This is a genomic window from Nocardiopsis sp. LOL_012, from assembly GCF_048060475.1.
Taxonomy (GTDB): Bacteria; Actinomycetota; Actinomycetes; order Streptosporangiales; family Streptosporangiaceae; genus Nocardiopsis.
In genome coordinates, this window is record NZ_JBHMIV010000032.1 from 1 (window position 1) to 55228 (window position 55228).

56 protein-coding genes and 1 tRNA gene (1 of these 57 cut by a window edge) are annotated in these 55228 nt (G+C 71.8%); 33 read left to right on the forward strand and 24 right to left on the reverse strand.

Annotation, left to right across the window (positions count from 1 at the left end; all coding sequences use genetic code 11):
• Positions 1-641 precede the first annotated feature (641 nt).
• The 12 genes from ACFHWE_RS18375 to ACFHWE_RS18430 all read right to left on the reverse strand — a co-directional run bounded on the left by ACFHWE_RS18375 (position 642) and on the right by ACFHWE_RS18430 (position 16087).
• Entirely contained in the window at positions 642-1217 is a 576-nt protein-coding gene (locus ACFHWE_RS18375) for a hypothetical protein (protein ID WP_416602906.1), read from the reverse strand.
• Positions 1218-1469: 252 nt separating this feature from the next.
• On the reverse strand, positions 1470-2552 hold the full coding sequence (locus ACFHWE_RS18380; RefSeq protein WP_028649145.1) for a ribonucleotide-diphosphate reductase subunit beta: 1083 nt from the start codon (positions 2550-2552) through the stop codon (positions 1470-1472).
• Between the two features lie 140 nt (positions 2553-2692).
• The gene (locus ACFHWE_RS18385; RefSeq protein ID WP_416602907.1) at positions 2693-5230 is read right to left on the reverse strand and encodes a ribonucleoside-diphosphate reductase subunit alpha; all 2538 of its coding nucleotides are present in this window, start codon (positions 5228-5230) and stop codon (positions 2693-2695) included.
• A gap of 304 nt (positions 5231-5534) precedes the next feature.
• Positions 5535-6098, reverse strand: coding sequence for a hypothetical protein (locus tag ACFHWE_RS18390; protein WP_416602908.1), 564 nt, complete (start codon positions 6096-6098; stop codon positions 5535-5537).
• Positions 6099-6129: 31 nt separating this feature from the next.
• Positions 6130-7752 carry an NYN domain-containing protein gene (locus ACFHWE_RS18395; RefSeq protein WP_416602909.1) on the reverse strand — a complete coding sequence of 541 codons (1623 nt, stop codon included), beginning with the start codon at positions 7750-7752 and terminating at the stop codon, positions 6130-6132.
• A 127-nt stretch (positions 7753-7879) separates the two neighbouring features.
• Positions 7880-10303, reverse strand: a complete 2424-nt coding sequence (locus ACFHWE_RS18400) for a sigma-70 family RNA polymerase sigma factor (protein WP_416602910.1) — start codon at positions 10301-10303, stop codon at positions 7880-7882.
• A 211-nt stretch (positions 10304-10514) separates the two neighbouring features.
• Positions 10515-11258, reverse strand: a complete 744-nt coding sequence (locus ACFHWE_RS18405) for a hypothetical protein (RefSeq protein ID WP_416602911.1) — start codon at positions 11256-11258, stop codon at positions 10515-10517.
• Positions 11259-12091: 833 nt separating this feature from the next.
• The gene (locus ACFHWE_RS18410) at positions 12092-12982 is read right to left on the reverse strand and encodes an ATPase (protein WP_416602912.1); all 891 of its coding nucleotides are present in this window, start codon (positions 12980-12982) and stop codon (positions 12092-12094) included.
• A 12-nt stretch (positions 12983-12994) separates the two neighbouring features.
• Positions 12995-14320 carry a type VII secretion integral membrane protein EccD gene (gene eccD, locus ACFHWE_RS18415; protein WP_416602913.1) on the reverse strand — a complete coding sequence of 442 codons (1326 nt, stop codon included), beginning with the start codon at positions 14318-14320 and terminating at the stop codon, positions 12995-12997.
• Between the two features lie 68 nt (positions 14321-14388).
• Entirely contained in the window at positions 14389-15366 is a 978-nt protein-coding gene (locus ACFHWE_RS18420) for a TNT domain-containing protein (protein ID WP_416602914.1), read from the reverse strand.
• A 55-nt stretch (positions 15367-15421) separates the two neighbouring features.
• Entirely contained in the window at positions 15422-15724 is a 303-nt protein-coding gene (locus tag ACFHWE_RS18425) for a pore-forming ESAT-6 family protein (RefSeq protein WP_416602915.1), read from the reverse strand.
• A 33-nt stretch (positions 15725-15757) separates the two neighbouring features.
• Positions 15758-16087: a hypothetical protein gene (locus tag ACFHWE_RS18430; protein ID WP_416602916.1), complete on the reverse strand. Its 330-nt coding sequence runs from the start codon at positions 16085-16087 to the stop codon at positions 15758-15760.
• Between the two features lie 310 nt (positions 16088-16397).
• On the opposite strand from ACFHWE_RS18430, the gene ACFHWE_RS18435 reads away from it, so the two are divergent.
• Positions 16398-17828, forward strand: coding sequence for a DUF6177 family protein (locus ACFHWE_RS18435; protein WP_416602917.1), 1431 nt, complete (start codon positions 16398-16400; stop codon positions 17826-17828).
• A 54-nt stretch (positions 17829-17882) separates the two neighbouring features.
• Entirely contained in the window at positions 17883-21878 is a 3996-nt protein-coding gene (gene eccCa / locus ACFHWE_RS18440; RefSeq protein WP_416602918.1) for a type VII secretion protein EccCa, read from the forward strand.
• Between the two features lie 51 nt (positions 21879-21929).
• Here the strand turns inward: eccCa and ACFHWE_RS18445 are convergent, their stop codons facing one another.
• Entirely contained in the window at positions 21930-22181 is a 252-nt protein-coding gene (locus tag ACFHWE_RS18445) for a type II toxin-antitoxin system Phd/YefM family antitoxin (protein ID WP_416602919.1), read from the reverse strand.
• 314 nt (positions 22182-22495) lie between these two features.
• The gene (locus ACFHWE_RS18450) at positions 22496-23251 is read right to left on the reverse strand and encodes a GntR family transcriptional regulator (RefSeq protein ID WP_416602920.1); all 756 of its coding nucleotides are present in this window, start codon (positions 23249-23251) and stop codon (positions 22496-22498) included.
• Positions 23252-23371: 120 nt separating this feature from the next.
• On the opposite strand from ACFHWE_RS18450, the gene ACFHWE_RS18455 reads away from it, so the two are divergent.
• From ACFHWE_RS18455 to ACFHWE_RS18475, 5 genes are read left to right on the forward strand one after another with little or no spacing between them, the layout of a single operon-like run.
• The gene (locus ACFHWE_RS18455) at positions 23372-23728 is read left to right on the forward strand and encodes an ATP-binding protein (protein ID WP_416602921.1); all 357 of its coding nucleotides are present in this window, start codon (positions 23372-23374) and stop codon (positions 23726-23728) included.
• 59 nt (positions 23729-23787) lie between these two features.
• A complete protein-coding gene (locus tag ACFHWE_RS18460) occupies positions 23788-23967 on the forward strand; it encodes a hypothetical protein (protein WP_416598951.1) in 180 nt (59 codons plus the stop codon).
• Complete coding sequence (locus ACFHWE_RS18465; RefSeq protein ID WP_416602922.1) at positions 23964-24278, forward strand: hypothetical protein; 315 nt, start codon at positions 23964-23966, stop codon at positions 24276-24278. The genes ACFHWE_RS18460 and ACFHWE_RS18465 overlap by 4 nt, the downstream gene beginning before the upstream one ends.
• A 1-nt stretch (position 24279) precedes the next feature.
• Complete coding sequence (locus ACFHWE_RS18470; protein ID WP_416602923.1) at positions 24280-24516, forward strand: hypothetical protein; 237 nt, start codon at positions 24280-24282, stop codon at positions 24514-24516.
• A complete protein-coding gene (locus ACFHWE_RS18475; protein WP_416602924.1) occupies positions 24513-24716 on the forward strand; it encodes a hypothetical protein in 204 nt (67 codons plus the stop codon). Before ACFHWE_RS18470 ends, ACFHWE_RS18475 begins: the two co-directional genes overlap by 4 nt.
• Before the next feature lie 196 nt (positions 24717-24912).
• Here the strand turns inward: ACFHWE_RS18475 and ACFHWE_RS18480 are convergent, their stop codons facing one another.
• Together ACFHWE_RS18480 and cutA are read right to left on the reverse strand one after the other, a co-directional pair.
• Positions 24913-25482: a hypothetical protein gene (locus ACFHWE_RS18480; RefSeq protein WP_416602925.1), complete on the reverse strand. Its 570-nt coding sequence runs from the start codon at positions 25480-25482 to the stop codon at positions 24913-24915.
• Positions 25479-25817 (reverse strand): divalent-cation tolerance protein CutA, encoded by a 339-nt coding sequence (gene cutA, locus ACFHWE_RS18485; RefSeq protein WP_416602926.1) that lies wholly within the window; start codon positions 25815-25817, stop codon positions 25479-25481. The genes ACFHWE_RS18480 and cutA overlap by 4 nt, the downstream gene beginning before the upstream one ends.
• Before the next feature lie 80 nt (positions 25818-25897).
• Between cutA and pyrE the strand changes: the two genes are divergently transcribed.
• Positions 25898-26431, forward strand: coding sequence for an orotate phosphoribosyltransferase (gene pyrE, locus ACFHWE_RS18490; RefSeq protein WP_416602927.1), 534 nt, complete (start codon positions 25898-25900; stop codon positions 26429-26431).
• A 24-nt stretch (positions 26432-26455) separates the two neighbouring features.
• On the opposite strand, the gene ACFHWE_RS18495 is transcribed toward pyrE, so the two are convergent.
• On the reverse strand, positions 26456-26848 hold the full coding sequence (locus tag ACFHWE_RS18495; RefSeq protein ID WP_416602928.1) for a RodZ domain-containing protein: 393 nt from the start codon (positions 26846-26848) through the stop codon (positions 26456-26458).
• 408 nt (positions 26849-27256) lie between these two features.
• On the opposite strand from ACFHWE_RS18495, the gene fbaA reads away from it, so the two are divergent.
• The 11 genes from fbaA (at position 27257) to ACFHWE_RS18550 (ending at position 37181) form a co-directional block, all read left to right on the forward strand.
• On the forward strand, positions 27257-28279 hold the full coding sequence (gene fbaA / locus ACFHWE_RS18500) for a class II fructose-bisphosphate aldolase (RefSeq protein WP_416602929.1): 1023 nt from the start codon (positions 27257-27259) through the stop codon (positions 28277-28279).
• Positions 28280-28358: 79 nt separating this feature from the next.
• A complete protein-coding gene (locus ACFHWE_RS18505; protein WP_416602930.1) occupies positions 28359-28775 on the forward strand; it encodes a DUF3151 domain-containing protein in 417 nt (138 codons plus the stop codon).
• Between the two features lie 168 nt (positions 28776-28943).
• A complete protein-coding gene (locus ACFHWE_RS18510; RefSeq protein WP_416602931.1) occupies positions 28944-30227 on the forward strand; it encodes an adenylosuccinate synthase in 1284 nt (427 codons plus the stop codon).
• Positions 30228-30276: 49 nt separating this feature from the next.
• Complete coding sequence (purD, locus tag ACFHWE_RS18515) at positions 30277-31527, forward strand: phosphoribosylamine--glycine ligase (RefSeq protein WP_416602932.1); 1251 nt, start codon at positions 30277-30279, stop codon at positions 31525-31527.
• A gap of 385 nt (positions 31528-31912) precedes the next feature.
• Positions 31913-33208 carry a UDP-N-acetylglucosamine 1-carboxyvinyltransferase gene (gene murA, locus ACFHWE_RS18520; protein WP_416602962.1) on the forward strand — a complete coding sequence of 432 codons (1296 nt, stop codon included), beginning with the start codon at positions 31913-31915 and terminating at the stop codon, positions 33206-33208.
• 251 nt (positions 33209-33459) lie between these two features.
• Positions 33460-34725: a transcriptional regulator gene (locus tag ACFHWE_RS18525; RefSeq protein WP_416602933.1), complete on the forward strand. Its 1266-nt coding sequence runs from the start codon at positions 33460-33462 to the stop codon at positions 34723-34725.
• A gap of 151 nt (positions 34726-34876) precedes the next feature.
• Positions 34877-35371: an AAA family ATPase gene (locus ACFHWE_RS18530; RefSeq protein WP_416602934.1), complete on the forward strand. Its 495-nt coding sequence runs from the start codon at positions 34877-34879 to the stop codon at positions 35369-35371.
• A gap of 143 nt (positions 35372-35514) precedes the next feature.
• Positions 35515-35898, forward strand: coding sequence for a hypothetical protein (locus ACFHWE_RS18535; protein WP_416602935.1), 384 nt, complete (start codon positions 35515-35517; stop codon positions 35896-35898).
• A complete protein-coding gene (locus ACFHWE_RS18540; RefSeq protein WP_416602963.1) occupies positions 35877-36284 on the forward strand; it encodes an AAA family ATPase in 408 nt (135 codons plus the stop codon). The genes ACFHWE_RS18535 and ACFHWE_RS18540 overlap by 22 nt, the downstream gene beginning before the upstream one ends.
• Positions 36281-36496 carry a hypothetical protein gene (locus ACFHWE_RS18545; protein ID WP_416602936.1) on the forward strand — a complete coding sequence of 72 codons (216 nt, stop codon included), beginning with the start codon at positions 36281-36283 and terminating at the stop codon, positions 36494-36496. The genes ACFHWE_RS18540 and ACFHWE_RS18545 overlap by 4 nt, the downstream gene beginning before the upstream one ends.
• Positions 36497-36572: 76 nt before the next feature.
• Entirely contained in the window at positions 36573-37181 is a 609-nt protein-coding gene (locus ACFHWE_RS18550; protein ID WP_416602937.1) for a CGNR zinc finger domain-containing protein, read from the forward strand.
• Between the two features lie 28 nt (positions 37182-37209).
• Here the strand turns inward: ACFHWE_RS18550 and hisC are convergent, their stop codons facing one another.
• Positions 37210-38292: a histidinol-phosphate transaminase gene (gene hisC, locus ACFHWE_RS18555; protein WP_416602938.1), complete on the reverse strand. Its 1083-nt coding sequence runs from the start codon at positions 38290-38292 to the stop codon at positions 37210-37212.
• A gap of 106 nt (positions 38293-38398) precedes the next feature.
• Between hisC and ACFHWE_RS18560 the strand changes: the two genes are divergently transcribed.
• Positions 38399-39169, forward strand: a complete 771-nt coding sequence (locus ACFHWE_RS18560) for a hypothetical protein (RefSeq protein ID WP_416602939.1) — start codon at positions 38399-38401, stop codon at positions 39167-39169.
• A gap of 7 nt (positions 39170-39176) precedes the next feature.
• On the opposite strand, the gene ACFHWE_RS18565 is transcribed toward ACFHWE_RS18560, so the two are convergent.
• Positions 39177-40166: a MauE/DoxX family redox-associated membrane protein gene (locus tag ACFHWE_RS18565; protein WP_416602940.1), complete on the reverse strand. Its 990-nt coding sequence runs from the start codon at positions 40164-40166 to the stop codon at positions 39177-39179.
• A gap of 1 nt (position 40167) precedes the next feature.
• Entirely contained in the window at positions 40168-41139 is a 972-nt protein-coding gene (locus tag ACFHWE_RS18570; RefSeq protein ID WP_416602941.1) for a hypothetical protein, read from the reverse strand.
• 299 nt (positions 41140-41438) lie between these two features.
• Between ACFHWE_RS18570 and ACFHWE_RS18575 the strand changes: the two genes are divergently transcribed.
• Together ACFHWE_RS18575 and ACFHWE_RS18580 are read left to right on the forward strand one after the other, a co-directional pair.
• The gene (locus ACFHWE_RS18575) at positions 41439-41966 is read left to right on the forward strand and encodes a SigE family RNA polymerase sigma factor (protein ID WP_416602942.1); all 528 of its coding nucleotides are present in this window, start codon (positions 41439-41441) and stop codon (positions 41964-41966) included.
• Between the two features lie 71 nt (positions 41967-42037).
• Positions 42038-42126 (forward strand) — tRNA-Ser (locus tag ACFHWE_RS18580).
• Positions 42127-42345: 219 nt separating this feature from the next.
• Here the strand turns inward: ACFHWE_RS18580 and ACFHWE_RS18585 are convergent.
• Positions 42346-43803, reverse strand: a complete 1458-nt coding sequence (locus ACFHWE_RS18585; RefSeq protein WP_416602943.1) for a tyrosine-type recombinase/integrase — start codon at positions 43801-43803, stop codon at positions 42346-42348.
• A gap of 657 nt (positions 43804-44460) precedes the next feature.
• Here ACFHWE_RS18585 and ACFHWE_RS18590 point away from each other — a divergent pair.
• The 3 genes from ACFHWE_RS18590 to ACFHWE_RS18600 all read left to right on the forward strand — a co-directional run bounded on the left by ACFHWE_RS18590 (position 44461) and on the right by ACFHWE_RS18600 (position 46883).
• The gene (locus ACFHWE_RS18590; protein ID WP_416602944.1) at positions 44461-45585 is read left to right on the forward strand and encodes a hypothetical protein; all 1125 of its coding nucleotides are present in this window, start codon (positions 44461-44463) and stop codon (positions 45583-45585) included.
• Positions 45586-45839: 254 nt separating this feature from the next.
• Positions 45840-46274 carry an NUDIX domain-containing protein gene (locus ACFHWE_RS18595; protein ID WP_416602945.1) on the forward strand — a complete coding sequence of 145 codons (435 nt, stop codon included), beginning with the start codon at positions 45840-45842 and terminating at the stop codon, positions 46272-46274.
• Between the two features lie 117 nt (positions 46275-46391).
• Positions 46392-46883 carry a helix-turn-helix domain-containing protein gene (locus ACFHWE_RS18600; protein WP_416602946.1) on the forward strand — a complete coding sequence of 164 codons (492 nt, stop codon included), beginning with the start codon at positions 46392-46394 and terminating at the stop codon, positions 46881-46883.
• Here ACFHWE_RS18600 and ACFHWE_RS18605 read toward each other — a convergent pair.
• Both ACFHWE_RS18605 and ACFHWE_RS18610 read right to left on the reverse strand, forming a co-directional pair.
• The gene (locus ACFHWE_RS18605) at positions 46852-47853 is read right to left on the reverse strand and encodes a hypothetical protein (protein ID WP_416602947.1); all 1002 of its coding nucleotides are present in this window, start codon (positions 47851-47853) and stop codon (positions 46852-46854) included. The two genes, ACFHWE_RS18600 and ACFHWE_RS18605, sit on opposite strands and share 32 nt — an antisense overlap.
• Before the next feature lie 5 nt (positions 47854-47858).
• A complete protein-coding gene (locus tag ACFHWE_RS18610; RefSeq protein ID WP_416602948.1) occupies positions 47859-49442 on the reverse strand; it encodes an ADP-ribosylglycohydrolase family protein in 1584 nt (527 codons plus the stop codon).
• A 145-nt stretch (positions 49443-49587) separates the two neighbouring features.
• Between ACFHWE_RS18610 and ACFHWE_RS18615 the strand changes: the two genes are divergently transcribed.
• The gene (locus tag ACFHWE_RS18615) at positions 49588-49932 is read left to right on the forward strand and encodes a hypothetical protein (protein WP_416602949.1); all 345 of its coding nucleotides are present in this window, start codon (positions 49588-49590) and stop codon (positions 49930-49932) included.
• Here ACFHWE_RS18615 and ACFHWE_RS18620 read toward each other — a convergent pair.
• Positions 49929-50153 (reverse strand): hypothetical protein, encoded by a 225-nt coding sequence (locus tag ACFHWE_RS18620; RefSeq protein ID WP_416602950.1) that lies wholly within the window; start codon positions 50151-50153, stop codon positions 49929-49931. The genes ACFHWE_RS18615 and ACFHWE_RS18620 overlap by 4 nt on opposite strands.
• 334 nt (positions 50154-50487) lie before the next feature.
• Here ACFHWE_RS18620 and ACFHWE_RS18625 point away from each other — a divergent pair, with 334 nt between their 5' ends.
• From ACFHWE_RS18625 to ACFHWE_RS18655, 7 genes are all read left to right on the forward strand, one after another.
• Positions 50488-51207, forward strand: coding sequence for an SAM-dependent DNA methyltransferase (locus tag ACFHWE_RS18625; RefSeq protein ID WP_416602951.1), 720 nt, complete (start codon positions 50488-50490; stop codon positions 51205-51207).
• A gap of 55 nt (positions 51208-51262) precedes the next feature.
• A complete protein-coding gene (locus ACFHWE_RS18630; RefSeq protein WP_416602952.1) occupies positions 51263-52036 on the forward strand; it encodes a hypothetical protein in 774 nt (257 codons plus the stop codon).
• 63 nt (positions 52037-52099) lie between these two features.
• Complete coding sequence (locus ACFHWE_RS18635; protein WP_416602953.1) at positions 52100-52696, forward strand: hypothetical protein; 597 nt, start codon at positions 52100-52102, stop codon at positions 52694-52696.
• A gap of 60 nt (positions 52697-52756) precedes the next feature.
• Complete coding sequence (locus tag ACFHWE_RS18640; protein WP_416602954.1) at positions 52757-53356, forward strand: hypothetical protein; 600 nt, start codon at positions 52757-52759, stop codon at positions 53354-53356.
• A 28-nt stretch (positions 53357-53384) separates the two neighbouring features.
• Complete coding sequence (locus tag ACFHWE_RS18645; protein ID WP_416602955.1) at positions 53385-54416, forward strand: DUF2637 domain-containing protein; 1032 nt, start codon at positions 53385-53387, stop codon at positions 54414-54416.
• A 49-nt stretch (positions 54417-54465) separates the two neighbouring features.
• Positions 54466-55026, forward strand: coding sequence for a hypothetical protein (locus tag ACFHWE_RS18650; protein ID WP_416602956.1), 561 nt, complete (start codon positions 54466-54468; stop codon positions 55024-55026).
• A 112-nt stretch (positions 55027-55138) separates the two neighbouring features.
• On the forward strand, positions 55139-55228 hold the beginning of the coding sequence (locus tag ACFHWE_RS18655; protein WP_416602957.1) for an AAA family ATPase. It continues 468 nt past the right edge of the window; only the first 90 of its 558 coding nucleotides appear in the window; its start codon is at positions 55139-55141; its stop codon lies off the right edge, out of view.

Sequence of the window (55228 nt, forward strand, 5' to 3'; positions counted from 1 at the left end):
CCCAGAGGCCGATGCCGACCATGCCGGCGAGATACAGCACGAAGGTCACCACGGACCCGAGTGTGGAGTCGTTCACAACCGGCTCCCCCTTTCTGGACACGCGAAGGCCCAACCTCGACACGTTTCCTGTAAGCCATGGAACCGATCATTACGGCGGATAGCGGTCGACCACAACACCCTCTTGCTGAACAAACCACGCAAAGAGGCTTTTGAGTTTTTTATCGCACACACATGTTCTTTCCGCCACACGCGATCAAGGCCACCCGCGCGCCAGAGAACATCCGATATCCCCTCATGGGATACCTCCCCATCCCCTGTACAGAAGGGGAAACGTGCACCTCAACCCCTGCGGAACCCCGGACCACACCCGGCTTCCAGTTGCGCCGGAACGGCACGGAAACACCGGAACCACAGCGCGATCGGCTGCAATGGGGTGGAAATACAGGAGTAGTCTTATTCACCGGATCATCGATTCGGAGAAACCTTGAAGACAGAAAAAGGAAATCAAAGGTCAATCGAAGCAAGAGAATGGCTCACGAAAGCGCCCCACACGAAAATATATCCGGTGAGAGGATGTCCTGTGTTCTGTGTATCCCTCGGCCCCGGCGAAGCCACCGGGACCGAGGGACCCGCGGAAACGGCTACTGCGCCGACCGCTCCTCACGGCTCACCACGTGCGCCCCGCTCACGGTGCCCTCGGGGAAGGGGACCTGTGTGGCCAGGGGGTGCATGCCCTCGGCCAGGAGCGCCCGGACCAGTTCGTCAGGGGTGTCGGTGCGCATGGTGACGTACCTACCGTCGTGGGAGACGACCTCCACACCCGGGCCGGGCCTGCCGATCAGGGTGGTGCGGCCCAGCCGCCGGGCGCTGCGCATGTCGAACTCCGCCCGACCGATGTAGGCGATCGCCTCCGTGGAGACCATGACGTTGCGGCGGCCGAGCCTGGCCTGCATCCGCCCGTTCCGGACCGTCACCACCACGCTTTCGATGGTGGCGGCCTGGAACCAGACGAACACCCCGGCAGCGACCCCGAACAGCGCGAACAGCCAGTTGACCTCGCCGAGAGCGGCGAGGACGACAGCGCCCACGGGGAGAAGGACGGCGAGCACCCGGTTGATGTTGCGGGCTACCGGGCTGACGAGGAGCTTCTGCGTGTAGGCGGGGTCTCCTGGCCGCTGCCGGGCCTCGGCGGCCGGTGGGGGGTTCTGGGGTGTCAAAGGGGATGGCTCCAGACCTGGTTCAGGGGATGGGGGCAGCGGACCGAAGGCCGGACCGCGGCCGACAGGGTAGCGCGACCTACCCCAGGGCTGTCTCTCCGTGCGACCTCTACACCGGTGTAGGGCTCGGACACGCGAAGGGCCCGGGCCGCGCGCCCGGCCCGGGCCCTTCAGGGAGGGAGCCGCCGACCGCGGCCCCGGACACGGCCCTCCCCCACCGCCGACGGGGGAAACGGACCGTGCCCTCGCAGGTCAGTCCCAGTCCAGACCGCCACCGGTCTGGTACTCGATGACCCGGGTCTCGAAGAAGTTCTTCTCCTTCTGGAGGTCCATCATCTCGCTCATCCACGGGAACGGGTTCTCCGTCTGGCCGAAGATGGGCGCCAGGCCGATCTGCTCCGCACGGCGGTCGGTGATGAAGTGCATGTACTTCTCGCACAGCTCGGCGTTGAGGCCCAGCACACCGCGCGGCATGGTCTCGCGGCCGTAGGCCACCTCCAGCTCACAGGCCTCCGTGAGCATCGCGCGGACCTCCGCCTGGAACTCCTCGCTCCACAGGTGCGGGTTCTCGATCTTGATCTGGTTGATCACGTCGATACCGAAGTTCAGGTGGATCGACTCGTCCCGCAGGATGTACTGGTACTGCTCGGCGATGCCGACCATCTTGTTGCGGCGGCCCAGCGACAGGATCTGCGCGAAGCCGGTGTAGAACCACATGCCCTCGAAGATCACGTAGAACGCCACCAGGTCCCGCAGGAACGCCTGGTCGGCCTCGGGCGTACCGGTGCGGAAGTCGGGGTCCTCCAGGTTCTGCGTGTACTTGAGCGCCCACGCGTCCTTGGCGGTGATCGACGGGATCTCCCGGTACATGTTGAAGAGCTCGCCCTCGTCCAGGCCCAGGCTCTCGCAGATGTACTGGAAGGTGTGCGTGTGCACCGCCTCCTCGAAGGCCTGGCGCAGCAGGTACTGGCGGCACTCCGGGTTGGTGAGCTGGCGGTACACGGCCAGGACGATGTTGTTGGCCACCAGCGACTCGGCGGTGGCGAAGAACCCGAGGTTGCGCTTGAGCATGAGGCGCTCGTCCTCGGTCAGCCCGTCCCTGGACTTCCACAGCGCGATGTCGGCCTGCATCGCGACCTCGGTGGGCATCCAGTGGTTGTTGCAGCCCGCCAGGTACTTGTCCCACGCCCAGGTGTACTTGAGGGGGAGCAACTGGTTGACGTCGGCGCGGGCGTTGATCATCGCCTTGTCGTCGACGCTGACGCGCGCGGCGTCGCGCTCGATCTCCCCGAGGCCGCTGGTCGCGCTGGCGCTGTGGTCGGCTGCTGTGGTCATGCTGGGTCGTCTTCCCTATCTCCGGGCGGTCCGGATCTCGGCGGTGCGTGGCGGCTGGGGACGGGAGGGCCCGGCCCGGGGCCGCCCGCGACGTACGCGGGCGGCCCCGGGCCACGGCTCCCTCAGGAGTGCGGACAGGCCTACTGGCAGGCCTCGCACTCGGGGTCGTCGATGGAGCACGCCTGGCCGTCCACGATCTCGAACTCGTCCTCGCCGGCCGCGGTGGGCACCGGGTTCGGGGACGGGCTGGGGGACGGGCTCGGCGCGGGGGCCGGTGCGGGTGCCGGGGTCGCGGACACCGCGTTGAGGCGGCCGTCCGTGCCCTTCAGGGTGCTCTTCTCGACGTGGGTGGCACTCTGCGAACGCAGGTAGTACGTGGTCTTGAGACCCGAGCGCCAGGCCCTGCGGTACAGGGCGTCGAGCTTGCGGCCGCTCGGCGCGGCCATGTACAGGTTCAGCGACTGGGCCTGGTCGATCCACTTCTGGCGGCGCGACCCGGCGTCCACCAGCCAGTCCGGGTCCACCTCGAAGGCCGTGGCGTACAGGGCCTTGAGGTCGTCGGGCACGCGGGCGATCCCGCCCAGGCTGCCGTCGTGCAGCTTCAGCGCCGAGACCATGTCGTCGTCCCACAGGCCGCGGTCCTTGAGGTCGCGGACCAGGTAGGGGTTGACGACGGTGAAGTCGCCGGACATGTTCGACTTCACGAACAGGTTGCGGTAGACCGGCTCGATCGACTGGCTCACGCCGGTGATGTTGGCGATGGTGGCGGTGGGGGCGATCGCCATCACGTTGGAGTTGCGCATCCCGGTGGTGCGCACCCGCTCGCGCAGCGAGTCCCAGTCCAGGGTCTCGCCCCGGTCGACGTCCAGGTCGCCGCCGCGCGCCTTGGCCAGGGCCTGGAGGGAGTCGATCGGCAGGATGCCCCTGCTCCACAGCGACCCGTCGAAGGTCTCGTAGGAGCCGCGCTCGGCGGCCAGCTCCATGGACGCCTCGATCGCGTGGTAGCTGATCAGCTCCATGCTCTCGTCGGCGAAGGCCACCGCGCCCTCGGAGGCGAAGGGCAGGCGCAGCTTGAACAGGGCGTCCTGGAAGCCCATGAGGCCCAGGCCCACGGGGCGGTGGCGCATGTTCGCGCGGCGCGCCTCGGGGATGGTGTAGAAGTTCACGTCGATGACGTTGTCGAGCATCCGCACGGCTGTGCGCACGGTGCGGCGCAGGCGCTCGGCGTCCAGCCCGTCGGGGCCGGTGTGCTGGGCCAGGTTGACCGAGCCCAGGTTGCAGACGGCGACCTCGTCGGCGCTGGTGTTGAGCGTGATTTCGGTGCACAGGTTGGAGGAGTGCACCACGCCCGTGTGCTGCTGCGGCGAGCGCAGGTTGCACGCGTCCTTGAACGTGATCCACGGGTGACCGGTCTCGAACAGCATCGTGAGCATGCGGCGCCACAGGTCCACGGCCCGGACCTTCTTGGCGACCTTGATCCGGCCGGCCTCGGCTTCGGCCTCGTAGCGGGTGTAGGCCTCGGCGAACTCGGTGCCGTACTTGTCGTGCAGGTCGGGGACCTCGTCCGGGGAGAACAGGGTCCAGGAGGCGTCCTGCTCCACGCGCTGCATGAACAGGTCCGGCACCCAGTTCGCGGTGTTCATGTCGTGGGTGCGGCGGCGCTCGTCACCGGTGTTCTTGCGCAGGTCGAGGAACTCCTCGACGTCGATGTGCCAGGTCTCCAGATAGGCGCAGACCGCGCCCTTGCGGCGCCCGCCCTGGTTGACGGCGACGGCGGTGTCGTTGGCGATCTTCAGGAACGGGACCACGCCCTGGCTCTTGCCGTTGGTGCCGCGGATGTGCGCCCCGAGCCCGCGCACCGGGGTCCAGTCGTTGCCCAGGCCGCCGGAGTACTTGGACAGCATGGCGTTGTTGCTGATGCCGTGGAAGATCGACTGGAGGTCGTCGCCCACGGTGGTGAGGAAGCAGGAGGAGAGCTGCGCGCGCACCGTGCCCGAGTTGAACAGGGTGGGGGTGGAGGCCATGAAGTCGAAGGACGACAGCAGCTCGTAGAACTCCACGGCGCGGGCGTCGCGGTCGTCCTCGTTGAGGGCCAGGCCCATGGCCACGCGCATGAAGAAGGCCTGCGGCAGCTCGTAGCGGGTGCCGTCGCTGTGCAGGAAGTAGCGGTCGTAGAGGGTCTGGAGGCCGAGGAAGGTGAAGTCCTCGTCGCGCTCGGGGCGCAGGGCGGCGCCCAGGCGCTCCAGGTCGAACCCGGCCAGAGCGGGATCGAGCTGGCCCAGTTCGATGCCGCGGCTGACGTAGGCGGCCAGGTAGGCGGGGTAGTGGCCGGCCATCTCGGACTGGCTCGCCGACCGGGGGGCGCCCTCGATGAAGGTGAGGGCCTCGCGGCGGAGTGTGTCCAGCAGCAGGCGGGCGGCCACGTGGGAGTAGTCGGGGTCGACCTCCACGAAGCTGCGGGCCGCCATGACCAGCGCGAGCTCCACCTCGGAGGCGGGGATGCCGGGGTAGAGCCCCTGACGCGCCTCGCGCAGGACCTTGTCGGCCGAGACGCCGGCGAGTCCCGCGCACGCCTCGGTCACGACCTGTTCGATCCGGTCGACGGCGTTGGGGGGAGCGCCGTTGTCGGTCGACTCCCGCCGGACGGACGCGGGCAGGGCTTCGACGTCAAGGGACATACGGCGGCTCCAAGCTCGGTAGAGGAATCCCGGCAGGACGGGGGTACGGCAGGGCCGGGGTGCGCGAAGCACGGGTGGAACGACGCTATGGACGTGTTCGCTCGACGACCGGTGATCGCGGAAGGTCCGCCTTCAAGCCCCCGTCACGGATGCACGCGGCGCGCGCATCCCCGATGGCAGGTCCTCGGGCCCGTGGGCGGCGTCGTGTCCGTCGCTTCCCGGGGCCGTCCTGAACCATCGGTACGGAGATACTACATCTTGTGGATGGCGCATTGGAACACCGCAAGATAACCCGCGTGTTGCCTCAATCGGTGTCCAAACGGCTGTCCAGGTCGTCTTCTCCCAGGCCAAGGTCCACCCGGATGCGGAACCGGAGCCGCAGGAGTTCGAGGAGCAGTTCGCGCACGCGCGGCTCCCCCTCCCGGTGGAGGTGGTGGCGGACCCCGGCGGTCGCCCACCGCTCGGCGCCCTGGAGATCGTCGTGAGCGTACAGCGCCTCGGCGACATGCACGTAGGTGGGCAGCCCGGGGGGCTCGTCCTTCTCCAGACGGCTCAGGTGGGCGTAGGCGCTCTCCGTCTCGTCCAGTTGGAGCAGGGAGCCCGCGCTCAGGGCGCGGGGGTCGATCACCGTGGGGCCGCCGTCGTCGATCGCGCGCTGGTAGGCGGCGCACGCGCGCTCGTACTCCTGAGCGATTTCCCACTGTTCCCCGGCCCGGACGAACAGTTCGGCGCGGCCGACCTCGCTTCCGGAGCCGACCCGGTTGGCCAGGTCCTGCAACCGGGCAGCGACGGGGCCGTGCTCCCCCGACCGGACGGCGTGGAACTCCATACGGTCCAGGTCGGCCGTCGTCACATGGGTCACCCGCATCGCATCCCTAACTCGCCCTCCCGCACGCTGTTCAGGGCCTGGCGCGCTCCAAGGCCTGCCAGAACCCCAGGCGCAGTCCGTCCCGGACCTCGTCGCGCAGCAGGTGGTCGACCGGCAGCGAGGAGCCCTGGAGCAGACGCGCCTCCAGGTCGGAGGGCATCCGGGGCCGACGGGCGAGCACCGCCTCCACCCACAGGGCGGGGGCCTCACGGGCGATCGACTCCGCGAAGTCGTTCCCTTCCTTGCGCGCGACATGCACCGCCTCGTCAACGGTATTCGTGCCGGGCCGCGCCTGCTGAGGATATCCGGGGCCGGGGCCGGGGTCCTGGCGGCCCCCGCCCCCGAACCGTTCGTCGTGATCGGGACCAGTACGGTGCGGGCCTCCGTAACCGGAGACCGCCCCGCCGCGGCGTGCGGCGTCAGGGTCGGTACTGGTCCCAAAGGTAGGGTTTGCGTCAGCCGCACCCCCGAAACCGTCCCCCTGCGCGAAGCGGGGGTCCTGTTGGGGCGGCGGGCCGCCTCTGTGCCCGGGTGGAGCCTGCCCCGGCGGCTGCTCCGCGGCGAACGACCTCTGCGGCCCGGTGCCCGCCGCGAAGGACTGCTGGGGCCCGGTGCCGCCCATGTACCCGTTCTGCTGCACCGGATCGGTCTGAGGGCCGGGGACACCCCTGCCGGGCAGGGCGTACCCGTCGGCTCCGCGCATCGACGGGTGCTCTCCGGTAGTGGGGAGGCCGTTCTGGGCGCCCGTGGACTGCGCACCGGGGTAGGCCCCGTTGCCGCTCACGGCGATCTGGCTCCCCGAGGGAAAGCCGTTGGCGTCGATGGCCCCGGGTTCGCGCACCTCGCCCGGCGGCCCGGCGAGATGGTCGCCCCGCTGCTGGGCGAGGCTGCGCCGCATCGCCCTCAACTGGTCCATGGCGCTGCCCTGGGGCGCGCGCTGGGGGCCGGTCTCGGAGTAGGCCGGTTCCCTGGCCCGCATCGGCGGTCCGACCGGTTCGGCCTGCGCCTCCGCGTGCTGCGGCTCCAGCGGCGAACGCGGCGGTTCGGGAGCCTGGCGCGGGTGGCCGTTGGGGAAGGCCGCCCCGTTCTTGGCGGCGGTCTCCTTGGACGCTCTCCCGCTGCCGTGCAGCGCGACGTGCGGGCGCAGGTGACCCGCACCGATCTCGATGAGGTCGTCGCACTCCCGGCGCAGGGCCCTGGAGATGGTCCAGTCGCCCTCGACGGAGACGTGCACGACGGTGACCCGCACACCGAGGTCCTGGACGTCGGCGACCACGGACGCCATGTCCTCGTCACCGCTGACCACCACGGCGTCGCAGAGGACCCCGCTCCGGGCCAGGGTGGTGAGATCGCGCTGGACGTAGCTCTCCACGCCCTCGCGGCGGCCCGGCCGGATGCGTGCCGCGCGGAACTTGACACCGGGGATGTCGGCGATACCGTCCTGTTCCTGGGTCCGCCGGTCGTCGGCGACCGCCTCGTACCAGTAGCAGCGCAGCAACGGCAGGCCGGTGCGGTCCCGCGCGACCTCGTTGAGGAACTGGACGAGCCCGGAGTAGTCCCAGGAGACGGAGTCCCGGCTGCGGGTTCCGTGTACGGCCATCGCGCCGTCCGCGAGGAGGTACCCCGCGTCGACGAACAACGCGCAGCGGTCCACGTGACACACCCCCTTCCCTGTCGACTCAGGGCCATGTGCATGACCGGCCACAGCCTAGCCAATGTCCGTCTCGTTTTGCGCTCTCCTCCGAGAACACCCAGAGTTGCGGACACGCTTCGAGCAGTGGTTATCCCCGCGTCGGGGCCGTCACCACAACGGCTCCGAGGAGCAGCGCATCACGGTCGGATCGAATCCGGACATCCGATTCACGGCCGAGTCCGATGTCGAATCGGAGAACATCCGTCCCGAACCCGGTCCGGTCCCCCACCGCACCGCGGGCGGACCCGGTGAAGGCGTTCTCGGCGGTCCCGAGACCTCCGACCGGGGCGAGGGCCGTCCCATCCACCGTCAACCGGTCCCCCGCCAGACCGGCGTCGCCCTCCCAGGCGATGACACCGATCTCGGAGTCCACCTCGGCGGTCGGCAGACCGGAGACCGGAAAGACCGCCTCTCCACCGCCGAACACGGCCTCCGTGCCGTCCAGCACCATCACCCGGTCGCGCGGCCCGGCGGACGGGTCCTCCAGCACCACCACCAGACCCCATCCGGCGTAGGTGCCGCGCCCCCGCTCCGCGGGCACGTCGGCGACCCACCACTGACCGCCGCCCTGTTCTCGAACCAGGTCGGTGACCTCGGCGAACGCCTGGTACGCGGGGTATCCGGTCAGGCCCGCACGGCCGATGTCCCGCGCCCAGACCGTCCGGTAGGAGTCCATGCCCGGCCCCCTGACCCGCGCAGCGGCCTCCCCCGGGCTGCCGCTCCCGGAGAAGTACAGCCCGGCCCAGAGCACCGAGCCCCCTTCGGGGAGCTCCCAGGACGCGGAACTGGACGAGACGGTACCGGGATTTCGGTCGAGGTCCAGCGGCGCCACCTCCCAGTGGTCATTGTCACTCCACACCCCCCGACCGAGTTGTTGCAGAACGCACGGTTCATCACTGTTCGCATGCTGTCCCGTGCCGCCGATCGGGGGCGGCGGCGGGACCGGACCCGGCTCCGGTAGGACGGGGTCGGGCAGCGGCCACGGCCACACGGGGACACGCCCCCCGCGCAGGGCACAGGTCGCCAGGGAGTTGCCCACGCTCTCGGCCCGCACACGCCCCGCTGTGGCGTAGCGCGCCGCCACCCCCCCGGCGCTCACCCCCCTGTTCCCGGTCGCGACTGCGGAGGCCCCGCCGGAGGCCACGGAGACGGAGGCGGGCACGCCGAGCCCGGCGTCCCCGTGGACGCGCACGTCGATGAACTGGGTGCTGCTCTGGCCGGCGGCCATGGCCGGGAGCACGCAGCGCCCCCCGCCACCGCCCGGGGAACAGCTCCAGTCGCCGTGGCCGGAAGCGTGCGGCGGTGCGTGTCCCGCCCCGCCCGAGGAGGCCATCTCCACGCCGGGAGGCAGGGTGATCACCGCGACGACGTCGTCGGCGGTCGCCCCGCCGAGGTTGCGCACGTCCATGACCATGATCCCGTCACGGCCGGGGACCAGGGCGCCGACGGGGTCGATGCCCGCGGAGAACACCGGTTCACCGGTTTCCGCGGACCGCTCGGACGTGTCCGCGGCGGCGGGTTCGGCCTCCTCCGGGGAGGGCGGGGCCGGGAGCCGTCCGGGCTCGGCCCGCGGGCCCGCGGGCCCGGGTTCGGGCGCGGGATCGGGCTCGGCGGCGGCGGGAGGTTCCACGGGGTCCGCCGAAGAGGGGGCGGGCAGGGGGTCGTCTCCCCCCGTCAGAGCGAAGGCGACCACGGCGGCGAGGCAGGCGCAGGCCCCCGCGCCGACGCCGGCCGCCTGCTTGGGTGCGCGCCGCAGCCGGCCCAGCCAGGTCCACGGCGCCCCGCCGGTGGCGAGGTATCCCGTGGCACCGAGACCCGCCACCAGGGGCAGGACGGTGCCGCGCAGGGCGACGTTGACATCCATCAGCTCCATGTGGATCGCCCGGCAGTCCGCACAGAGATCCAGGTGGTCGTCGACCCGGCCGGTGTCGCGTCTGCCCAGCCCGCCCCGGACGTAGGCGCCGAGGTTCCCGAGCGTGGGTCGGCATGCCTCGGGGACGTCCTCCGCCAGGTGCATCTGGAGGTAGGCCTGCCGCAGCCCCTCACGGGCCCGGTAGGCGAGCGCGGCCACACCGTTGGCGCGCATGCCCAGGACCGGGGCCGCCTCGGAGGGTTTGGCACCCTCGATCTCGGTGTGCCACAGCACCGTCTGCCAGCGTTCCGGCAGCGAGCGGAAGGCACGGGCGATGAGGGCGCGTTCGAGCCCTTCCACGGCCGGGTCGCGGAAGGGCTCCCCGGGGGCGAGGGCCTCCAGGTCGTCCGTGGCGATCTGGCGCCGGTCCCGGCGGCTCCGGTCGTAGGCCGCGTTGCGGACGGCGGTGAGGAGGTAGGGGCGGAAGCAGTCCGTGGGGCCCCGCCCCTTGCGGATCACGCCGAGCACCCGGGCGAAGGCCTCGGCGACGGCGTCCTCGGCTTCGGCCTCCCCCCGGAGGAGTTGGCGAGCCAGGCCGCGCGCGGCGCCCGCGTGGCGTTCGTAGAGAACACCGTAGGCGTCGGTGTCGCCGTCACGCACCCGCTTTATGCACTGGTCGTCCCCAAGTGATAGCCCTGAGTGACGATCCTCGACGTCGGTCACCGATGTCCTTTCTCCTGTACACCCCCGTCAGGTGCGGGCGGGGGCCGGGGCGGGGGAACACGTTCTCAAGGAATATCCCGTATCCGCGCCCCGGCCGCCACCGGTCTCCGCCGTCGGGTCCCGCACCCGCGCATGCCCCGACTGTCGCTCAGGACCGGGCGGTGGGCCCCAGGTTGACCCGTCCGAGGGTGATCGAGAAGACGGCTCGCGGCAGCGGGGAGGAGGGAACGGGTTTGAGGGCGGCCAAGCGCGCCTCGAACCCGCCCGGGACCGGTACGTGCTCCGCTCCGGGGAGGCCGTCCCCGTACGGGGTCACGGCGGGTCCGGGTTCGGGCGCGGGCTCGCCCGGGGGCGGGGGTGGCGGCTCCTCCTGCCTCTGCCGGGTCCGGGCACGCCGCTCGGAACCGCGGACGACGAAGACGTCCGTCTCCTCGGCATCGGGGTTGCGGAGGCCACCCGCACCGGCGGGGCCCGGGTCCGCCGGGCGGGGGGCGCCCACCTCACGCGGCTTCCTGGGGCCGGAGGGCTGGGGGTCCGGGGACCGCGCCGGGGCGTCCGCAGCCTTGGCGGAGCCGCCGAACCAGACCTGTGCGGGCGCAGCGTACCCAGGAGCGCCCGACCCGGGAGCGCCCGCATCCGCGGCGGGGGTGTCGGGGCCAGGGGTGTCGGTTTCCGGGACCGGTGGTGCGTCCACGGTCGGCGCGGAGGGGACCGGCGGCCCCTGGGCGCGCTGTTGGGCCGGCGGGCGCTGAGGACCCGACGACCAGGACGGCTGCGGGGTTTGAGACGGCGGGGGTTCCTGAGTGGGCCGGGGCTCCTGCGAAGCGGGTGGCGGCGTCACGGGCTTGGTCGCGCCGGTCAGGAACGCCTCGGCGACGGCGTCCTGGGCCATGGAACGCGGTGCCCCGGCGTACGGACCGGCCAGAGGCCGTCCCCCCTGGCCCGAAGGCTCCCGCTCCGGCCCGGAGGGCCACTGCGCCCCCGGCTCCGAAGACTGTGGACCGGAGGGCCACTGTGCCCCTGATCCCGGGTGCGGCTGCTGCGGACCCGAAGGCGGTTGGTGCGCCTGAGGCATCTGGGGCTGCTGCGGACCCCGCGCCGGGGATGGCGACCGCACACCGTACGACCACGGAGGTCCCGCTTGCGAAGACGACTGCCAAGCCCGCTGCGCGCCGGAGGGCGTCTGCACCCCCGATCCCGGGTGCGGCTGCTGCGGACCCGAGGGCGTCTGCGGAGCCTGGTGCGGGCCGGGCGACGGCTGAGGACCCTGCTGCGGCCCAGGCGGCCACTGCCCCTCTGCCGCCTGATGCGAGCCGGAAAGCAGCTGTGGCCCGGAAGGCGGTTGGGGCGCCTGTGGCTGCTGAGTTCCCGGCCGCGGGTGCGGCCACTGCGACCCCGAAGACGGCTGAGGACCCTGGTGCGGGCCGGAAGACCACTGCCCCCCGGCCGCATGGGGCGGCTGCTGCGGGCCCGAAGGCGGTCGGGGCATCCCGTGTGCACCAGAGTCGCCGAACCACAGGGTCTGCTGGGCGTCCTCGTCCCGGGGGTCCTCACCCCGCGGGTCGGCCGGTTCGCCGGGCTGCGGGCCGCCGACCGCGTAGGGGGCGGGCGGGAAGGGGCCACTGTCCCGCGCCCATCCGCCGGGCGCCCCCGGGCCCGGTTCCTGCCCGGTCGGGTCCTGCGGGCCGCGCTCCGGCTCCCCCTCGGGCCTCGGGTCCTGCTGGTTCACGCCCGCTCCCCCTCTCTCCGGCGCGGGTCCGCCCCGCCCTCGGCCGACCGCTCCAGAACCTCGGCCGCCACCTGGAGCACGGTCCGGTGCGTGGCCTCGGCGACCCGGCGCGTCCGCACGGCCCGCGCGTGCGCCAGGTGCCGGTCGTGGGCCAGCCGCACCACGGCGGCCCCGCTCTCGGCCAGGATCGCGGCCGCGCGCACAGCGTCGAACCCGGGGTCCTCGCCGCGCCGCTCGTCGAAGAGCACCACCACGGTGCGCCGGGCCTCGTCCCCCCGGCCCCGCCTGGTGAGCCCGTCCAGGGCCCGCCCCACCCGGGCCGCCGCCTCACGGGTCGCCCGGACCGCCCAAACCCGGGCGTGCGCGGTCGAGCCGAGGGCGTCGGCGAGGCGGCCCGGTGTACCGGCCACCAGTGTCAGCCCGAAGAAGCGGAACAGGGACGTCAGCCGGGCGGTCTCGGTGTCGTCCGCCCGCACCGCGACCGTCCACAGGCCGCTGCCGGCCTCCGCCAGCCCCTCGCGTGCCGTCCCGAAGTCGAGGCCGTTCACCTCCGCCTCCAGGTAGGCGTCCACGGTGTCCAGCCGCCCCGCGAGGGACGGGGTCCGGCCGGTGGCGTCCACCGCCAGGACGCGGTCGTTGCGGAAGTGGGCGAAGGCACGGGCCAGCAGGGCGGTCACCACGGCGGTGTCCGTCCCGGTGCCGAGATCGTCGACCACGATGCGGCGCCCGGTGGCGGTGGAGCGCTGCAACCGGTGTCCGACCGCGATCGCGCGGGACACCTCGTCCACCGGCCGGAAGGGGCGCAGCACGGCGCGGCCCACCCTGCGCGGCAGGCGGTCGCCCGAGACCGCGCGCGCCGACACCCGACCCTTCTCCGTAACGCTCATCGTCCCTCCAGGTCAGAACGTGGCGAGCAGCCGCTCGTAGGTACCGAACGCACCGATGGCCAGTGGGATCATGGCGACCACCGCGACCGCCTCGAACCGGCTGGTGACGCCGCGCAGCCGGGCCCGCACGTGTTCGGGCTGCTCGATGGACAGGGCCACCGCGGGGATGACCGCGACCGCCGCCGCGACGCCCAGCGCCGGCCACACGCCCCACGCGACGGCCCCGGCGAGCGCGGTCAGGGCGCTCACGAGCACCGACAGGCTCGCGGCGACGAGTACGGCCTTCTGGGCGATGAGGGGGAACAGGCGGGCCCTGCTGGCGACCACCCCGGCCAGGACGGCGGCCAGGCAGCCCGTCCACACGTCGAACTCCGCGGCCAGGCCCGCCCCGGCGACGGCGGCGGCGACCGCCACCCCGACGGTGGCGATGACGAGGCTACGGTGCGCCCCGGCCACGGAGCTGAGGACGTCGGCACGGGTGACCGATCCCCCCGCACCCCGGTCGTCGTCGAGGACGGTCAGCCCGGAGAACATCAGGGCCAGCCGGAGCAGCAGGCTCAGGAGCACCACGCAGGCCACCGCCGCGATCACGGCGATCCGGTGGCCCGGCAGCCCCAGCAGGGCGCACGCCGACCACAGTGCGGCGAGCGCCAAGCCCACACCGCCGCCGGTGAGCCCGCCCCGACCCAGGCCGGAGGTGAGCCCGAGCAGCAGCACCAGGGCGGAGACCAGGGCGGCCGACCCCGCCCAGAACGTCCAGGCGGGCCAGTCGTAAAGGCCGCGGGCCAGCCACAGGGCCAGGACGCCCGCCGCGGTCCCGCTCATCGCGAACGCCGTTCCCAGGGGTTCGCGCCAGGTCGGTCCGATCGCGGCGCCCACGGCGACCAGGAGGGCGGCGACCGCGCCGACGGCGACGAGGGCGGCGGTGTCCGACGCCTGCTCCCGGACCAGCCAGCCCGCGCACAGGGTGAGCACGACCAGCGCGAACGTGGACGTCCACCGGGCCGCGGCCGGGGTCCACCGTCCGGGGTGCCCGTCCAGGGCCATGGACACGGCCTCGGGCACCTCGTGGACCACGGGTGCGGGCACGGGGTCCTCCGCGCTGACCAGCCGCAGCACCGCTCCGTCGGTGATCTGCCGGTCCGCGAGTGTGGTGTCGCCCTCCAGGACCGCTCCGGAGGCGGTGACCAGGTGCCGCAGCCGGGCCGGGTTGCGCACCTCGTCGCCGAGGAGGTCGAGCACCTCGGGCATCAGCGCGCCCACCGGTTCCGACGCGGGCAGGACGGCGTCCACCCGGCGCTCCTCACCGACGAGCGTGACCCGGCTCCAAGCGGTCATGAGTGTCCAATCGTGCGGCCGACGGGGGGCGCCGCCGGGTTCGGACTCCCGATCCCGTATACGACGGTTCAGGAGGGTATGTCGTCCACGGCGATGCGTTCAAGGTAGCCGTGGCCGATCAGCCAGCGCACGGTGGGGGCGGGGGTCGCCTGGCCGAACCCGGTGCCGTCCAGGGTGAAGCGGACACCGCCGCCCTCCACCGAGCCGCTGGGCGGGGCGGTGGTGGCGCTCACCTGGAAGGGGTGGATGACGCGGTAGCGGTGGTAGAGGTCCTCGCCGTCGGGGCCCGTCCGGGTGTACTCGGGCAGGCCGCGCTCGGTGAAGGGGGTGCCGTCGGGGGAGAGCAACCGCCCGCTCTCCTGGCCGAAGGCGTCGACGAGGGTGCCCACCTCCAGCGTGTGCCGGTAGGCGTCGCCGCTGCGTTCGGCGAGGCTGTCGCGCACCTCGGTGACGAGTTCGGCGGTGGCCTCGGCGGCCTCCCGCTCCCCGGCCGGGTCCAGGGCCGCCGGATCGGCCTCCGTGGTGGCCAGTTCCCGGTACAGCCAGCGGGCCGCCTCGTCCTCGGTGCGGAAGGTGAGGCCGGTCCGGCCCTGGTCGAAGTCGATGACGGAGGCGTGCAGGTCGCCCTCGGCGGTCTCGGCCAGCAGGTAGTAGCTGTCGAGGGTCCCCGGCGCGGGGCGGGTGTCGCCGGGGAGGACGTACAGGCTCTCGGGGACGCCCGCCGCGTCCAGTTCCTCGCGGGCCGTGTCCAGAGTGACCTCGGTGCCGATCCAGCCCCCCGGGAGTTCGGGAACGGCGTCGGCGGCGGGGCCGGAGGCGGCCTGCTCCTGTTCGATCCGCTGGTCGCTGAGCGTGCTCGACACGAAGGACCAGCCGACGGTGGCACCGCAGGCCACGGCGGCGAGGCAGGCGCTGATGACGACCTTGCCGATGTTCTCGTCCAGGCGGCGGCGCGTCCGCTGCCCGCCGAAGAGGACCGCCTCGCGCAGGCGCTGGCGGCGCACCGCGACGGACTCCAGCAACTGGTTGTCGTAGTCGCGGGCCAACGGCACTCCTCGGCTTCTGGGTCACGGACGGCCCCGCCGCCTGTCCCGGGTTCGGTCAGATGTTGGCGACGGCCGCGCTGGCGCGGCTCAGGGACTCCTGCGCGGTGGCGTCGTTGGTCTCCAGCGTGTCACGCACGAGGCGGATGATCTCACGGACCTCGTTGGCGGCCAGGTGCCACTTGAGTTCCTTCTCGCTGTACTCCTCGGAGACACCGTCGGCCTCGAAGTCGGCCAGGGCGTTGCTGACGTCGGTGTCGTGCTCACCGATGATCGCCTCAAGCCGGGTGGTGATGGCGCTGATGTTGCCCTGGACCTCGGCCGAGGCGCCGGTGTCGAAGGCGTTCCGTCCGTTGGACATCTGAGGGGCTCCTTCGTTCGGGGCGGTGAGGGGCTACTTGAACTTGGCGGCGTCGAAGTTGGCCGCGGACATGTTCTGGTTGGCATCGTCGGCCATGGTCTGACCCGCGGTCTGGAAGGCCGCGTTCATTCCCGACTGACCCTCGTTGATGGAGCCGAGCCCGGCCCGCAGATCAGCGGTGATGGCATCGGCCCGCTGTTTGAAGGAGTCGAAGGCGGCCTTTCCGGGGCCGTCGAACTTACCGGCCAGCGGTTCGGCCGCCGCCACCAGTTGTGTGATGAGACCTGCCAGTTCATCGCCGCTTCCGGCGGTCCGCTGCCCCAGGCTGGCCAGGGTCGATTCGCCGACGTCCCAGCGTGACATCCGTTCACCTGCTTTCCTCGGGGGTCCTCGCGAGGCGGTCGCCTCCAAGGATGAAGACGTACGCGGCACCGTCGTGGTTCTGTGGAGCCCTGGGAATCCTACAAAGAGCCCGCGATCGCCCTCAAAGGGAATTCAAATCATACAAGCGGGCACCGACAGAGAATATGCTCGACCCCGCGCCTGTGGACAGAACACACACCTTTTCGCCAGAATCTCCGCTGGCCACAGAGAAAACTTCAGTATCCGGAGAAACACCAGTGAAGCGCGCGGCCCCGGCCGCCCGCGCCCCCGCACCGTATGAGGAGCCCCCGTGAGCTACGACGTGGTCGCCCTGCTGTCCCGCCCGCCCGGCCGGCGCTCCCTGACGAAGGCCCTGGTCCAGGCCGGGCCGGATCTGAGGGTCCGCCTCGTCGCCGACGGCGCGGTGGTCGAACTGCGCGACGCCGACGGGCGCACCGTGGCCGCGGTGCAGGCCGCCCAGCGGCTCGGGATGTCCGCCGAGGCCGACCGGCTGCTGGACGAGGGCACCTGCGACGACCTGCCCGCGCAGCCGTACTGGGTGGAGGCCCGGGGCGCCGACGTCCCCGGCACCGACACCGCCGGCGTGGTCCGCCGCTTCGCCCGGTTCCTGGCCGACGAGCACGACGGCGTGCTGTGGGAGCCGCCGCGCCGCCTGGACCGCGCCCGCGTCCCCTTCGGCGGCGGCACCGGCCATCCGGCCGTCAGCGCCCTCACCGAGAGGGCGTTCGTGGTCGCGGCGGACCGCCCCCTGGTCCCCCTCTCCCCGTGGATCCTGGACGCCGTGGCCCGGTACGGCCGCGAGGGCCGCCGCCTCCAGGTCGTCACGCCCTCCACCAGCCGCCTCACCCACGCCCTGCGCTCCCTCCTGAGCAGCCCCGCCTCCCGATGGGCCGTCCAGGCACCGGACGGCACCCACTACGACGGCTTCTCCGGGGTGCCGCTGGCCTGGGACGGGGAGGCCGGGTTCGCGGTGGACCCGGGCGCCTCCGCCGAGGACGGCCCGCACCCCTGTTTCCGCGACTCCGGGGAGGGCCTGGGCCCGCACCTGGCGGTCGAGGTCAACGTGGAGCACCCGCCGAGCGGGGACCTGCTCCTGGGCGGCACCGCCGAACTGCTCTCCGAGGCGCTGGGCGGCGCCCTCCCCTGCCTGTGGGGCACCGGCGAGCCCCACACCCAGCCCTGGGACAGGGAGCGTCTGACCCGGACCTGCCGCCAGCGCATGCCCTCCCGGACCCTGGTCCTGTTCAGCGGACCCCCGGAGAGCGTGCGAGAGGAGGGGGTCCGGCCCTTCGCCGGGACCCAGCGGGTGAGCCGCACCTCCGGCGGCGTGCGGGAGAACATCGCGTTCACCGTCGGCTACGCCTCCGGCGAGGAACCCGGGTTCGCGGCACTGGAACCGGTCCTGGAGGAACTCGTCTCGCGCGACGTGCTCCAGAACGCCACCGTGCGCCGCCTCACCGGACGGCCCGACCTCACCCAGCCGCCCCGCTGGTCGGGGCTGCCCGTCCCCGTGGGCCTGGCGCTGGGCTCCGAGGCGGTCTCCTCAGTCGGCGCCGAGCACGCCCTGGCCGCGCCCGTGGACGGCGCCGCCCTCGGACCGCCCCTGACCCCCGCCGTGTGGTTCCGCGTCGGCGACGGCACGGAACCCGACGCCTGGGAGCGCTTCACCGCCCTCATGAACCACTTGCACCCGAGCGGCCCCGCCGAACCCGTTCGATAGGGTTCACCGGCGCTCCGCCGCGCCCCGCCCCCATCCCGAGCCGAGAGGTCACCGATGAGCATTCGCGTCGTGCACCGGCCGACACGGGTCGTCCACCCCGCCCCGGTTCAGGAACCGCACGAGGTGGAGGCCCCGCCCACGCTCCCCGACGGCAAGGCCCAGGGCAACCCGCTCATGACCGTCCTGCCGATGGTGGGCATGATGGCGTCGCTGACCATCATGATGGTGATGCGCAACCCGGCGTTCATGGCGCTGGGCGCCGTGATGCTGTGCGTCGCCCTCCTCGGCGCCCTGGCCATGCTGTTCTCCCGCCGCGGCCAGGTCGGACGGCAGCGCCGCAACCAGCGCGACCTCTACCTGGAGTACCTGGAGGAGCTCCGGGAGGGGCTCAGCGAGTGGGAGCGGAGCACCCGGGCCCACTCGCGCCTCCTCGACCCGCCGCCCGAGGCGCTCTACGACATCGTCCGCGACCCCACCCGGCTGTGGGAGCGCCGCCGCAGGCACCGCGACTTCCTCCGGGTGCGCGTGGGCACCGGCCTGACCGAGGGCCGCCACCTGCGGCTCGCGGAACAGGGCACCGCCCTGACCCCCACGGACCCCTTCATGCTCTCCGAGGCACAGGCCGCGATCGCCCGGTTCTCGTCCATCCCGGACATGCCGCTGACCCTGCCCCTGGACATGGCCGGGAACGTCAGCGTCATCGGCGAGCGCGCGGACGTCATGCGCCTCGTCCGCGCCCTGGCCGCCCAGTTCGCCGCCTTCCACGCCCCCGAGGACGCCGCCCTCGCCGTCTCCTACCCCGCCGAGCGCGAGGAGGACTGGTCCTGGCTCCCGTGGCTGCCCCAGGCCCTGGACCCGCAGCGGCGCGAGGGCGGCGCCGCCGTCCGCCTGATCGCCCCCGACCCCGCCAAGCTGGGCGTGCTGCTCTCCGACGAACTGCGCTCGCGCACCGACTTCGCCTCCGAGGTGCGGCGCGGCGTGGGCAGGCGCGAGGCCTACCAGATGCTGCGCCGCCTCCTGGTGGTCCACGACACCCACGGTTCGGTGGCCGCCGAGCTGGTGCGCCCCGACCACACGATCGACCCGGCCGACCTGGGCACGACCGTCCTGCACCTGGTGTCGCGCCAGGTCGACGAGCCCGGCGACGTGAACGTGCGCGTCACCGTCGACGGCGACCGGGTGCGGGTGGAGGAGCTGCGCGGCAGCGACCCGGTGGTCACCACCGGCACCGTGGACGACGTCTCCGACGCCACCCTGGGCGGCCTGGCCCGCATGCTCGCACCGCTGCGGCTCTCCCCGGAGTCGGTCGAGGAGTCCGCGCAGGAGGGCGGCAACGTCGACTTCCCCTCGCTCATGGGGGTGCACGACCCCGGCGACATGGACGTCCAGCGCCTGTGGTCGCCGCGCAGCGAGCGCGCGTTCCTGCGCGTGCCGATCGGGGTGGACGACATGGGGCAGCCGGTCGTCCTCGACCTCAAGGAGTCGGCCCAGCTCGGCATGGGGCCGCACGGGCTGTGCGTGGGCGCCACGGGTTCGGGCAAGAGCGAGATGCTGCGCACGCTGGTCCTGGCGCTGGCCGGCTCCCACCCGCCCGAACGGGTGAGCATGGTGCTGGTCGACTACAAGGGCGGCGCAACCTTCGCCCCGTTCGAGGACATGCCGCACGTGGCGGGCGTCATCACCAACCTGGAGGACGACGCCGCGCTCATCGAGCGCGTGTACGCGAGCCTGTCGGGCGAGGTGCAGCGCCGCCAGCAGGTGCTGCGCGACGCGGGCAACGTCTCCAACATCGGCGACTACGCGTTCAAGCGCGAGCACGACCCGAGCCTGCCGCCGCTGCCGCACCTGCTGGTCATCATCGACGAGTTCGGCGAACTGCTCACCGCGCGCCCCGACTTCATCGAGCTGTTCCTGTCCATCGGGCGCATCGGCCGCAGCATCGGCGTCCACCTGCTGCTGTCGAGCCAGCGCATCGAGGGCGGCAAGCTGCGCGGCCTGGACACCTACCTGTCCTACCGGCTGGGGCTGCGGACCTTCTCCGAGGAGGAGAGCCGGACCGTGCTCAACACCCCCGACGCCTTCCACCTGCCGTCGCTGCCCGGCTTCGGCTACCTGAAGGTGGACACCAGCGTCTACCAGAGGTTCAAGGCGGGCTACGTGTCCGGCGCCTACCGCGGCCCGGTGGCCGAGGAGGAGGACGCCGACGCCGCCCCTACGGTGCGGCGCTACACCGCCTACAACACCGCCGAGGAGGACGCGAAGGCCCCCGCTTCGGCGCCGACCGCGGAGAGCTCGCCGATGCCCTCCCGGACCGTCGGCCCGACCCTGCTGGACGTGATGGTCGGGCAGTTCTCCCGGCACGGCGAGCGCACGCGCGCGATCTGGCTGCCGCCGCTGCCGTCCGCGACCACCCTGGACGCGGTGGTCGGGGAGCCGCAGGACCTCGGGGAGGGGCTGCGGCTCCCCGGCGACCGGGAGCCGCTGCACGTCCCCGTCGGGCTGCTGGACGACGCCACCAAGCAGTGGCAGGGGGTGTGGGAGCTGGACCTGACCGCCTCGGGCGGACACGTGGCGGTCATCGGCGGCCCGCAGAGCGGCAAGACCACCCTGCTGCGCACGCTCGTGCTGTCGCTGGCCCTCACCCACACCCCCCGGCAGGTCGCGGTGTACGGCCTGGACCTGGTCGGCGGCGGCCTCCAGTCGCTGGCGGGCCTGCCGCACGTGGGCGGCGTGGCCGTGCGCACCGACTCCGAGCGGATCCGGCGCACCGTGGAGGAGCTGCGCGGGATGCTCGACCACCGGCAGCGGGTGTTCCGCGACCGGGGCATCGACTCGGTGCAGCAGCTGCGCCGCATGCACGCGCGCGGCGACGTCCCCGAACTGGCCAGCGCCGACGTGGTGCTGTGCGTGGACGGGTTCGGCGCCATCCGCAAGGACTTCGAGGAGATCGACCCCATGGTCACCGACCTGCTGCAACGCGGCGGCGGGTTCGGTATCCACGTGGTGGCGGGGATGCTGCGCTGGAACGACGTGCGCATCGCCGCGCAGTCGAACTTCGGGCAGAAGGTGGAGCTGCGCCTCAACGACCCGTCGGAGTCCACGATCGACCGCAAGCTGGCGGAGACGATCGGCGCGAAGGCGTCGGGCCGGGTGCTGACGGACACGGAGCTGTTCGGACAGGTGGCGCTGCCCCGGTTCGACGGGGTGGCCGACGACGAGGACCTAGGCGGGGTCGTGGAGCGGGCCGTGCGGGCCGTGGACGAGTCCTGGCGGGGCGAACGCGCGCCGAAGGTGCGGATCCTGCCGCACCGGCTGCCGGTGGACGCCCTGCCCGCGGCCGGTGCCGAGCCCAAGCGCGTCCCGATCGGGGTGGACGAGCGGGCGCTGGAGCCGGTGCTGCTCGACCTGTTCGACACCGACCAGAACCTGCTGGTCCTGGGGGACGGCGGGTCGGGGAAGACCAACCTGCTGCGGCTGGTCGCCGAGTCGATCGTGGCGCGGTACCACTCCGACGAGGTGGTGTTCGCCGTCATGGACCCGCGGCGCACCCTGCGCCACGTGGTGCCCGAGGAGTACATGGGTGGGTACGCGAGCAGTCCGCGGGTGTGCGCGGGGCTCGCGGGCGGTGTGGCCAAGGAGGTGGAGGGCCGCATGCCCGAGGACGGCGACCTGGACGCCGTGGAGCCGGGGTCGTTCAAGGGGCCGCGGATCGTGGTGCTGGCCGACGACTACGACGTGCTCACGACGGCGGGGCAGAAGCCGCTGGCGCCGTTCGTGCCGTTCGTGCCCAACGGGCGCGACGTGGGCCTGCACTTCGTCGTGGCGCGCCGGGTGGCCGGTGCGGGGCGCGGCCTGTTCGACCCGCTGGTGCAGTCGATGCGGGAGATCGGCACGGCGGCCCTGGTGATGTCGGGCGACCGCAGCGAGGGGCAGTTGCTGCCGCGCCTGTACGCCTCACCTCAGCCCCCGGGGCGCGGCAAGTGGGTGCCGCGCGGCGGTTCGGCCCGCCTGATGCAGACCGCGCTTCGGGAGGCCACCGAGGAGGGGTGAGGTCGGGTCCCGCTCCCGTAAGGGTGCGGAGCCCGGCCTCCGCTCAGACCTTCACTCACTCAGCTCCCGCTCGATTCCACGGGCGGCTTCCAGGTCCTCGATCGCGGTGACCAGGCGGCGAGCATTCTCGGGGCTGCGGAGGAGGTAGGCGGTCTCTCTGAGGGTTTCGTACTCCGAAAGCGCCATCATCACCACGGGCTCACGGCCCGTTCTGGTGATGACGACCTCCTCCCGGTCGTCGATCACGGAGTCCAGCGTGGCGGCGTAGTTGGCCCGGGATTCGGAGTAGGTCATGGTCCTCATAGCTCCACCTCTCAGAGCGTCACCATCGGGCGATCGTCGTACAAGAAATCGCGCTCCCCGCCCGGTAGGTGCAGAAGCCGCTTAGGGACTCGAAACGGCGCCCGTCCCAGGCCGGGGACGATCTCAGCCGTCCAGGGCGGCCAGTAGCTCCGCGAGCACCTCCCCCTCCCCGCTCTGGGGCCATCCCCGCGTGCGCGGGGCTCACTCAACAGCCGCCCCAGAGCCGCGGAGAACGCCAGGGGCTAGTGTGGCGGACGGGAACAACGGCACATGGGAATGTGCCTCGGGGGTCCGGTCTCACCCGGACCCCTTTCTCATGTCCCGTCCTGGCCGACAGGGATCATGTACGCGAGCTCGTACCGGTCCGGGGGCACCACGATGTCAGCGGTCTCAACCGGGCGGTCCTCGGTGTAATAGGTCCGCTGGATCACCAGCACCACGCTGCCACGTGCGATCCGCAGCTCCTCGGCCTCCTCTGCGTCGGCCGGACGCGCGGTGACGATCTCTCCCGCCTGCACGATGCGCTCTCCGATGACCCGCATACGCTCGACGACCCCCCGACCGGCATGCGCCCCGTCCTCCGGCAACACGATCTCGGTGCCGCGTGTGATCTCCAGTGGCTCCCACGATGTGGAGAGCATCACCGGTTCGCCGTCACCGGTGAAGATGTACCGGGTGCGCATCACCGGATCATCGGGGGCGATGGCGAGCCGGTGCGCGATCGTCTCGGCCGCGACGGTGGACTCGGAGGAGGACTCCCAGCCGCCGCGCACCGCCTGGGCCGCCATGTCTGCGCGAAACGGCGAACCGCCACGGGCCTCGCGATACCAGGACCGGGTGAGACGCCGCATGGGCGGGCGTGACCGGACATAGCTACCCGACCCCGAGCGTGAGACGACGTACCCCTCGGCGACGAGCTGCTGCACGGCATCGGCCGCGACGCGCATACCCACGTCGAACTCGGTGGCCAGATCCTGTCGAGAGGGGAGTCTGTCGCCGGGTGCGTAGTCGCCCGTGATGATGCGCTGCCGCAACGTATCGGCGACGCGCTGGTAGGTCGGGCGGGCCACGGACGTACTCCTCGGTCGAGATCAACGAGTTCAATCTGCACGAACAGCTTGACAAGTCTGCACGTGCCAAAGCAAGCTGAACGTACAGATTTTAAATCAGCACGTACAGCTTGGATGGCCATGGTCAAGCAGATCAGTCTTCCGTCCGACGACGCGATGGTGCCGATCGCTCGACACGGCGTTGCCGCGCTCCTAGGCGGCTTCAGTCGTCTGGCCGATGTCGAGTTGGTCCTCACCGAGTTCGTGACGTCGGCGGTGCGATCCAGCAGCACCGACGTCGCGATCACCGTGGAGCACGGTGTGGCGGTCCGTATCGAGGTCCACGATCGGCGAGGTCGGCATCCGCGTGCTGATGGGACCCGTATCGATTCCGACGCTCCGGAGGGCCTCGCCGTGGTCTCCGCGTTGGCCGACCGTTTCGGCGCTCATCGCCACCGGTCCGGAGACCGTACGGCCTGGGCCGTCTTCGTCCCGTAACCCGTTCCGTTGTTCCCACGCCGCCCATCCAGCGGCACTCACCCCTGGAGGTGTGCGCTTTGCGCTACCTGCGACACGACGAACTCCGCCCCGTGCGGCGGCTCGCATCCACCGTCCCGCCCCCGCGCCGCCCGCGCCGCGCCCGCCGCGTGCGCTTCTACGCCCACCCGGCCGGAGACCTCGCACCGCTCGCCCAGGCCCTCGCCCGCCTGCTCACCCTCCAGGGGGCCGCCGCATGATCGACATCACCACCTCGGACCTGTTCGCGGCCGTCCGCGACGCCCTGGACGTGCCCCCGCCCGGCCGCCCCGAGGCCCACCTGCCCTACCTCGAACTGGTCCGCGACCGGGGCGCGGCGGCGCGCCGGGCGCTCGCCTACGCCGCCGATTCGGGCGACCTGGTCGGCGCGGTGGACATGGTCGACGGCGCCCTCTCACGCCTGCCCGTCGCCTACACCACCGAGCCGCCGCCCCCGGCGAAGCCGCAGACCCCCGGCAAGCCCCGGCCCGCCACCGAGCAGCCCTCGCGCTCCATCCGGCGGGTGGTCTGACATGAACCACGTCTGCGACATCGCCGAACCGCCCACCCTGGCCGACCTCGCCGCCTGGGCACGCGGACACGGAACCGCCCTGCGCTACCTCGGTCCGAACCTGGAAGGGCGCGCGGTCTACGCCGCCACCCGGGGCCACCTCACACGGGTGGCGGTCACCGACCGCCCCGACCCGCACCGGCCGCCGCTGGTGTGGACCTCCCCCCTGGAACACCTGGGGAAGGGGCAGGCGACGTGAGCCTGGACAGGGCCCTGGGCGAAGTGCTGGAGGGCCGGTGGGTGCTCACCACCCGCACCGCACCCGACGGCACCGTGACCTACGTGGCCCACCGCCCACCCGGCCGGTCCGGCCCCGGCGATGCCTTCGAGGAGATCACCGCCCCGGATACGGCCGCGCTGCGCGCCCGGCTCGCCCAAAGGTGCCGCCGGGACGCCTAGTCTCCGCGCGCCCGGGACCCCTGGAAGCCTCCCGGGCGCGCGGGGTCGAGGTGCGTTGTCGTGTAGTCGAGGTTCGTCCTGGGGCGAACCTCGGCGCTGATCTTCGTCCTGGGGCGAACCTCGACGGCGCGGTGACACGCCGAGCCCTGTGCTGGTGCAGGGCTCGACCGGCCGCCACGAAGACGTCAGCACGGCCTCAGCCGCGCAGGTCGGCCAGCAGCGCCGCGAGCGCCTCCGGTGCCTCCCCGGGGCCGGCCTGACTCACCGTCCATCCGCGCATGCGGGCGAGCCGGGCCGCGTGGGCGCGGGCGGGGTCGGTGAGCAGGTAGCCGCAGGGCGCGTCCGGCCAGTCGGCGACCATCGGCAGCGGCTCCGACCGGTAACCGGGCGGCCCCTCGTCCGCGTCCCCCTCCGCGCCCTGGTCGCGTTCGAGGTCGGCGCGGGTGGGGATGCCCGGGCGCGGCAGGAGCGAGTCCACCAGCACGTAGCCGAACACGGGCCTGTGCGCCGCGCGCTGGGCCGCTCCCACGGCCCCGACGAGCGGCCCAGCACCGCCCTCGGCGACCAGCGCGACCGGCTCCCCGGTGCCGACGAGCCGGTTGACCTCCAGGCTGGCCTGGGCGACGTAGCGCGCGGCGTAGGGGGCGCGGTCGTCTGCGCCCGCCACGGGCAGGACCGGGTCGACCCCCAGGGCCGGGAGCGCGCCGGGCAGGCCGGGCAGGCGCGAGGGGCGGCCGAGGGTCGGGGGGAGGAGGACGGCGATCACTCCGCGCCGCCGCGCGTCTCGTCGCGCACCCAGTCCAGGTAGGCGGGGTTGCCGCCCACGACCGGGACGGCGACGATCTCGGGGACGTCGTAGGGGTGCGCCTCCAGCAGGTGCGCGGTGAGGTCGGCCAGCCGGTCGGCGGCGGTCTTGGCGACCACCGTCCACTCCTCGTCGGCCTGGACGGCGCCCTCCCAGCGGTAGAAGCTGGTGATCGGCCCGCCGACCTGGGCGCACGCGGCCAGCCCGTGTTCGATCACCGACCGCGCGAGCCGCTGCGCCCCCTCGCGGCTGTCGACGGTCGTCTCCACCCGGACGGTGTCCCCGGTTCCCGGCACGGCCACCCCTCCCCACCTGGGCGCTCGCGCGATGCGGTCCGTGCGTGCCGCCTGCGCCCGGTGTCCTAGGCTCATTGCTCATGAGCGAACGTGATGAACTCCTGCGTCAGATCAACGATAAGGCGGTCGTCCGCGGGAAGGTGACCCTGTCCTCGGGCTTGGAGGCCGACTACTACGTCGACCTGCGCCGGGTGACGCTGGACGGGAAGGCCGCGCCGCTGGTCGGCTCGGTCATGCTGGACAACGTCGCGGACCTGGAGTTCGACGCCGTGGGCGGGCTGACCCTGGGGGCCGACCCGGTGGCCGCGGCCATGCTGCACGCGGCCCGCGCGCGGGGGCGGGACCTGGACGCCTTCGTGGTGCGCAAGGCGGGCAAGGCGCACGGGTTGCAGCGCCGGATCGAGGGGCCGGACGTGAAGGGGCGGCGGGTCCTGGCCCTGGAGGACACCTCGACCACGGGCGGTTCGGTGCTGACCGCGGTGGAGGCACTGCGGGAGGAGGGAGCCGAGGTCGTCGCGGTGGCGCTGATCCTGGACCGCGGGGCGCGCGAGCGCGTGATCGGCGAGGGCCTGGAGTACCGGGCGGTGTACGACGTGTCCGAACTGGACGTGTGAGGGTCCGGGGCCTGCGGGCCCCGGCTACTCGTCCTCGGTGGGGGGGACGGTGAGGTTGTGGTCCTCGCCCTCGTCGGGGAGGTCGACCATCGCGCCCTCGACGTAGACGTCGACCGCGGCGGGGTCCCCTATGGTGACCTCCAAGCCGTCCTCGGCGTCGTGGAAGGCGATCGAGCGGCCCTGCTCTATCACCTGGTCGTGGAGGACCTCGCCGCCGGGCACGCGGACGAACACGCGGCTCGACTCGCCGGTGACGTGCACGTAGAGGGCGCCCATGTCCTCGTCCCCGACATCCGTGGAGGAGTCGGAGGAGCTCGCGCTGATGCTGGTGCTGGTGTTGGGCAGCGAGCGGTAGAGGAAGTACCCCCCCAGAGCCACCAGTGTGACGAGGAGCAGGATGGCGCCGACGATGGCCATCACCTGACCAACGCCCTTTGGATCGTTCCTATGCCTTCCCACGGCGTTGAATGTAGCGCGTATCACGCGAAAAAGCGACAGGATACGTCCGAATACCTGCCAAATCATCAACTCGGACACTTGAGCACCGAAGGTCACAGACCTTCCCACACGCCCCACCACCCCCATCGCGACGACACGCCGACGGACCGCGAACAAGGGCTCTGACCAGGCACTTTTTGGTCTAGACCTTTCCAGGGGCTCCGCTTATTCGTGATACTTGGGGGACACGTGGCGGACACCACCGGACGTCCGGACCCCCCGCAGGGCCCTCCCCGGCGTTCGGCCTCCGCCTGAGAACGCACGTGGGATGTCGCTGGGCACCGCCCGGCGGCCGCTCGCTCCAGGACGAATCCAGGGAGAGTACGCATGCCCATCGCCAGTCCCGAGGTCTACACCGAGATGCTGAAGCGCGCGAAGACCCAGGGCTTCGCCTACCCGGCCATCAACGTGACCTCCAGCCAGACGCTGCACGCCGCCCTCCGAGGCTTCGCCGAGGCCGAGTCCGACGGCATCGTCCAGATCTCCACCGGCGGGGCCGAGTTCCTCTCCGGGGCCACGGTCAAGGACATGGTCACCGGTTCGGTCGCCTTCGCCGAGTTCGCGCGCGTGGCCGCCGAGAAGTACCCGGTGAACGTCGCCCTGCACACCGACCACTGCCCGAAGAACAAACTCGACGGCTTCGTCCGCCCCCTGCTGGAGATCTCCAAGGAGCGCGTCGCCCGCGGGCAGGAGCCGCTCTTCCAGTCCCACATGTGGGACGGCTCCGCGGTCGAACTGGAGGAGAACCTCCGGATCGCCGAGGAGCTCCTGGCCGCCTCCAAGGCCGCCCACACGATCCTGGAGATCGAGGTCGGCGTCGTCGGCGGCGAGGAGGACGGCATCGTCGGCGAGATCAACGAGAAGCTGTACACCACCCCCGAGGACGCCCTGCGCACCGCCGAGGCCCTGGGCCTGGGCGAGAAGGGCTACTACATGACCGCCCTGACCTTCGGCAACGTGCACGGCTCCTACAAGCCCGGCTTCGTGAAGCTGCGCCCGCAGGTCCTCAAGGAGGCCCAGGAGGCCGTCGGGAGCAAGCACGGCAAGGACCAGCCGTTCGACTTCGTGTTCCACGGCGGCTCGGGCTCCTCCATGGAGGAGATCCACGAGGCCATCGAGTACGGCGTCGTGAAGATGAACGTGGACACCGACACCCAGTACGCGTTCACGCGTCCCATCGTCGACCACGTCATGCGCAACTACGACGGTGTGCTCAAGGTCGACGGCGAGATCGGCAGCAAGAAGGCCTACGACCCCCGCTCCTACGGCAAGGCGGCCGAGGCCGGCATGGCCGCCCGCGTGGTCGAGGCCGCGCAGCACCTGAAGTCGGCGGGCAACAAGATGTCCTGACCCTCGGGAACACGTCCGGGCGCGCCCCTGCACCCCCCGTTCTTCGGGAAGGGGCGCGTCCCGGTGGCAGGATGGGGCCATGGACATGCACCGGAACCTGTTGGGCGAGCCGCCCGCCACCCGCCTGCCCGACCACCCCGAGGCCCGCGAGGCCCTGGCCGCGGCCGACGACCCCGCCGCCGTCGCGGGACGCTTCCCGACCTACTCCGCCGCCTGGGCCCGCCTGGCGGAGAACGCCCTGGAGGCCGACGAGCCCGTGGCCGCCTACGCCTACGCGCGCACCGGCTACCACCGCGGCCTGGACCAGCTCCGCCGCTCCGGCTGGAAGGGGCACGGCCCGATCCCCTGGGACCACGAGCCCAACCGCGGCTTCCTGCGCGCCCTGTACGCGCTGAGCACGGCCGCCGACCGCATCGGCGACACGGAGGAGGCCGAGCGCTGCGCGACCTTCCTGCGCGAGTCCAGCACCGAGGCCGCCGAGGCGCTGCTGAAGTGAGCCGCACTCCGTCCACAGGCTGTGGACGGACGCGACCCTGGGGCCGGAAACCACTGGTCGTGTACCCTCAATACGCAACGGCCCCTGTCGCTGCCTTGCGCCAGGGGTTCATCCATGTTCGGGGGGGTAGGCCACCCCGAAGGTGTCGAATCGAAGAGGTAGAGACCAATGCCGGCCATCACGCTCGTGGGAGCCCAGTGGGGCGACGAGGGCAAGGGCAAGGCCACCGACCTTGTCGGCGACCGCGTGGACTACGTGGTCCGCTACCAGGGTGGCAACAACGCCGGGCACACGGTGGTCATCGGCGACCAGAAATACGCCCTCCACCTCCTGCCGTCCGGCATCCTCTCCCCGAACGTCGTGCCCGTGATCGCCAACGGCGTCGTCATCGACCCGGGCGTCCTCCTGGAGGAGCTCGAAGGCCTGGACGAGCGCGGTGTGGACACCTCGCGCCTGCTCATCTCCGCGAACGCGCACCTGATCATGCCCTACCACCGGGCCCTGGACAAGGTCAGCGAGCGCTTCCTCGGCAAGGCCAGGATCGGCACCACCGGCCGCGGCATCGGCCCCACCTACGCCGACAAGGTCTCCCGGCAGGGCGTGCGCGTGCAGGACATGTTCGACCCCAAGATCCTGCGCAAGAAGATCGAGCTGGCGCTGAAGGACAAGAACCAGCTCCTCACCAAGGTGTTCAACCGGCGCGCCCTGGACGCCGAGCCGATCATCGAGGAGTACATGGGCTACGCCGAGCGGCTGCGCCCCTACGTCGCCGACACCTCGCTGATCCTGAACCGGGCCCTGGACGAGGGCAAGACGGTCTACCTTGAGGGCTCCCAGGGCACGCTCCTGGACATCGACCACGGCACCTACCCGTTCGTCACCTCGTCCTCCCCCACCGCCGGCGGCGCGGCCGCGGGCGCCGGGCTGGGCCCCACCCGCATCACGAAGGTCGTCGGCATCCTCAAGGCCTACACCACACGCGTTGGCTCCGGCCCCTTCCCCACCGAGCTCCTCGGCGAGGAGGGCGACTGGCTGCGCGTCCAAGGCGGCGAGTACGGGGTCACCACCGGCCGCGACCGCCGGTGCGGGTGGTTCGACGCCCCCATCGCGCGCTACGCGACCCGGGTCAACGGCATCACCGACTTCTTCCTCACCAAGCTCGACGTGCTCACGGGCCTCGACAGCATCCCCGTGTGCGTGGCCTACGACGTCGACGGGGTCCGCCACGACGAGATCCCCATGACGCAGACCGAGTTCCACCACGCCGTGCCCGTGTACGAGTACCTCGACGGCTGGTCCGAGGACATCACCGGAGTCCGCCGATTCGACGATCTTCCCAAGAACGCCCAGCGGTACGTGCGTACCCTGGAGGAGATGGCAGGGGCCCCGATCTCCGCCATCGGCGTCGGCCCGGCCCGCGAGGCGACACTCGAACTGAGTTCGCTCGTGTGACCGGACCCACCGCAGTCAGTCCGTCTTCAAACACGAAGAGGCCCCTCAGGTGAAAGCCCTCGTTCTCGGCGGCGGAGGCCGCGAGCACGCCCTCGTCCGCGCCCTGTCCCTGGATCCGGGTGTGACGAGCATCCACTGCGCGCCGGGCAACCCCGGTATCTCGGAGCTGGCGGAGAACCACGTCATCAACGTGACCGACGGCCTGGCCGTCACCGAGCTGGCCGCACGCATCCGCGCCGAACTGGTCGTGATCGGCCCCGAGGCGCCGCTCGTCGACGGTGTCGCGGACGCGCTGCGCGACCGGGGCATCCCGGTGTTCGGCCCCGACAAGGAGGCCGCCCGCCTGGAGGGCTCCAAGGCGTTCGCCAAGGAGGTCATGGAGGCCGCGGGCGTCCCCACCGCCAAGGCCAGGGTGTGCCGCAACGCGAGCCAGGTGGCCGAGGCCCTGGAGACGTTCGGCGCCCCCTACGTGGTCAAGGACGACGGCCTGGCGGCCGGCAAGGGCGTCGTGGTCACCGAGGACCGGGCCGAAGCCGAACTGCACGCCCGCGAGTGCGGCCGCGTGGTCATCGAGGAGTACCTCGACGGCCCCGAGCTGTCGCTGTTCGTCCTCAGCGACGGGGCGCACGCGCTCCCGCTGCTGCCCGCGCAGGACTTCAAGCGCGCCTACGACGGCGACCAGGGCCCCAACACCGGCGGCATGGGCGCCTACACCCCGCTCCCGTGGATCCCGTCCGGCCTGGTCGACGAGATCATGGAGACGGTCGTACGTCCGACCCTCCAGGAGATGAACAGGCGGGGCACCCGCTACCAGGGCCTGCTCTACGTCGGCCTAGCGCTCACCTCGGCCGGACCGCGCGTGGTGGAGTTCAACGCGCGCTTCGGCGACCCGGAGACCCAGGTCGTCCTGGACCGCCTGGCCACCCCGATCGGCGCGGTCCTCCAGGCCACCGACACCGCTGGTCTGGGCTCCATCGGCTCGCTCCAGTGGAAGCCGGGTGCGGCGGTCACCGTGGTCGTGGCGGCCGAGAACTACCCGGCCGACCCGGTCAAGGGCGACGCGATCGGCGGGCTGGACGCCGCCAACGCGCTGGAGGGCGCCTACGTGCTGCACGCGGGCACCGCCTGGGAGGGCACGAGCGGCGTCAAGTCCAACGGCGGGCGCGTGCTCAACGTGGTGGGCACCGGCGCCGACCTGCGGCAGGCCCGCGACCGGGCGTACGAGGCCGTGGGCCGGATCGAGATGCGCGGCTCCTTCCACCGCAAGGACATCGCCGAACGGGCCGCCGCCGAGCAATAGGAGGGCGGCCGCGCCCCTGCGGCCGCGTGATGAACCGCACGGAGCCGTTCCAGGGCGCTGAAGAGCACGTATGGTGGTGTGGCGCGTTTCGCGGGTATCCGCCCGACGCGTCCGCACCACCCTCCACCCATGGTGTCCGCACCGTTTCGGCGATGTGTCAGGACTCTATCCGCGATCTGCGGGTATACCACGTTCTGGATCGGTATACGCGGGCGGGTGCTATAGAGTCGTCGCGGACCACCGGCCCAGTGGCCGCGCAGGTCACATGCAGATCACGCGCAAGAAAATCGCAACGTCCCAGGGTCAACCCGCGTCTCATCCATACCGGCGGTACCCGACCAAGGTGCCTCTTCACCACCACTGCCTCGCAAAGGAGCACATGAGCATGGGCCAGGAGGTTCGTTACCGCGTCCGCGGCGGACGCCCCCTCAACGGAACGGCGTTCATCCAGGGCGCGAAGAACGCCGTCCTGCCGATGATCGGCGCCGCTCTCCTCGCAGCCAAGGGCCACACGGTGCTGCGCAACGTCCCCGTCATCGAGGACGTCTACCGCGCCCTGGAGCTCGCCGAGCACGTGGGCGCGAAGGTGGAGTTCCACGAGGCCGAGCGCACCGTCGTCATCGACGCGTCGTCCCTGAACGACCCCGAGCGCGCGGTGCTGCCCGCGGAGATCGCGGCCCGCTTCCGCGGTTCGGTGCTCTTCGTCCCGGCGCTGATGCACCGCACCGGACGCGCCCGCATCGAGGGCGTCGGCGGGTGCAACCTGGGCAGCCGCAACCTCGACTTCCACTACCGCGGCTTCGCGCGCCTGGGCGCCGACGTCGTGGAGGACGCCGAGCGCAACCACATCAACGTCGAGGCGAGCAACCTGCGCGGCGGCCGCCTCTACCTCGACACACCGTCCCACACGGGCACCGAGAACCTGATCATGGCCGCGGTCCTGGCCCCCGGCACCACGGTGATCGAGCACGCCGCACTGGAGCCCGAGGTCCTGGACGTCATCGCGTTCCTGAGCGCGATGGGCGCCAAGATCAGCGGTGGCGGCACCGGCCTGATCACCGTCGAGGGCGTGGACGAGCTCACCGCCGTCGAGCACACCATCATGTCTGACCGCATCGACGCCGGCGTGTTCGCCATGGCCATCGCCGCGACCGGCGGCGAGGTCGGCCTGGTCGGCGCGAACCTGGACCACCTGGGCGTGGCCCGCTGGAAACTGGAGCAGATGGGCGTGGCCTTCACCCAGGAGGGCGCCGTCCTGCACGTGCGCCGGGACAGGAACGTGCCACTGCGCCCGATCAACGCCGTCACCTCGCCCTTCCCGGGCTTCGCGACCGACCTCCAGTCGCCGCTGATGGCACTGGCGACCCTGGCCGACGGTGAGAGCTACATCCACGAGGCCATCTACGACGGCCGCTTCGCCCTGGCCGACGAGCTGAACAAGATGGGTGCCAAGATCGAGGTGGAGGGCACCCGCGCCATCGTGCACGGGTCGAACGACCTGCGCGGGGCCGAGGTCATCGCCCACGACCTGCGGACCGGGGCCGCCTTGGTCCTCGCGGGACTGGTCGCCGAAGGTGAGACAATCGTGGCGCCTGGCTATCTGGTGGACCGCGGCCACTCCCAGTTCGCGACACGGCTCGCCGCGCTCGGCGCGGATGTGGAGCGTGTCACCGTCTCATAGGGGGCGAAGTCGCAGATCAAGGCCGGGGTGGAGGTTCTCCTCCACCCGGGCTTTCGGTGTTGATATCCGAAACGATCTTCTTCTGCCCCGCACAATGGGTACGATCTCGGCAATCATGCCGTGACAGAGATCGGGTCGGGAAATCCAGTGGGCGCACATAGTGAAGAGCGTGGAATGGTAGCGGGGAGCAGCCCGAGGTGAGTGCCCAGCGTACTGGCGATTTGACGATCGGCGTCATAGGACCCCATGAGGTGGTCGAACGGGTCATGCTCATGGGTCCGGGGTCCACTGGACCCCTCAACGCCAGACTCATCGCCGCCGCGTATCGAGATGAGCAAGAGGCGACGGACAAGGTCGTCAGGCTGGGGTCGGCGATCGACGCCTATCTGTTCGCCAGCCCAGTGCCCTACGAGTTCGCGCGCAAGGCCGGTGTCCTGACGATGCCCGCGACCTTCGTGCCGCTCGGCGGTGCCAGCCTGCACGAGGCCCTGCTCCGGTCGACGCTCGACGACCGCTACGACCCCACCAGAGCCAGCCTGGACGTCCTCAGCCGCGCCGACGTCGTGGAGGCCTACTCCGAGGTCGACCTCCCCGTGGACGGGATCCACGTGCACGAGGAGCTCACCACCACCGCGCAGTTGACCTCCTTCCACGAGGGGCTGTGGCGCCGCAAGGCCACGCGGATGGCGATCACGTGCGTGCGCGGGGTCGCCGAGCGGCTGGAGGCGATCGGTGTCCCCGTGGTCCGGCTGCGGCCCACCAACGCCGGTGTGCGCAGCGCGTTGCAGACCGCGGGTCTGCTCGGCGCGCACCACAGGCTGGAGGAGGCCCAGTTGGGGGTCGTGGTGGTGGACGTGCCCACGCTGCGCGACTCCTCCCGCCGGTCCACGCCCCGCTACTGGCGCGAGGAGCTGCGGCTATCGCTGCACCGCCTGCTGTTGCAGGAGGCGCACCGGATCAACGCCACGGCACACCGGCTGGACGACCACTCGTTCATGGTGACGGCCACCCGTGGCTCCCTGGTCACAGCCACCGAGGGCTTCCGGCAGCCGCCGTTCGTCGAGCGGATCAAGGCGGAGCTGGGGATCGCGATCGAGGTCGGGATCGGCATGGGGCGCACCACCCAGGACGCGGAGACGCACGCGCGGGCCGCCCTGAACCGTGCCCAGGCCTCCCGTCAGAGCTTCGCTGTGGACCGCGAGGGCCGTTCCCTGGTCCCGGCCCAGCGGGCGCCCGCACGGCAGTCCTCGGAGCCGCTGCGCACCAAGGGGCGGGAGACGCTCACGCGCCTGTCGGCGAAGATCGCCGAGGAGGACGGACCCCTGGTCGTCGACGCGGAGAACGCCGGGCGGATGCTCGGTGTCACCTCCCGGACGGCGCGCCGCCTCCTGCGCACCCTGGTCGAGGAGGGGCTGGCGTGGCCGCTGCCGCCCAACCGCACCCTCCAGCCCGGCCGCCCGCGCCAGCTCTACCGGCTGATCGTGGAGAAGCTGGACAAGAACGCCGCCGGCAAGTAGCCGGACAGCCCCCGTGGGGCGCCCTCCCGATGGAGGGCGCCCCACGGGCGTTCAACCCGCCCGTCACGCTTTCCGCTCTTGCTAGATTGCGCACGGACGACGGGTTCGACGCGCTTCCAAGGCCGCCACGCAACCATGAACGGGGGACACGGTGCTCACACGTCTGGAGGTGGACGGGTTCAAGAACCTCCTCGGTCTCAAGGTCGACTTCGGCCCCTTCACCTGCATCGCCGGTGAGAACGGCACGGGCAAGTCGAACGTGTTCGACGTGATCCAGTTCCTCAGCCTGCTGTCCAGCCGCTCCCTGATCGAAGCGGCCTCCGAGGTGCGGGGCACGGACCGCGAGCGTTCCGGAGATCCGCGGGAGCTGTTCTGGAACGGATTCGGACCGGAGGAGCGGCGGATGGGCTTCGCCGCCGAGATGATCGTCCCGAAGGTGGTGGAGGACGACTTCGGCCGTGAGGCCGAGGCGACCAGCACCTACCTGCGCTACGAACTCGAACTGGGCTTCCAGTCGCCGACGAAGGCGGACAAGATCGGCCGTCTGACCCTGCTCAGGGAGAGTCTCAGGCACATCAACCTCGGTGATGCCCCCATCGGCTCCGCTTCCACCACAGCAAGAAGAACTTCCGCGACGCCGTCCTGAGGAACGAGCGCAGCGGGACTGCCTTCATCTCGACGACGATCCAAGACGGCCAGCCCATCATCAGGATCCACCAGGACGGCGGCAGTCGCGGCCAGCCCAAGCCCGCCGCCGCGTCACGGGCCCCGGCGACCGTGGTGAGCACGGTGACCAGCAGCGACGACCCGACCATCCTCGCGGCACGTCGGGAGATGCAGTCCTGGCGGCGACTGGCCCTGGAACCCACCGCGCTCCGCACGGCCGACCGCTACACCGACCCCCAGGTGATGGGCGCCAACGGACTCCACCTTCCGGGAACGCTCTTCCGCATCGCCCAGCAGGAACCCCATGAGGACCCCGACCGTGTCTACGCACGGGTCTCGGGCAGGCTCGCCGACCTCATCGGCCTGTCCGTGGACCGACTGCACGTGGCCGAGGACGAAGTGCGTCAACTGCTCGCCGTCGAACTCCAGGAGGCGAACGGCCTGCGCATGCCGCTCGGAGCCTCTCCGAGGGAACACTGCGCTTCCTGGCGCTCTGCGTTCTCCTAGAGGACCCCTCGGTCCAAGGGGTGATCTGCATGGAGGAGCCCGAGAACGGGATCCACCCGGGCAACCTCCCCTCCATGGTCGATCTCGTCCGCGACCTCGCCGTGGATCCCGGTCTGTCCCCCGGCGAGGACAACCCCTTCCGGCAGGTGATCGTGAACACCCACTCCCCCGGGGTCGTGCAGATCGTGGACCCGGACGACCTCCTGTTCGCCGACAGTGTCCGGAGACGACGACCCGACGGGCGGTTGACCCAGGTTCTACGACTGCGCCCCATCGCTGGGACATGGAGAGCCGAGAAGCCTGGGAGCCTCTCCGTCACTCGGCCAGACATCCTGCCCTACCTGGCGGCCCCGCCCGGGGCACAACTCGGCTTGGAGGGGATGTGACCGTTCGAGTCCTCTTCCTGGGCGAGGGCACGAGTGACGACGGCATCGCCGAACTCTCCGGCCGGAGACTCGACCGGTTCAACAAGCGCTTCTCGGAGAACCGCCGCCAACTGCTGCAAAGGCTGGACACCAGGGGCCCGGTCACGGAACTGCCCTCATGGCAGGCGTTCGTCCAAGACGTCGAGCACGGTCTCGATCGACTGGGGCGCTGACACCGCGGCGCAGCGTCAGTACACGGACGGGGGCGCCCCTGGGGCGCTCCCCAGGATCGGCACCTACCATGAGGCCATGACCGAGACCGCGGCAGCCGAGACCTACACCGCGCCGCCCCCCGCCCCGGGTGCCGACCGGTACCCCTCGCTGGACTTCGCCGACAGCGCCATCGTCCTGCCCGGCGGTCACCGCGTCGACCTCCTCGGTACACCCGAGTCCGCCACCCGGTGGCTGGTCGAGCGCGGCCTCGCACCGGAGGGCGCACGGCTGTGGGAGTTCTGCGCCGAACGGCTGCGGTCCCTGCGCGCACCGGTCCGGGACCTGATCGCCACCCGCGTCGACGGCGGCCCCGCGCCCGAGGAGGCCCTCGCCGCCGTCAACGAAGCCCTGACCCGGGTACCGACGGCGCCGCTCCTGCGCTGGGACGCGGCCGAGGGCCCCTACCGGGCCGTCGCGCACCCCGCGACCGAAGTGGTCGACCACGCCCTGGGGATCCTGGCGGCGGACGCCGCCGACCTGCTGACCTCACCCGACGCCGAACGGCTCGCCGCCTGCGGCTCCTCCCCCTGCGACCGCTACCTGCTACGCACGCACCCCCGCCGCCACTGGTGCTCGGTCCGGTGCGGCGACCGCGCCCGCGCGGCCCGCGCCTACGCCCGGCGTACCCGGACCGGGACGGACTGAGCGGCCCCGGGCGGGCGCGGCGCGCACTCTAGCGGCGGTGCGCGTAGGCCGTGGCCACGGCCAGGAACACGTCGTCCTCCTCCACCGTCCCCAGGCTCACCCGGGCGCCCTCGCCGGCGAAGGGGCGGACCGCCACACCCGCCTCGGCGCACGCGGCGGCGAAGTCGAGCGTGTCGTCCCCGGCCCGCAGCCAGACGAAGTTGGCCTCGGTGGGCGGCACGGTCCATCCGGAGGCGATCAGGGCGTCGCGTACCCGGGAACGCTCCTCGACGGTGGCCGCCACGCGCTCCATGAGTTCGTCGTGGGCGGCCAGGGAGGCGATGCCCGCCGCCTGGGCGAGGTGGTTGACCGCGAACGGCACCAGCGTCTTGTTCACGGCGATGGCCACGTGCGGGTGGGCGACGAGGTAGCCCAGGCGCAGCGCCGCCAGCCCGTAGGCCTTGGAGAACGTGCGCAGCACGGCCACGTTGGGGCGGTCGCGGTACAGCTCCACCCCGTCCGGGACGCGGGGGTCTCGGACGTACTCGTGGTAGGCCTCGTCCAGGACCACCAGCACGTGATCGGGAACGCGGTCGAGGAAGGCTGCCAACTCCTCCCGGTGCACCGTGGTGCCGGTGGGGTTGTTGGGGTTGCACACCAGCACCATGCGCGTGTTCTCGGTGACGGCGTCGGCGAGGGCGCCCAGGTCGTGCGCCTCGTCCCTGATCGGCACGCGCACCGACCGGACCCCGGCCAGGTCCGCGAGCAGCGGATAGGCCTCGAAGGAGCGCCAGGCGTAGACGACCTCGGCCCCCGGCTCCCCCACGGCCTCCAGCAGTTGCTGGAGGAGCCCGACCGACCCGGCGCCCACGGCCACGTGGTCGACGGGAACCCCCACGTGTGCGGCGAGGGCCTCCACCAGCGCCACCGATCCGGCGTCCGGGTAGCGGTTCAGCTCGGCTGAGGCCCGTGCGATGGCCTCCCGCACGGATGTGAGCGGGCCGAAGGGGCTCTCGTTGGAGGAGAGCTTGACGGAGCGGCCGTCGGGACCGACCACCCTAAGCCCCGGCCTGTAAGGAGGAATGCCCTCCAGAACGGGCCGCAGATATGGCGTTTTCGACTCCGGCACCATGGTCCTTCCCCAATACTTTGTGTGAGACACGAGACACGATCGGCGACATCCGCTGCTCCGGCAACACCCCCACGGGGGATACCGCACAAAATGAGGAGACACCACCATGTTCTCGCGCCGCCGCCTGACCGACCCCGTGCGCGCCGCAGCGGGCCAGAGCCCCGGTGCGCGCCACGGCCGCACGGCCGTCCGGTCGCTGGCCCTTCCCGTCACCCTATCCATCGCCCTCGGGGTGGGAGCGTGCGGTGGAGCCGAGGAACAGCCTCCCCCGGAGGACCCCAACGCGGAGGCCGCGGCCCGACTCAACGAGGCCCAGCCCACGTACTACGAGAACGCCACGCTGCTGCCCGAGGGCAGTGAGAGCGGAACCTACTCGCGCCTGGCCACGGTGCGCTACAGCGAGGAGGTCCGCGGATCCACCGAGATCGACAAGCCCGAGTGCGTGGACGCGGCCAACCGCTGGGGCGACATGGAGAGCGTGCGCGACGCCCCCACTTCGGTGGCCGCCTACGAGTGGCCGGAGGGGTCGGTCTCCAGCATGCTGATCCAGTTGGACGAGGCCGAAGCGGCCCGAGCCCTGGAGACCGGACCGCCGGAATCGTGCTCGGCCTACACCGTCACCTACGAGGACGGCACCGCCTCCGAGTACACGGTGGCCGAGGTCGATCTGCCCCGGATCGGCGACGAGTCGCACGCCTTCTCCGTGGAGGTGACCACCGGCGGCGAGGTGAACCGCATGATCAACGTCCTGTACCGCAACGGCGACCTGCTCGGCAGCACCTCCGTCCTCGGTACCGGGGACGCCGAGTCCTACCGGGAGATGCTGACCGGCTTCAGCGAGGCCGCCGTCGACCGGCAGCGGCGGATACTGGGCTGAGCGGGCCTCACACGGGGTGGCCCGACCCCGTGCCCTCCTCCGCCGGGGGCCGGGCCGCGGGGTGGGCACGGGCGATCCTCAGCGCCCTGGCCTCCCGTTCGGCGTCGCGCAGGGCCTCGTCCCGCCGGGCGGCCTCGCGCGGACGGGGCAGCTTGCGCGGCGGGCCCTGGAGCCGACGCGTGGTCACGGCCCCGAACGTGGCGCACACTTGTCCGGAGGCGCGGTCCACCAGGACGGCCCGCACGGCCGTCCTGGCGCTCCCCCCGATCCGCACGGCGAAGACCACGTCCACACGGCGGCCGTGCCGCGTCCCGTCGTAGCGCAGGAACCTCCAGCAGCCGTGCCGCCACACGTCCTCGGGCCCACCGCCCCGGAGCACGTCGCGGTTGGTGCGCCACACGTCGCTGGCGCGCAGCCGCAGCATCGTCCGGCGCAGCGGTACGGGGCGCAGCGCGCAGGGCTCCCGTGTGGTCCAGCGCGCCACGAGTTCGCGCGGTTCGGGGCTCAGGACCGCCAGCACGGCGAGTTCGACCCCCAGAACCACGGCGTGCGCGCTGCCGAAGGAGGCGAGGACCTCCCATCCGGCCGGAGCGAGGCCGATCGTGGCCAGGGCCGCGCTGGAGAGGAGCACGGCCCGGGTCAGGGTGCGCCAGCCGATCGGTGCCCGGCTCAGGCCGCCGAAGCAGCCGCAGCCCGCCTCCGGATCGCGTCGGCGGGCCAGGACCAAGACGACGAACGCCAGGGCGAAGAGCACCGCCGTACCGGCCCGGGCCAGGTCCCCCAGGGATCCGGCCAGCGCGAGCAGGCCGACCGCGAGCACCGCCTCGGCCACGGCCGTGGCTGAGGTGACCGGCCGGAGCAGGCGCCTGGGCAGCAGCACAGCCGTCCCGCCCGCCGCGGAGCCGCTCACGGCCTTGGCGGCGGCGCCGAGCAGCAGCAGTGCGGACAGGAGTGGCAGTTGGACCTCGCGGACGGCGTCGACGATCTCGAGCAACATGTCATCCCTCCCCGTTCGGGACGGTCATGGTCGCGTTGAAGCAGCCTTCCTCAAGCCGCCCGCCCAGGGCCACGAAGCCCGCCACCGTAAGGGAGACGACGCGGCCCGCGGCCTGGCCGCCGCAGGCGGGACACAGGTCGCAGATCCAACTGTCGGCGGCCGCGCAGTCGATCAGGGGCACCACCGTGGTCTCGCTCGTGCAGTCGTTGCGCAGCCGCACCGTGGTTCCGGTGGACAGCAGCGGCAGGGGGACGCAGGAAGTGCGGCGGTCGCACGCGTCCGTGTGCCCCACGGGGTCGAGCGCCGGATAGGCGGCGCCGTTGGCCGCGGCACGCTCGTCCAGGTGAGGGGAGCGGCCGAACGCGGGGTCGTACCAGGTGGCGATCCCCGTGACCGTGCCCGAGTAGCGGGAGGCCGGCGGCCGGTACGGTGCGGCGTGGAGCGGGTACGGCGGCTGCGTGGTGGCGGGCCGCGTCACCCAGACCGCGCCCTCGCGCCACACGCCGACCGCGTCGAAGACGTAGCCGGGCTCCAGTCGCGGGTGGCGGACGCCGATACGCCCCGAGGAGCGGTAGGGCACGACGACGGGCACCCGGGGGCGCCCGTGCCCGGGGTCGATCTCCAGGGTGTGGCCGTCCACCTCCGTGATGACACCGGTGGCGCGAGCCGGCTGCGCCCACACGCGTTCGGCGACCGGCCCTCCCGCCGGGGGGCGGAGCACGACGGCGTCGTCACCGCAGACCAGGGAGGAGACGGCGGTCTCGTCGCCCTTCCAGAGGGTGGTCCGCCCGTCGAGCAGGAACCGCTCCTCGCCCCGCAGCGTGACCAGGCAGAGCAGGGACGGGGTGGCGTCCACGACCACGCCGCGCGCGACGCGCCCGCTCAGGGGGAGGGGTTCGGGGGCGGCGTCGGGGCCGAGGATCTCGGCGGTGAACCGGCGGCGGCCGCTCTCCTGTCCAGCCATCACGGACATGTCGTCCACTCCCCCTCTACCACCCGACTCGTCACTCGGTGTCCATTGTCCTGCCCGTGGCCGCGCCCGGGGCCGCACACGCCGGGCCGCACCGGTTCGTGCCGCGGACATGCCCGGGGCATTGCCCGGTGTCTCGCCATGATGAGCCACAGGAGAGCAGCATGCGATGAAATAGGAGGAAAGATACAGAATGAGCGATTTGCGGGTGTATTGGGCAGAGATTCCCGAATGTTTGCCCTCGCTGTGTGACAGTGAGAGGGAAGAAACGTGATCCACGACACGAGAAGAACCGAAAGTCGGTGGTCGGTGTGGGGGGAACGACCCGGACGCCCCGGTACGACGAGTTCAGCGACTACGTGGGGGAACGGGGCCCGGCGCTGCTGCGGATGGCCCGGTCGCTGACCAACAGCCACGCCGACGCCGAGGACCTGCTCCAGGCCGCGCTCGTCAAGACCTTCCTGTCCTGGGACCGCATCGCCAACCCCAAGGCCCGCGACGGGTACGTCCGCCGGGCGATGGTCAACACGCAGATCTCCGAGTGGCGCCGCAGCCACCTGGACGTCTACCCCACCGACGACATCCCCGAACAGCGGGTGGACGATCCCACCTGGCGCAGCGACCTGGCCGACGTGGTGGAGCGGGCCATCGAACGGCTCCCCGACCGGCAGCGCACCACCGTCGTACTCCGCTACTACGACGACCTGACAGAGGCGCAGATCGCCGCACGGATGGGCGTCACCCTCGGCACGGTCAAGAGCACGCTCTCGCGCGCCGCCGACAAGCTCCGCCACGACGCCGATCTGGTCATCGAACGCACCACCGTCTGACGCCGCGCCGCGTGGCACGACGCAACCGTTTTGCGTACCGGCCCGTCGGGTCTGTAGTGTTGTCTCAGCCAGGAGGATTCGCCTAGTCCGGTCTATGGCGCCGCACTGCTAATGCGGTTGAGCGGCAACGCTCTCCGGGGTTCAAATCCCCGATCCTCCGCGCTCTGACCTGGGGCTTCTCGCATCGCGAAAGCGAGAGAAGCCCCAGGTTTCCTCATGTTCGGGCCCAGACTGGCACGACCCTGGCACGAGGCCGTCCCGAACCCCCTCGAACCGGCTCCTGAAACCCCCTCCAAGGGCGTGACCCACGCCACAATCTGTGGCTTTTCATGTGATACATGTCACCAGGACCATCTACGGAGAGTGACCGGATTCCGGGTCATCCGGCGCCCTCGCGTCTGCCGGACCACGTGCCGTAGGCCGGTGCGCTGCGGGGGATGGCGGCGTCGGTGGCCTCGGCCGCACCGCGCTGGGCCTCGGGGGCCACATGGACGTAGGTGTCCATGGTGAAGCTGGTCCTGGAATGGCCGAGCGTCTGGCTGATCACCTTCGGTTCGATCCCGGCGGCGAGTTGCGCGGTCGCCGAGCTGTGCCGCATGCCGTGGAAGGTGATCGGGGGCATGCCGTGGCGACGGATCAACTGGTCGAAGGTGTGGGCCAGCGTGTGGGGGTGGACCTGGCGGCCGTCGGGGCGTGTGAAGACCAGTCCGGTGTCGTTCCAGTAGCGGCCCGCCTTGAGGCGTTCGGTGTTCTGGGTGCGCTTCCAGGCTCTGAGCACCGCGACGGTCGAGCGGCTCAGGCTGACGTAGCGCTCGCCCGCTTCGCTCTTCGTGCCCAGGCGTTCGAGTTCGGCCTCCTCCCACAGGTCCTCTTCCCAGAGGTCCTCCTCATCCTCTTCCCTGGTCTCTTCGGTGTCGGGGGCGGTGATGGCCTCTCGGACCATCATCCAGCCCTTGTCGAGGTCGACCTCGGCCCACTGGAGTCCGATCACCTCCGACCTGCGCAATCCGGTCAGCAGGACGAGGTGGAAGAGCGGGTAGAGGCGGTGGCCGGTGATGCGGTCGAGGAAGTCGCCGGACTGCTCGGGGGTCCAGACCATGATCTTTGCCGGCTTCTTGCCGGTCGAACGCCAGCGGGCGACACGTCCCTCGGTCCAGATGAGCGGCTTGTGTCTCCTCGGCGTGGGGATGGGGAGGTTGTCAGCGGGGTTGTCGGTCAGCGTGCCGGCCTTGACCAGGTAGGACATGCTGGACCTGAGCACGGCCATGATCTTGCGCAGGCGGGCAAGGCTGATCGGCCGTGTGGAGTAGCGCTTCTTACCGCCGTCCTTGTCGGCCCGCTCGGCGCGCACGGCCAGGAGCCGCAGGAGCATCTCGCTTTCGCGCTTGCCGCCCTTCGTTTTCCTGTTGATTCTTCTTATCTCTTCCGCAAGCCGGAGGAAGTGGTCTTTGTTGAGATCTCCGACTTTGACGTGTCCTAGTCCGGGAATGGCGTAAAGCCTGACGATCTCTTCGTAGTCCGACCAGCTTTTCAGGTGCTTCTTGTTCTCCAGCCATCTTTTTTCGAGGTAGTCTCTGTAGAGCATCTTCGGGCTGAGCCTGAGGTCTCCGCCGTGGATGCGCTGGACTTCCTTCGCCCGGGCGTCCTTGGCTTCCTGCAGAGTCGGGTAGGGGCCGAAGCGCGGCTGGCGGCGGCTGGTGCCGTCGTGCGAGGGGGCTTCGAGGCGGAACCAGTAGGAGCCGTGGCGTTTCTCCTTCAGGCGGGGGCAGCGACCCTCCCGGTAGACCTTTCCCGTCTCCCGGTCGATGCACCAGCACCGTTTCTTGATCTTGGGCATTTCCGTTTTCATGTGTTCGAATCACCATCCTCATTGGTGTGGCATGCGAGGTGACGCATCATGTGCACTCCCTGCAGACCCAGCACTTGGGCCAACTCAGCGGTGGGAACGCGTATGGATCGGCCGAGTCTGATGAGCCTGCAAGGGAAATCACCTTCTCGGGCCGCTTCATAGGCTCTGGTCCTGCCGATGCCGAGGGCCGTGTAGGCGGCCGGGAAAGAGATGGTGTCGGGCAGTGTGTGGCCCTGCGAGATCAGGCTGGCCAAGGACGCCCCGGAGAGGATGAGTTCTTCAAAGCTCGGTCGCTCTGACCGGTGGTCGGCTGCCATGTGCTCCCTTTCGGTCCGTCGTGGTCCGTCAAGGGGGTCAAGGCTCGGGCCTCGGGGGCTGTGACCGGGGGTGGCTCGGGCTCGCGTGGTGCCGCCGCACCATCGGTGCGCCGGCACGGTACGGCCCACAGTGCTGCCGGACCGCTTTGGCACACCGGTTCGGGGCTCTGGTACACCGGCGTACCGCTGTGGTTCGCCGTCGGACCAGAGCCGTTTGGACGAGGACCACCGTCGCCGTGGAGTGCGCAACATGTGTACACAATAGCATGTTATTTAATCTATAGTTTCATGCGTTGTCCTTCCCCTTCCCTTGGAGGCCCCACCCCCGATGGACCGTGTAGCCGTCGACCCCGCCACCTGGGTTCGTCTCGTAATCGCCGCCGCCCTGCTTCCGCGCACCGTGCAGGCCTCGTTGACCGCCCTGGGACTGCTGATGTCGCCCTCGGGCTCGGTGCGCAACGCCCTCGCCCACCTGGTCGGCCTGACCGACAGGTCCCGGTCCACGATCAGCGAGCACCTGGGCACGGCCCAGGCCCAGGGGTGGCTGACCTGCCTGGAGCGCGGCGGCCAGCGCGCCGACGGGCCCCGGACCAGCGTCTACCAGGCCACCGTGCCCGCCCAGATCTGGCAGCGGCGCGAGGAGTTCCTGACCCCCTTCTCAACCGAAGAACCCGACCAGGACGCCCTTCCGGTGTTCCCCGCCGGATCTGTCATCCCAGCTCAGGACCACCGTGGACCCTCGTCGGAGTTTTCCGCCCAGAAGATCAATCCCTCTATCCCCCAAGGAGAAGCGCCGGCTGCGCCGCCGAAGCGGCAGGTGGCGCTCGCCCCGGGAACCGATCCGGTCATCGCCGCGGTGATCGAGGAGCTGGCCGCCCTGGCCGACCACGTGGTCTCCCCCGCCTGGGCGGCCCGGTGCGTCAGCCAGATCGTGCGCCACCGCCGGGTCCGCCACCCCATCGCCTACGTCGTCAAGACGCTGCAGAACGCCGCCCGGGACGGCACCCTGAACGAACGCTTCCTGCCCCCGGAGAGCGCGGGCCGCCGACCGGTGGAGGATCCCGTGCCTGCGCTGGACGACGTTCCGGCACGGGAGGGCAGCCCAGCCTCACGTGCTGAGTCCGGTGAGGCCCCCTGGGACCGGTCGGCCTTCCCCACAGCGAACGGTTGGGACCACGACCCCGACACACCCGCCCCCGCCCCTGCGGCCGGGCCAGGCCGTCCCGCGGCACGGCCTGAGGCCGTGGACAGTCCGCCAGGGCCGCAGGAGCCCCCGCAGGAGATCTACCGCCCCGGGGGCCGCGTCCTGTCCGGTCTGGGGGAGAGCGGAGCCAAGGAGCTGCTCAGACTGCGCCGACAACTCGCCGAACGCCAGCACCCGCAACGCCAGCAGACCAGAAACCGAGGAGAACGAACCGAGCCACTGGCCGGCCCTATGGCGCCCGCGGCCTGAGGGTCGCCCCACTGCGGCGACGGAAGATCACCTGCACCTGCAAGGACCGGAGGTCGTGTAAGCCGCCAACATCATCGACAGACCACCCAAGCGCGTTTCGGCCTCACCCCTGGGGCGGGCACGCGGTCTCCAGTGAGAGGGGCGAGCGGATCGCCGGTATCCGGACGCCGGTGACCGGCGGACACCGACCGCAACGTCGCCCCCCGCCGCTATGGTCGCCGCAACGAACCACTGCCGGAGAGGACCCCCGCCCCATGGCCCCCTACACCAGCGTTGTCGACGTCCACACCATCTTGAGCCGGGGCGGGGAGATCGCCCTGCTGGAACGCCGCGGCACCGGCTACTGCGACGGCATGCTGCACCTGCCCTCGGGGCATCTGGAGGAAGGCGAACCCGCGCACGCGGCCGCGGCCCGCGAGGCACGCGAGGAGACCGGGGTGCGGGTGGATCCCGGCCACCTCACCCTGGCCGCGGTGGTCCACCACCACCAGGAGCCCGGGCACGCGCGCATCGGACTGTTCTTCTCGGCCACCGCGTGGGAGGGCGAGCCCTACAACGCCGAACCCCACAAAGCCGCCGCGCTGGTGTGGGCCGATCCCCGCAGCCTGCCCTCGAACACGATCGCCTACCCGACAGAAGGGATCCGGGCCTGGCTCGACGGAGCGGGGTTCGTGCCGCACGGGTGGTAGCCCAGACCACCGCACGCACACTCCCGAGCAGCGCCAGGCCGTGGGCGTTCGCCCGTCCCGACGCGTCCGTCTAGAGTCCTAGGAACGGATCGTTGGCCGACCAAGGTACGGGTGAGCATGCCGAGAAGCGGGGTCGTGGGCTGGAAGCCCTCCGTACTCAGACAGGCCCGCCAGGACAAGGACTGGAACCTCTCCGAGCTGGCCCGCCGCGCCGACCTGAGCCGCACCGCCATCGGCCGCTACGAAAAGGACGGCGGCAGCGCCCCCACCCCCGAGGCCCTGGAGCGCCTGGCGGCAGTGCTGGGCGTACCGGCCCGCGCCTTCCTCGACTTCCAGGTCGCGGGCCTGGCCGGATACCGGGCCGTGGCCGGGCTGACCCAGGACCAGCTCGTCGACGCGGTCGGCGACCCGGACCTGAACGTGCAGACCTACCGCGCTTTGGAGAGCGGGCGCACCCGCAAACTGCGCACCGCCCAGGCCCGCTCCCTGGCGGCGTTCTTCGGCATCTCGCAGGAGGAGGTGCGCACCGCCCACGCGCACTCGGTGCGCCGCCGCCAGGAGCAGGAGAACGAGGCCCTTACGGCCGGGGGCGCAGAGCGAACGCGGTGAGGCCGGTGGTGACCACACCGGCCCGCTCGGCGTGGGCGCGCAGCACATCGCGCAGGGCTTTGGCCGCCATGCGCTCTTCGGTGACCGAGCCGCCCCGCCGCACCCTGCGCAGCAGCCAGGCGTGCGGGTCGGCCGGCGCGGCCAGGGTGTGGTCGAGATGGCCGGAAGGCGGGGTGCGCCCCGCTCCGGCGAAGGTGCGGTGCAGGGCCTGCTTGCCGTCCTGGGCCGGGTCCAGGACCTGCCTCCACAGCACCAGGGAGCAGGGCAGGCAGGTGGCCCAGTCGGCGGCCGGCAGCGGGGCGGCCAGCGCTCGGGGAGGTTCCCCGGGCACGGCCAGGACCGCGGTGCCCTCGGCGATGGTGAGCTGTCCGGCGCGTAGGGCGAGGACCTCCTCGGGGCCGTAGCCGGTGGCGCGGGCCAGCAGCAGGGCGAGGCGGTTGCGGCGGTTGATGGCCAGCTCGGGCCAGGCCTCTTGGCGTGTGGTGGCCAGCACGCGGGTGAGTTCGGTGTCGGTGAGCCAGCGCGAGGTGCGCCGCCGGGGCTGGGGGCCGCAGCGGCGCAGCCACCTGAGCAGGTCCAGGGCCGGCGGGCGGCGGGTGGGGTCGGGGTGGCCGTTGGCGGTGTGGGCGGTGGCGATGGCCGAGGCCCACCGCTGCAGTGTGGCCCGGCCCTTGTGGTGGGTGTCGTGGGCCTGGGCCAGGTACAGGGCCGCGTCGGCGGGGGCGGCGGGCAGGGGTGTGCGGTCGTTGGCGCGGCACCAGCGGGCCCAGCGCGTCCAGTCGGCGAGGTAGGCGCGGCGGGTGGCGGGGGCGTAGTCGGCCAGGTGGCGGCGCAGGTGTTCCAGACCTGGCGGGGCGCCGTTCTCACCGTCATCCGGGGCGGGGGGTGTGTGCAGGGTGTCCAGCAGTGGGCGAAGCCCGGACGGCAGTGCCGTCCGGGCCTGGTCACGCTGTGGCGGGGCCTGGCCCACGCTGCTCACTCCTCACTCACTCTCCTGTGCAGGGGCGTTTGCCGGATGCGCCAGGGCCGGTCCCGGACCGCGGGGCGGGCATGACCGGCGAGGTCGAAGACGAAGCCTTCCAGTTCGGGGTTGAGCACCGGACGGTTGTCCGCGAGAGCCTGGCACACCTCGTCCAGGGCGGTGGCCGGGTCCACGCCCAGCAGCCCGGAATAGCGGGCCGCCACGCTGGGGGTGCGGCTGCGGCCCGCCGCGCAGTGCACCAGCACCCGCCTGCCCTCGGCGCGCAGGCCGTGGACCGCGCGGGCCGCCTGGTCCAGGGTGTGGTGGCCGTGGGCGTTGGCGCCCGGTTGGTCGATGAGCCACACCTGGACGTGGTCGCGGGCGGGGACGTGGCCGAAGTCGGCGGCGCCCACCCGGCACAGCGACACCACCGCGTCCACCCCCAGCGCGGCCGGGTCGAGGTCGGCCAGGGGCAGGTTGCCCAGGACCACCCCCTCATCGTGGGGGTGCACCGTCTGGAAGGGGTGCGGGGCCTCGACGTGGCGGGGGTGGCGCTCAGCGCGGGGCCAGCCCTGGCCGTCGGCGGCGCTCTGGCGGGCCAGGCCCAGGCCGAGGGCGATGAGGTCGCGGGCGGTGTGGCCGGGCCAGCCGTGCACGGCGCGCTGCCACTGCCAGGGCACGGCCGAGGCGCCCCAGCGGGCGCCGAGCAGGGACCCGGCGATGGCGGCGACGGTGTCGGTGTCGCCTCCGGCGCGCACGGCCGCCTCCAGGGCCAGGCGCAGGTGGTCGGCGGCGAACACCCCCGCTGCGGGGTCGTCGGCGGGGACCGGGGTGCGGGTGATGGCCGACCAGGCGGCCTGCAGCGCGGTGACGGTGTAGCCGTTGCCGGCGAAGGTGTGCGGATCGCGGGTTTCGGCCTCGTCCAGGCGTGCGTGCCACCAGGGGCGGCGCTGGGCGGGGAGCAGGTCGATACCGGCGCGCACGCCGTCGAAGCGTGCGTGCAGGACGGCGTGGCGGATGCCCTCGCACCACAGGACGCAGGCGTCCCCGGCGAGGGGGTCAGCGTGGGTGAGGTCGCTGACCAGCCGCGCGGCCTCGGCGGTCGCTTCGGCGTCGTGCACCTCGTGCAGGGCGACGGGCGCGGTGCGCATCAGGGAACCGTTGCCGGTGGACCTGTGCCCGGATGTCCACAGGCTGTGGGCGGCCGTGCGCATGGTGGCGGCCACGGTGGGGGTACCGGCCTCGGGCGCGGCGGCGCGCAGCACGGTGCCGGTCTGGATGCCGATGTCGGTGGCGCCCTCGCGCAGCCAGGTGAGGAAGTGGTCGGCGATGCGGTTGAGGACGCGGCTCTCCTGGATGGCGGCGGGGGCGGTCTCGGCCAGGGCGCGGGCGATGCACACGCTCATCTGGGTGTCGTCGGAGTACTCGCCGGGGGCGTAGGGACCGAGTCCGCCGCCGACCATCCGCGGGGTCTGGTCGGGGGTGAGGCGGGGACGGAACTCGTAGGGGACGCCGAGGGCGTCGCCGCAGGCGGCGGCGAGCAGCACACCGGCGGCGCGGTCGTCTCGGTGCGGGGCAGGGGCAGGCGGTAGGGCCATGGAGCTCCTCGGTTCGGGGTTGGGGTGGAACACCCGGAAACTTAACAGTCGATAATGACATTATCAACTTCTATTTCTGGACTGGTCACAGCCGGGCCCCTCAGGGCTTGCAGGGGTTGTTTCCATACACGGGAGGAGCCCGCCCATGGTCCAGCGCCTGGAGTCCGCCGCCGAGCCCCGGCCGTTCACCCTGCTCACGGTCACGAATCGACCCGACGAGCCGGGGAGCACGGTCGACCTGTCCTTCCGCACCGGCGGCAGCGGGGAGAGGGACCACGGCCCCGAGGTGCTCTGCCACACCTACGCCGACCGGGCGCCGATCCTGAAGCTGCACCAGGGCGGCTTCGGTGTGAGCCTGACCACGGCGGGGCCACAGGTCGTGGGAGAGGCCGATGTGCGTTTCGCCCGGGCGCTGGTCATGGGTGCGCTGCGCTACTACCAGGCCCTGCACCGGTTGCGCCGGGAGCGGGGAGCGGCGCAGGTGCGCTAGCCCGCCGCTCCGGGGCCGGCCGCCGCGTTCGCGCCGGGGGCGAACGCGGCGGCACAGGCTTCGCCGTCGTCCTCCTCGTCCTGCTCGTCAGCGTGGCGGTCCGCCGCGGACTGCGCCCGGGTGTCGAACCCGGACTGGGCCGTGTCGGACTGCGGGTCCCGGTCCGCCACCGACTGGATGCGCGCGGCGGCGTCCTTGTCCATCTCGGTGTGTCTGCCCATGTGTGCTACCTACCCCGGCCCGAGCGAGCGGCACCAGGCAGCCGTCCTTGTGGAGGCAGGGCGGCCCCGCGGTGCGCACGGACACCCCAGAGCCGAGCCCAGGACTGCCGTTGTCGCAGGCCAAGCCGCTGATGAACCCGGAGTCACACCGGGGGAAAGCGGGGCCGACTTGCCAAGATGATGCTTATAGATTAATTTCAAATCTATAAGCACAAACGGCGGGTGGAGAGCCCGCACCACCGACCGCGACCGCATCCACGCCATCACCGACCGCGTCTGCGACGCCTGGGCCGGCCGCTTCTCCGGCTCCGGCATCGAACTGCCACTCAGCGCCGTGGCGGCCCTGACCCACCTGCGGGACCGCAACCCCCGCAAGGCCACCGACGACTTCCTCGACCTGGACCAGGACCAGGCCGCCCACGTCCTGCGCATGCTCTGGACCCGCTTCAGCCGCACCCGCCCGGACCTGGCCTACCGCGTGCTGCCCCTGGCGCGGTACAGCCACCACAAGAAGCAAGCCGACCACGAGGCGGCCCTGGTCGCCATCGCCCGCACCGCCGTCAGGGCCGGACTCTTCGACCTGACCATGACACCCAGCAGGACCTCGACCGACCTCTTCGGCCCCCTGCTCATGGGCCTGCGCCCCCGCAAGGCCCTCGAATCCCACGGGCAGTTCTACACCTCACCCAATACCGCCGCGCTCCTGGCCGACATGGACGCGGTGCCGCCGCCCGGCTCGGCGGTCTGCGAGCACTTGGCGGGCACCGGCGCCCTGGTACTGGCCCTGGCCGAGCGCATCCGCGCCCACGGGGGCGACCCCGCCGACCTGTGCTGGGAACTGGTCGACATCGACCCGGTGGCCACCGCGTGCCTGGCGGTCAACACCCACCTGTGGCAGCTGGGACCCCGGGTGCTCATCGGGTGCGCCGATTCCCTCACCGGGAACTGGCAGGCCCGTGCCCGCTACGAGCGCGGCCTCGGGATCGAGATCGACAGGACGCGGGCGCTGTACCGGCTCGCCGTCCTGGGCGGCGGCTACACCTCAGCCGCCTGACCCCGCCCCCTTCCCCGCCCCTCATTTGGCCTGCGAGACGACAGGAGACCCGCCTATGACCGTGAACCCCACCGCCTTCGCCGACGCCGTCGCCAACCAGTGGCACGACCTGTACGGCCCCAGCCGCGCCGAAGTACCGATGAGCGTGCTCACCGCGGCCGCCTTGCGCTCCCGTCTGGACCCGAGCACACCGCAGCACGCCCCCGACAGCGTCGGCGCCTTCCTCTCATCCCAGCAGCGGGTGTGGGAGAGGGCCGCCCAGCGCTGGCCGCACCTGTACCACCGCTGGGACCAGTACACCGACTGGCCCGCCTGGCCCGACCGCGAGCGCACCACGGGCGCCGCTCTGGAACTGGCGCGCCGCCTCACCGCCACGGGCGTGATCGAGTACCTGGACGACCTCACCCACCGGCGCGACTTCCTCGGCGGTGTGCTGTACCGGCTGCGCGCCCCGCTGGGGGGCGCCCACAGCGATCCGCTGGAGGCCGCCGCCATGCGGCCCGTGCACCTGGACCGGGAGCGTCCGGTGCAGTCGATCACCCTGGAGCGCGCCGGAACCGGGCACCGGCTCCTGCCACTGTTGGCTGCTCTGCACGAGCGCCGTGTCGCCCCCCGAGACCTGTCCTGGCAGCTGCGCGAGATCGACGAGTTCCAGGCCGCGGTGCTGTGCACCAACCTCGCGTGCTGGGACGTGGCCGCCCCCAGGCGGGCGAACGTGCTGGTGTCCACCGGCCAGGACGACGACTGGATCCGCGCCGAGCAGGAAGAGCGCGCCGAGTCGCTGCGGGCCCTGTTCATGGTCGCGGACCTCTCAGGCCCCTGGTCCTGACCGGCGCCCCCACCCCGCGCCCAGCACCAGCCCCTACCCGCAGCACCTCTGGGAGGTCTCCCCATGCCCGCATCCTGGCGCACCGCGCCCATGCCCGCACCCGTGGCGGCGCTGCCCCGCACCACACAGGGGATGCCCATCCCCTACACCGTCTCCCGCGGCGAGGACCCCGAACGCATCGTCCACCGGCCCGGAACCGGACCGGTCGCGGTGTGCGACTGCTCCCCCGACCGCGGCCGCCCCTTCTTCGGCTCCCAGTGCCCCCAGCGCCAGCGCCGGTGCGTGCGCCAACGGCGCTGCCCGGTGTGCGGCCAGAGGGTGGACTCAGACTCCTATCTCGCCTTCGGCGGTCTGCCCCTGCCGGGCACACCGTGGTTCATGGAAGCCGGAGCGCACCCGCAGTGCCTGGCCTACTCCCTTGCCGTGTGCCCGGCCCTGCAGCGCGGCGCCGGCCCCGACTTCCCCGTCGCGCTGGCCCTGGCGGTGGACACCTGCGAGGAGCGCCTCATCCACGGCCCCAACGCCACCGCGATCCTCGCCGTGCCGCACGGCGACCCTCGGGGCCGACAGGCGACGCTGCACTTCTTCCTCTCGCGCCCGTTGCAGCCGCTGGTGCTGGAGCGCGACACCTTCCTCGCCCACCCCCTGGCGCGCCCCTGAATCCCCGCGCCATCCCGCGCCGACCGCGCCCCGCTCCCCTCAACATCCCAGGTGATCGCCATGAGCACTGACGTCCCCATGCCCGCACCGATCCGGCGCCTGCCCACCACCCGGGCGGGCTACCCGATCCCCGTCCTCACCCCGCGCGGCGACATGTCCGCCACCTTCACCATCAAGGAACTGCCCGATACCGGCCTGACCGCCGTGTGCCCCTGCCGCGACCACGACCGGCCCCACAAGCTCGGCGCGATCTGCCCCGATCTGCAGCGGCGCGCGATGCGCCGACACCGGTGCGGCGTGTGCGGCACACGCCTGGACCCCCGCTCGGGACTGGCCTTCATCCGCGACGACCCGTACACGCTCGACTTCATCGAACCGCCGCTGCATCCGCGGTGCATGGCCTACTCGGCTCAGGCGTGCCCCGTGCTCGCCCGCTCGATCGACACCGCCCAGGTCCTCATCTGCCGCCGGGTGCGGCTCTACGAACGCCGCGAGACCGCCAGATGGGACGGGCGGCGCACCGTCCACCGCCACTTCCCGCTCGGCGACGCGCACGGGCGCCGCTTCGGAGCCCTGGTCTACCTGGTGGCCGTGCCCGTCAGCCCCCAGGTCTACCCCTGCGCCGAGTGGCTCGACCAGCACGCGCCGCCGCTGTCGTGAACCCCCGCCCCTGGAGAACCCCTTTCACATGGACACCACGCAACTGATCATCCTCACCGTCTGCGGCCTCGCCGCCGTCGGTGTCCTGCTCTATCCCTGCCTGCGGCTCACCCGGTCCTTCTCCGCCTGGTACGGGCGCCTCACCGGCCAGGAGCGCGCCAACCTGGTGGAGAACGCCCTCGTGGTGTTCTTCGCCTCGGTGGCCAGCGGACTCATCATGCAGGGCCTGGTGGGGTTCGCCCGAACGGAGATGGGCCTGACCGGGATCTGGCCCTACCTGCTGTTCGCCGCCCTGGACGGCATGGCCGGCTTCTTCGCCTTCGTCTCCTACCGGTGGGCGCGCATGGGCGCCAGCGCGCTGGGGCCGCGGTCGATGGTGCTGCTGATCGTGGCGGGCAGCGCCTGGTTCCAGTGGTCGCACGCGGCCGCCGCGGGCCAGGGCGTGGCCGCCCGGGTGGCGTGGTCGCTGATGCCGGTCATCGCCGCCGCCCTGTGGGAGACCGTGCTGCGCCACCGCCGCAAGCAGTGGGCGCGCAGCCGCCGGGAGGCGGCCGGGCCCCTGGTTCCGGCGGCCCGCTGGTGGTGGGACCCGCTGGGCTCGCTGCGCATCGCCCGCCAGGCCGCCATGTGGCACGTCACCGACTGGGAGAGCGCCCTGGACCTGTACGCGATGAAGATCGAGACCCAGCGCCGCCTCAGGAGCGCCCTGGGTCCGATGTGGCGGCGCAGGGTGCCCGCCGAGGTCTCCGTGCGCCTGCGCCAGGGGTTCCACATCCGCGAGGCCAAGGACCTGGCCGACGCCTTCCTCGCCCAGCAGGAGAAGAGGAACACGGCCTCGGCCGAGACCGACCCGCTCGTCTTCTTCAAGGCCGTGCAGTTCTACGTCGAGGCCGCCGACGCCGGCATGGCCCCGTCCGAACGCGGGCTGTGCGAGCAGTTCGGCGTCTCCCCCAAGAAGCGCCGCTGGGCGCAGAAGGTCATCGCCAAGGCCAAGGAAGTACGCGCGGACAGCGACCCGCCGACCCGCGCCGCTCAGCAGCAGATCGAAGCCGGCGCCTGACCCCCGCGACGCCGACCGTCCCCACCCCCTGTCGTCAGGAGGAGTCCGTATGACCACTCACCCGATGCCGCCCGAGATCGCCCGCCTGCCCCGCGCCGGTTCGACGCCTGTGCCGTGGACGGTGCAGTGGAGCGGCGGGAGCGACCACGTCGTCCAGCGCGACCAGGGGCCCGTGCTCGTGTGCACCTGCAAGCCCGGACAGGGCCGCCCCCGGTTCGGCACACCGTGTGTGAACCACCAGCGGCGCGCGGTCCAGGAGCGCCGCTGCACCGTCTGCGGTATCCCCATCGACGCCGATCAGATGTGCACCTGGCCGTTGGCCGACACCGCCACCCGCTACTACTTCGAAGCTCCCTCTCACACGCGCTGCCTGGCCTTCGCGCTGCGCTCCTGCCCCAAGCTCGCCTCGATCGCCCACCGCACCCACGTGGTGCGGGCCCGTGACTACACGGTCTGGGAGCGCCGGGCGGTCGGCACCGGCCCGGAGGGGGTCGTCTTCGAGATGGTGCCGCTGGGCGAGCAGGGCTCGGGAGTGGTCGAGCTCTATGCGCTCGCCCCCATCGATCCCGAGTTCGTCCCGGCCACGGGGTGGCTGGCCCAGCAAGGATGAGCCGCGCGGACCGGGGCGCTCTTGCACTGGAGGGCGCTCCGGTCCGTGCGGGCCGAGAGCAATCAGCCGGTAGAGCCTGCGCAGGGGCGGGCCGTCGGCTAACGTCGCGGCCATGAGTACGCGGGGAAACGATGCCGCTGAACCTTCTCTTGCGCCCCGGCTGATCGTGCTGCGCGGCAACTCCGGGTCGGGCAAGACCACG

Bases quoted from the DNA above. Each gene is read 5' to 3' on its own strand.
- ACFHWE_RS18570 (WP_416602941.1), bottom strand. From the start codon at position 41,139: ATGTCCGTGATGGCTGGACAGGAGAGCGGCCGCCGCCGGTTCACCGCC.
- murA (WP_416602962.1), top strand. From the start codon at position 31,913: ATGGGCCAGGAGGTTCGTTACCGCGTCCGCGGCGGACGCCCCCTCAAC.
- eccD (WP_416602913.1), bottom strand. From the start codon at position 14,320: ATGACCGCTTGGAGCCGGGTCACGCTCGTCGGTGAGGAGCGCCGGGTG.
- fbaA (WP_416602929.1), top strand. From the start codon at position 27,257: ATGCCCATCGCCAGTCCCGAGGTCTACACCGAGATGCTGAAGCGCGCG.
- ACFHWE_RS18425 (WP_416602915.1), bottom strand. From the start codon at position 15,724: ATGTCCAACGGACGGAACGCCTTCGACACCGGCGCCTCGGCCGAGGTC.
- ACFHWE_RS18430 (WP_416602916.1), bottom strand. From the start codon at position 16,087: ATGTCACGCTGGGACGTCGGCGAATCGACCCTGGCCAGCCTGGGGCAG.
- ACFHWE_RS18630 (WP_416602952.1), top strand. From the start codon at position 51,263: ATGACCGTGAACCCCACCGCCTTCGCCGACGCCGTCGCCAACCAGTGG.
- ACFHWE_RS18385 (WP_416602907.1), bottom strand. From the start codon at position 5,230: ATGTCCCTTGACGTCGAAGCCCTGCCCGCGTCCGTCCGGCGGGAGTCG.
- ACFHWE_RS18645 (WP_416602955.1), top strand. From the start codon at position 53,385: ATGGACACCACGCAACTGATCATCCTCACCGTCTGCGGCCTCGCCGCC.
- ACFHWE_RS18620 (WP_416602950.1), bottom strand. From the start codon at position 50,153: ATGGGCAGACACACCGAGATGGACAAGGACGCCGCCGCGCGCATCCAG.
- ACFHWE_RS18640 (WP_416602954.1), top strand. From the start codon at position 52,757: ATGAGCACTGACGTCCCCATGCCCGCACCGATCCGGCGCCTGCCCACC.
- ACFHWE_RS18610 (WP_416602948.1), bottom strand. From the start codon at position 49,442: ATGGCCCTACCGCCTGCCCCTGCCCCGCACCGAGACGACCGCGCCGCC.
- hisC (WP_416602938.1), bottom strand. From the start codon at position 38,292: ATGGTGCCGGAGTCGAAAACGCCATATCTGCGGCCCGTTCTGGAGGGC.
- ACFHWE_RS18510 (WP_416602931.1), top strand. From the start codon at position 28,944: ATGCCGGCCATCACGCTCGTGGGAGCCCAGTGGGGCGACGAGGGCAAG.
- ACFHWE_RS18445 (WP_416602919.1), bottom strand. From the start codon at position 22,181: ATGAGGACCATGACCTACTCCGAATCCCGGGCCAACTACGCCGCCACG.
- ACFHWE_RS18390 (WP_416602908.1), bottom strand. From the start codon at position 6,098: ATGCGGGTGACCCATGTGACGACGGCCGACCTGGACCGTATGGAGTTC.
- ACFHWE_RS18595 (WP_416602945.1), top strand. From the start codon at position 45,840: ATGGCCCCCTACACCAGCGTTGTCGACGTCCACACCATCTTGAGCCGG.
- ACFHWE_RS18600 (WP_416602946.1), top strand. From the start codon at position 46,392: ATGCCGAGAAGCGGGGTCGTGGGCTGGAAGCCCTCCGTACTCAGACAG.
- ACFHWE_RS18410 (WP_416602912.1), bottom strand. From the start codon at position 12,982: ATGAGCGTTACGGAGAAGGGTCGGGTGTCGGCGCGCGCGGTCTCGGGC.
- ACFHWE_RS18560 (WP_416602939.1), top strand. From the start codon at position 38,399: ATGTTCTCGCGCCGCCGCCTGACCGACCCCGTGCGCGCCGCAGCGGGC.
- ACFHWE_RS18465 (WP_416602922.1), top strand. From the start codon at position 23,964: ATGATCGACATCACCACCTCGGACCTGTTCGCGGCCGTCCGCGACGCC.
- ACFHWE_RS18585 (WP_416602943.1), bottom strand. From the start codon at position 43,803: ATGCCCAAGATCAAGAAACGGTGCTGGTGCATCGACCGGGAGACGGGA.
- ACFHWE_RS18550 (WP_416602937.1), top strand. From the start codon at position 36,573: ATGACCGAGACCGCGGCAGCCGAGACCTACACCGCGCCGCCCCCCGCC.
- ACFHWE_RS18615 (WP_416602949.1), top strand. From the start codon at position 49,588: ATGGTCCAGCGCCTGGAGTCCGCCGCCGAGCCCCGGCCGTTCACCCTG.
- eccCa (WP_416602918.1), top strand. From the start codon at position 17,883: ATGAGCATTCGCGTCGTGCACCGGCCGACACGGGTCGTCCACCCCGCC.
- ACFHWE_RS18635 (WP_416602953.1), top strand. From the start codon at position 52,100: ATGCCCGCATCCTGGCGCACCGCGCCCATGCCCGCACCCGTGGCGGCG.
- ACFHWE_RS18405 (WP_416602911.1), bottom strand. From the start codon at position 11,258: ATGGCCCAGGACGCCGTCGCCGAGGCGTTCCTGACCGGCGCGACCAAG.
- ACFHWE_RS18565 (WP_416602940.1), bottom strand. From the start codon at position 40,166: ATGTTGCTCGAGATCGTCGACGCCGTCCGCGAGGTCCAACTGCCACTC.
- ACFHWE_RS18380 (WP_028649145.1), bottom strand. From the start codon at position 2,552: ATGACCACAGCAGCCGACCACAGCGCCAGCGCGACCAGCGGCCTCGGG.
- ACFHWE_RS18455 (WP_416602921.1), top strand. From the start codon at position 23,372: ATGGTCAAGCAGATCAGTCTTCCGTCCGACGACGCGATGGTGCCGATC.
- ACFHWE_RS18505 (WP_416602930.1), top strand. From the start codon at position 28,359: ATGGACATGCACCGGAACCTGTTGGGCGAGCCGCCCGCCACCCGCCTG.
- ACFHWE_RS18470 (WP_416602923.1), top strand. From the start codon at position 24,280: ATGAACCACGTCTGCGACATCGCCGAACCGCCCACCCTGGCCGACCTC.
- ACFHWE_RS18590 (WP_416602944.1), top strand. From the start codon at position 44,461: ATGGACCGTGTAGCCGTCGACCCCGCCACCTGGGTTCGTCTCGTAATC.
- ACFHWE_RS18650 (WP_416602956.1), top strand. From the start codon at position 54,466: ATGACCACTCACCCGATGCCGCCCGAGATCGCCCGCCTGCCCCGCGCC.
- ACFHWE_RS18495 (WP_416602928.1), bottom strand. From the start codon at position 26,848: ATGGCCATCGTCGGCGCCATCCTGCTCCTCGTCACACTGGTGGCTCTG.
- pyrE (WP_416602927.1), top strand. From the start codon at position 25,898: ATGAGCGAACGTGATGAACTCCTGCGTCAGATCAACGATAAGGCGGTC.